Genomic DNA, 55,716 nt, shown 5'->3' with positions numbered 1-55,716 from the left:
GGTGGAGACCTCGCTCCGGGTCGCCGCCGAACTGGGGGACGTCCTGGAGTATCTGGAGGACCCGGCCGCCACGACCGACCGGATGGCGCGGGTCGCGGCCGGGACCGGGGTGCCGCTCGCGACGAACATGTGCGTGACGACCTTCGCCGAGATCCCGGAGGCGTTCTCCCGCGGCGCCGTCCAGGTCGTCCTCTCCGACCACCACTACTGGGGCGGGCTGCGCAACACCCGTGAACTGGCCGCGATCTGCCGCACGTTCGGCGTCGGACTGTCCATGCACTCCAACACCCATCTCGGCATCAGCCTCGCCGCGATGACGCACGTGGCCGCCGTCGTCCCCAACCTCGACTACGCCTGCGACAGCCACTACCCCTGGCAGAGAGAGGATGTCGTCACCGAGCGCCTGGAGTTCAAGGACGGCCGCCTCGCCGTCAGCGACCTTCCCGGCCTCGGCGTCGAGCTGGACCAGGACCGGCTCGCCCGTCTCCACCGGCGCTGGACGGACGACGACGGCACGATGCGCGACCGCGACGACGCTGCGGCGATGCGGGTGGCCCGACCGGACTGGTCGGCGCCGGCGGTCCCGCGCTGGTAGACCCGGCCCCGGCGTCCGGGCCGGTGGACCCCGACCCCGGTACTACGCCGGACCCGTGCCCCACCGTGCTCCCGGCGGCGGCCCGCCGACGGCTCACCTCGTCACCGGTGCAGATCAGGCAGACTGGCCAGATCTGCACCACGTACGGGAGTGGCACGGTGATCAGTCGACACGCACATCAGACGGACGGCGGAGGCACCTGCCTCGACCCCCTCAAGGCCCTCAGGACCCCCTCCGACCCGCCCTGCGACGTCTACCTCACGGGGACCGTCTTCCTCGACATCATCTTCACCGGCCTAGGCTCCGCCCCCGTCCGCGGCACCGAGTCCTGGGCCCGCGGCATGGGTTCCAGCCCGGGCGGGGTCGCCAACATGGCCACCGCGCTCGCCCGGCTCGGTCTGCACACCTCGCTCGCCGCCGCCTTCGGGGACGACCACTACGGCGAGTACTGCTGGGACGCCCTCGAACAGGGTGAGGGCATCGACCTCTCCCTCTCCCGGACCGTGCCCGGCTGGCACTCGCCCGTCACCGTCTCCATGGCGTACGAGGGCGAGCGCACGATGGTCTCCCACGGGCACGAGGCCCCGCCGCCCGAGCCCGCGCCCGACTGCCCCCCGCCCGCCAGGGCCGCCATCGCCTCGCTCACGCCCGGCGGAGACGAGTGGGTCGCCCAGGCCGCCCGCAAGGGCGCCCGGGTCTTCGCCGACTGCGGCTGGGACGACACGGGCCGCTGGGACCCTGCCGACCTCGCCGATCTGAGGCACTGCGAGGCCTTCCTGCCGAACGCGGAGGAGGCGATGCGCTACACCCGCACCGACTGCCCCCGCGCCGCCGCCCACGCCCTCACCGAGCACGTACCGCTCGCCGTCGTCACCCTCGGTGCGGAGGGCGCGTACGCGGTCGACGGCGCGACCGGCGAGAGCGCGCAGGTTCCGGCCATCGCGGTGGAGGCCCTCGACCCGACCGGTGCGGGTGACGTGTTCGTGGCCGGATACGTCACCGGGACACTCGCCGGCTGGCCGCTCGCCGACCGGCTCGCCTTCGCCGGGCTGACCGCGGCCCTGTCGGTGCAGGAGTTCGGCGGCTCGCTCTCCGCCCCCGGCTGGTCCGAGATCGCGGCCTGGTGGCAGCGCGTCCAGGCCCTCGCCGACCAGGACCCTGCCGCCCTGCGCCGGTACACCTTCCTCGACGACCTGCTGCCCGCGCCGGTCAGGCCCTGGCCGCTGCGCAGGGCCGTACCGACGATCGGTTTCCGCAGCCCGGCCTGACGGCCCTGGCGGGGCGCGCGGTATCCCCCCGGAAAAGCCCTCGGCCTTGTCAGTGCCGCGTCGTACGCTGGTGTTCCAGAGGTTGTCGAGCAGCGAGAACCCTGCAACGGGAGGTATGTGCAGGCCACAGAGCCGGCCCATGACTCAGACACCCAAAGCCCACACCCGCCCCCAGCGCCCTGGGGGCGCGGGGGAATCCCAGGCGCCGGGGCAGGCACGAGCCCACTTCACCGTTCCCGCCAAGCATCCGATGGTGACGGTCCTCGGCTCGGGTGATGTTCTCCTGCGCGTGATCGAGAAGGCCTTCCCGGCGGCCGACATCCATGTCCGGGGCAATCAGGTCAGCGCGATCGGGGACGCGACGGAGGTCGCCCTCATCCAGCGCCTGTTCGACGAGATGATGCTCGTGCTCCGCACCGGGCAGCCGATGACGGAGGACGCAGTGGAACGCTCGATCGCCATGCTCAGGGCGGGCGAGAACGGCAATGGCGACGGGGCCGAGACCCCCGCCGAGGTGCTCACCCAGAACATCCTCTCCAGCCGCGGCCGGACCATCCGCCCCAAGACGCTCAACCAGAAGCGGTACGTCGACGCCATCGACAAGCACACGATCGTGTTCGGCATCGGCCCCGCCGGTACCGGCAAGACGTATCTCGCCATGGCGAAGGCGGTCCAGGCCCTGCAGTCCAAGCAGGTCAACCGGATCATCCTGACCCGGCCCGCCGTGGAGGCGGGCGAGCGGCTCGGCTTCCTGCCGGGCACGCTCTACGAGAAGATCGACCCGTATCTGCGCCCGCTGTACGACGCGCTGCACGACATGCTCGACCCCGACTCCATCCCCCGGCTGATGGCCGCGGGCACGATCGAGGTCGCGCCGCTGGCGTACATGCGTGGTCGGACGCTCAATGACGCGTTCATCATCCTCGACGAGGCGCAGAACACCAGCGCCGAGCAGATGAAGATGTTCCTGACCCGCCTCGGCTTCGACTCGAAGATCGTCATCACCGGTGACGTCACCCAGGTCGACCTGCCGAACGGGACGAAGAGCGGTCTGCGACAGGTCCAGGACATCCTGGACGGCGTCGAGGACGTGCACTTCTCCCGGCTCACGAGCCAGGATGTCGTCCGGCACAAGCTCGTCGGCCGTATCGTCGACGCGTACGAGAAGTACGACGACCGCAACGGGAAGCAGTAGCAGCGCACCATGTCGATCGACGTCAACAACGAGTCCGGAACCGAGGTCGACGAGCAGGCGGTCCTCGATGTCGCCCGCTACGCCCTCGCGCGGATGCGTATCCACCCGCTCTCCGAGCTCTCGGTGATCGTCGTGGACGCCGAAGCCATGGAGCAGTTGCACATCCAGTGGATGGACCTGCCGGGTCCGACGGATGTCATGTCCTTCCCGATGGACGAGCTGCGTCCGCCGGTCAAGGACGACGAGGAGCCCCCGCAGGGGCTCCTCGGTGACATCGTGCTCTGCCCCGAGGTCGCCAAGAAGCAGGGCGAGGAAGCCCCGACGCAGCACTCCATGGACGAGGAGCTCCAGCTCCTGACCGTCCATGGTGTGCTGCACCTGCTGGGGTACGACCACGAGGAGCCGGACGAGAAGGCCGAGATGTTCGGCCTCCAGGCGGCGATCATCGACGGCTGGCGGGCGGAGAAGGGCCACACCGGCCCCTCCCCGGCGCCGACCGTTTCATGAGCGCCCCACTGGTCTTCGGCGCGGTCCTGCTGGTCGTCGTCGCCTGGCTCGCGGCGTGCGCGGAGGCGGGCATCGCCCGCACCTCCAGCTTCCGCGCCGCCGAGGCCGTCCGCTCCGGTCGCCGTGGCGCCGCCAAGCTGGAGCAGGTCGCCGCCGACCCCACCCGCTATCTGAACGTCGCCCTGCTGGTGCGGGTGGCGTGCGAGATGGCGGCGGGCGTCCTGGTGACCTACGCCTGCCTTCAGGAGTTCACCGAGACCTGGGAGGCGCTGGCCGTCGCCATCGGCGTGATGGTTCTCGTCTCGTACGTCGCCGTGGGCGTCTCGCCGCGCACCATCGGCCGTCAGCACCCGCTGAACACGGCGACGGCGGCCGCGTACGTCCTGCTGCCGCTGGCCCGGATCATGGGTCCGGTGCCCCAGTTGCTGATCCTCATCGGCAACGCGCTCACGCCCGGCAAGGGCTTCCGCAAGGGCCCGTTCGCGAGCGAGGCCGAACTGCGGGCCATGGTCGACCTCGCCGAGCAGGAGTCCCTCATCGAGGACGACGAGCGCCGGATGGTGCACTCCGTCTTCGAACTCGGTGACACCCTCGTCCGCGAAGTGATGGTGCCGCGCACCGACCTGGTCTCCATCGAGCGCTACAAGACCGTCCGGCAGGCGCTCACCCTCGCCCTGCGCTCCGGCTTCTCGCGCATCCCCGTCACGGGCGAGAACGAGGACGACATCGTGGGCGTCGTCTACCTCAAGGACCTGGTGCGCAAGACGCACATCAACCGCGATGCGGAAGCCGATCTGGTCTCCACCGCGATGCGGCCCGCCGTCTTCGTGCCCGACACCAAGAACGCCGGCGACCTGCTGCGCGAGATGCAGCAGAAGCGCAACCACGTCGCCGTCGTCATCGACGAGTACGGCGGCACGGCCGGCATCGTCACCATCGAGGACATCCTGGAGGAGATCGTCGGCGAGATCACCGACGAGTACGACCGGGAACTGCCGCCCATCGAGGAACTGGGCCAGGGCCGCTTCCGCGTCACCGCACGGCTCGACATCGGCGACCTGGGCGAGCTGTACGGCCTCGACGAACTGGACGACGAGGACGTGGAGACCGTCGGCGGTCTGCTGGCGAAGGCGCTGGGCAGGGTGCCGATCGCCGGTGCGTCCGCGAACGTCGACCTGCCGGACGGGCGTGCGCTGCGCCTGACCGCCGAGTCTCCGGCCGGCCGCCGCAACAAGATCGTCACGGTGCTGGCGGAGCCGGTGCCGCAGAGCCCCGAGGGTGAGAACGCCGCATGACGCCGAGCGAACTGAGAGCGTTCTGCCTGGAGTTCAACGACGCGGCGGAGGAGTTCCCCTTCGGACCCGAGACGTCGGTGTTCAAGGTCGCCGGAAAGCTGTTCGCGCTCTCCGCGCTGGACGGGGAGCCGCTGACGGTGAACCTGAAGTGCGAGCCCGAGATGGCCGTGCAGCTGCGGGCGGAGCACTCGGCGATCGTGCCGGGCTGGCACATGAACAAGCGCCACTGGAACACGGTGACGGTGGCACAGCTCCCGGACCGCCTCGTCCGGGAGCTGATCGAGGACTCGTACGACCTGGTGGTGGCCGGGCTGCCGAAGGCGGTCCGGCTGCGGCTGGACCGGGCCTGAGCGCCCGGGGCCACGGCCCCGACTCCTGTGAGGCCGAAGTCCCCCTGCGCGGTGGCCACTTCCGCGACCAGCCCGGCGGGTACACGTACACGATGTACCCCATCGCGGGCTGACCTGGAGGAATGTGTATCCTCTGCGCGTTACAGGGGAGGGGGGAAGCTCCCCGTTGGGATCAGGAATTCAGGGGAGTCACCGCATCATGCGTACGCGTTTCGGCCGCGCCACGGCCGCAGTTCTCACTGCCTCCGCGCTCTGCCTCACGGCAGCGGCCTGCGGTTCGTCGGACGACGACAAGAAGCCGGCCTCATCGGCCGGTCAGGACACGGCCAAGGACGGCGCCGACAAGGGCGCCGGGAAGTCGGCCACCGTGCTGACGGCCGCGCAGATGAAGGCCGCCACGCTGGCGGTCAAGGACCTGCCGGCCGGCTGGAAGGCCGACGCCGCCGCTCCGGCCACGGACGAGGCGCCGCCGAAGGCGGACAAGCCCGTGTGCCAGCCGGTCGCCGACCTGCTCGCCGACAAGGTCGCGGGGGCGACCATGGGCGGTGGCCAGGACTTCACCGACGCCAAGGGCTTCAACATCCTCAGCCAGCAGGTCATGACCTTCCCCGGCACCGGCGCCGCGGACTTCGTGAAGGCGTTCGGCCCGGCGCTCGACGGCTGCACCGGCTTCAAGGTGACCGGTGAGGACGGGTACCCGGTGAAGGTCGAGAAGCTCTCCGGGCCGACGGCCGGCGAGACGTCGTACACCTTCAAGATGACGATGGAGATCCCGGGCTTCGGCCAGGGCATCACCTCGCACATGCTGGTGATGCACCAGGGCACCGGCGTCTCGCGTCTCGCGTACGTCCCCGGTGACAAGGCCGCGGGCGCGGCCTTCGGCGATCTCGCCGAGCGAGCGGGCGACAAGTTCGTCGAGGGCGTCCAGGGCTGACGCCGGGCCCGCCGGCGCGGGGTCGGGGCGCAGCCCCGCAGGACCCCGCGCCGGCCTGGGATCTATGCTCGCGGACATGACGCAGAGCACCGACCTCGCCCCCGAGGACCGCAAGATCATCACTCTGGCGCGCAGCGTACGCGCCCGCAACGGTGTGCCGGAGGGCGCGGCGGTACGGGACGAGACCGGCCGCACGTACGCCGCGGGCACGGTGACGCTGGAGTCGCTGAAGCTGAGCGCGTTGCAGACCGCGGTTGCGATGGCGGTCGCGAGCGGTGCGACCTCACTGGAGGCCGCGGCGGTCGTCGGCGACGCGGACGCCGTCGCGGACGCGGACCGTGCGGCGGTCCGCGACCTCGCAGGTCCGCAGACGCCGGTGCTGCTCGCGGGCCCCGACGGCGGCCTCAGGTCCACGGTCACCGCCGGCTGAGACGGCATGGCCCGGCCCGCCGGGGCGGAGCCGGGCCCCGCTCCTGTTCGAGTGACCCGGCCGGGGCTCCCGCGACGGGAGACGCCCGGTACAGACCTTCCCGGTGCCGCCGGTTCCCCTTCCGGCCTGCGCATACGGGGATCATGGCGCAACGGCCGGTCCGGATCTTGACAGCATCTGATGGGTCATCAGGCAGCGCTGTTCGACGGCATTGACTTCTTGCGACGCCGACCCGTCAATGGCCCCCTGCATCCCTCCCGAAGGGGGCCATCACATGGCGTCGGACACCCGAAGACCAACCGCCCGAAGACCAGTTGCCCGAAGATCCGCCCGCCGGCGGCGCTGGACCGCCGCCCTGGGTGCGGTCGCCCTGATCGCCGGCACCGCGGCACTCGCCGCACCCGCGAACGCGCTCACCGCGGCCGCCGCCCCGGTGGACTTCCCGACCCACTGCGTACCGCCGCCCATCGCCGGCATCCCGCCGATCGACGGCACCACGACCGCCCAGATCACCGTCGACAAGGCCGCTCCCAAGGTCGGCGACACGGTCACGGTCACCTACACCGTCACCAAGCCCGCGGCCAGCAACCCCGTCGACCTCGCCCTCCCGGCCGACATCATGACGCCCAGCGGCAAGGTCACGCTCGGCGGCGCCCAGACGGGCAGCGTCACCGTCACCGGGCCCAAGAAGAACCCGCCCGTGCCCGGCAAGGGCGCGTTCCCGCCGTTCTCGATGACCGGCACCTTCACGGTCACCGCGGCCGGCTCGATCAGCCTCTCGCCCGGCGACTACAACATCCACACCAGCTACATCATGGAGCTGGACACCCCCTGCACCGTGACCGATCCGCCCGCGCCCGTCTCCGAGACGGTCGTCGCGACGGACCAGCCGGGGGCCAACGAGCGCACCGTCCAGCTGGGCACGGCCTCCGGGAACCCGGGGGACGATGTCACGGTCACCGGTGCCAAGTTCAGCCCGCTCACCGACATCACCGTCGTCGGACGGGCCGGGGCGGCCGAGACCGCCGACAGAACGACGATCACCTCCGACGCGGCCGGCGGATTCACCGCCACTCTCCAGGTCGGTGACCTGGCGACCACCGGCATCGTCGCGTACGAGGGCGGCGCCTGGAGTGCGGAGAAGGGCGCGGGGCCGGCGGCGTACACCGTCGTCGACGACACCCCGCTCCCGGAGAACAGCCAGAAGCTCAGCGCCTCGGTCGCAGCGGGCACGCTGTCCATGTCCCAGGCCGGTGACACCGTCGAACTCTCGGCGGTCGACTTCGGTACGGGCGGGGCCGCGGGCGGCGATCTGCGGACGGTGACGGTCAAGGACTTCCGCGGCGGTCCCGCGGGCTGGTCCCTGACGGGCAAGGTCACCGACTTCACGGGCCCCGGCGGCAGGATCGGCGCCGGTGAGCTCGGCTGGACACCGGCCTGTGCCACCAAGCAGGGCAGCCCGAGCACCTGCGCGGCCGGATCCCCCGGACCGGTCGGCAGCGGGGGTGCCACGCTCGCCTCCACGCCCAACGGGGCCGTCACCGGTGGTGAGTTCACCGTCGACGCCAAGGTCTCGCTGAACGTGCCGGCGTTCACCGCACCCGGCACCTACTCCGGCGTGCTGACGCTCACGCTCACCTGAGCCGGCGAACAGAACGGCGGGCCGGGCGCGCACCCGGTCGGCCCGCCTCGTCCCTGGGGGATGAGCTCATGCGCAAGCTGTACGCCGTTCTGCCGCTGCTCGGCCTGCCCCTGCTGGCCCTGCTGCTGTTCGGCCCGGCGCCGACGGCCCGGGCCGCGGACAACGGCAACTGGTCCGTCTATCCCGCCTCGTCGCAGCTGGGCGCGCGGCCGTACTTCTATCTCTCGGCCGAACCCGGCACCACCCTGACCGACCGGGTCACCGTCACCAACAAGAGCGCCGCCCCGCTCACCTTCCGGCTGTACGCGGCGGACGCCTACAACACCGCGCGGGACGGCGGATTCGCTGTACGCGCACCGAACGAGAAGCAGCGCGGTGTCGGTGCCTGGGCCAGGCCCGAACGCGACCGCGTCACCGTCCCTGCCCGCGGATCGGTCACCGTGCCGTACACCGTCACCGTCCCGGAGACCGCCGAGCCCGGCGACCATCCCGGCGCGCTGGTCGCACTCGACGAGCGGATCAGCCCCTCCACGAGCTCGGTCGCCGTCGGCATCCGGCAGGCGGTGGGCGCCCGCGTCTACCTGCGGGTGAACGGCCCGACCGTGCCCGCCCTGTCCGTCGAGGACGTCCGGCTCACCCATGACCAGTCGCTGGTGCCCGGCGCCGGCGAGAGCAACGCCGTGATCTCGTACACCCTCCACAACCGGGGCAACGTCACCCTCAACCCCCGGGTCGCCCTCAAGGCCGAAGGCCTCTTCGGACGCGACCTGCTCAGCCGGAAGCTGACCACGATCCCCTCCGAACTCCTGCCGCGGCAGAAGATCCGGCTCACCGAACGGTGGGCGGGCGCACCCCGGCTGGAGTGGGGCGAGGTGCGGCTCACGGCCAGCGCGCGGGACGTCCGGGAGTCCGCGGGGGTCACCTTCTTCGCGCTTCCGTGGCTCGTCGCCGTGGTGCTCGTCGTGGCCGTCGCGGGCGCGGGCGTATGGGCCAGAGTCAGGCATGGCAGGGCGCGCGTGCCCAGGGGCGCCTGACATCAGGGACAATGGGCGCCATGAGCGTTCCTACCCAGTCCTCCGAGGCCCCCCATCGGGCCGGCTTCGCCTGCTTCGTCGGCCGTCCCAACGCGGGCAAGTCCACCCTGACGAACGCTCTGGTCGGCCAGAAGGTGGCCATCACCTCCAGCCGGCCGCAGACGACCCGGCACACCGTGCGCGGCATCGTGCACCGGCCCGACGCGCAGCTGATCCTGGTGGACACCCCCGGCCTCCACAAGCCGAGGACCCTGCTCGGCGAGCGGCTCAACGACGTCGTCCGCACCACCTGGGCCGAGGTCGACGTCATCGGCTTCTGCCTGCCCGCCGACCAGAAGCTCGGCCCCGGCGACCGGTTCATCGCCAAGGAGCTCGCCGGGATCAAGAAGACGCCGAAGGTCGCGATCGTCACCAAGACCGACCTCGTCGACTCCAAGACCCTCGCCGAGCAGCTGATCGCGATCGACCAGCTCGGCAAGGAGCTGGGCATGGAGTGGGCGGAGATCGTCCCCGTCTCGGCGGTCGGCGGCAAGCAGGTGCAGCTGGTGGCCGACCTGCTCACCCCGCTGCTCCCCGAGGGCCCGCCGCTCTACCCCGAGGGCGACCTCACCGACGAGCCCGAGCAGGTCATGGTCGCGGAGCTGATCCGCGAGGCCGCGCTGGAAGGTGTACGGGACGAGCTGCCGCACTCGATCGCGGTCGTGGTCGAGGAGATGCTGCCGCGCGAGGACCGCCCGGCGGACAAGCCGCTGCTGGACATCCACGCCAACGTCTACATCGAGCGCCCGAGCCAGAAGGGCATCATCATCGGCCCGAAGGGCAAGCGCCTGAAGGAAGTCGGCACGAAGTCCCGCAAGCACATCGAAGCGCTGCTGGGTACGCCGGTCTTCCTGGACCTGCACGTCAAGGTCGCGAAGGACTGGCAGCGGGATCCCAAGCAGCTGCGCAAGCTGGGGTTCTGAGCCGGTCAGGCACCTTCCTTGAGCACGCGTGAGATCAGGGTGCGCTGAGCCTCGGACAGACGGGGGTCTGCGCACCGGACGGTCCGCCCGTCGACGGTGATGCGGTAACTGAACCCGTCGGCGACCTCGCCGGGGAAGCCGGTCCGGCCGCCGGCGAGGGCCTGTTCTGCGAGGTCGTGCCAGGTTGAGGCGTCGGGGCGGCCGGTGGTGTCGACTTCGGCGACCCGCTCGATCCCGGCGAAGCCGCCGGTGCGGTGGACGTGGATACGCATGGGTTCCGTTCTAGCCCCTACGACCCCGCGCCTCAATCGCCGGCGGGGCTTGATTGGGCCGGCTGAGTACCCGCACCGAGGCTGGGTTGCCCGGTCAAGGGGTTGCATTTCCAGCCCGTCCGGCGCTTGAGGACATGCCCGCCGGGCATGCGGGACAGTCCGGTCCGCAGGTGACTACGCGGCGCGGGCCCGCTGCGGGGCTCCGCCCCGGACCCCGCGCCTCAATCGCCGGCGGGGCTGGATGTGCGTCCGGCGATTGAGGACAAGCCGGAGGTCAGACCTCCCGCGGCGTCGTCGTCGGGACCCCCACCTGCGACCACGCCTTCAGCAGCGCGTCCAGCTCCTCCCCCTCCCCGAATCGCGACGTCGCCGCCGACACCGTCGCCCGCGCGAACGACGCGAAGTCCGCGTCCACCGTCAGCCCGCCGCCCGTCAGGGTGTCGAACCAGATCTGTCCCGCCCGTTCCCACGCCTTGCCGCCGAGCTGCGTGGCCAGCAGGCAGAACGCGTGGTTCGGGATGCCGGAGTTGATGTGCACACCGCCGTTGTCCCGGCCCGTGCGGACGTACTGGTCCATCGTCGCCGGCTGTGGGTCCTTGCCGAGGACGTCGTCGTCGTACGCCGTGCCCGGCTCCTTCATGGAGCGCAGTGCCACGCCCGTCACCCGCGGGGCCAGGAGGCCCGCGCCGATCAGCCAGTCCGCCTGGTCCGCGGTCTGGTCGAGCGTGTACTGCTTGACCAGCGAGCCCATCACGTCCGACATCGACTCGTTCAGCGCTCCGGGCTGGCCGAAGTAGCTCAGGTTCGCCGTGTACTGGGTCAGGCCGTGCGCCAGTTCGTGGGCGATCACGTCGACCGGGAGCGAGAAGTCGAGGAAGATCTCCCCGTCCCCGTCGCCGAACACCATCTGCTCGCCGTCCCAGAACGCGTTCCCGTAGTTCTCGTCGTAGTGGACGCTCGCGCTCAGGGGCAGGCCCTCGCCGTCGAGGGAGTTGCGCCCGTACGCGGAAAGCAGCAGCTCGAACGTGGCGCCGAGGCCCGCGTAGACGCGGTTCACTGTCGCATCCTTGCCGGGGTCGTCGCCCTCGCCGCGTACCTTCTCGCCCGGCAGCACCGTGCCGTGGCCGCAGTCGTGGATCGTGCGTTGCGGGCGGTCGGCGGCCGCGCCGGCCGGCGGGAGCGCGGCGGCGGCGCCGATGACGGTGGTCAGCCGGCGGCGCGTGCGCTGTGCGGCGTCCGACTCCAGGGTGCGGCGGGCGGGGCCGGCGAGCGCGGGGTCATCCGCCCGGGCGAGCTTGTCGAGGACGTGGGGCGGCACGATCGTGCAGAAAACGGGATGGATGTCAGCCATGTCTGGCAATGTGGCACTGAGTTACTCGCTTGTCACTAGTTGCCACCATGATGAGTGAAATGGAGTGATGGATCACCGTTTGGCCGTTACCGAAGAGTCGTCCCGCATACTGGGACAGGACCGCCGTCCCCGCCCCGCTCGGCTAGGCTGCCTCTCATCATGCGTTTCGGGCTGCTTCTCCTTAGCTGCCGCGGCGAGGGCCTGTAGTCGTAGGCCGACTCCCTCCCCGCGGGATCTGGTGCTGCTTCGACCCGTCGGCCGTCCTGAATCTGGACCCCCGAGGAGCCCTACGCAATGTCTGACACTTCTGTCGGTCGCCCCACGCCTGTCACCAACGCGACCCACACCCAGAAGCCGTCCGGGATGCCGATCCACAAGTACGGCCGCTACGACGCCGTGGACATCCCCGACCGGACCTGGCCGGAGAACCGGATCACCAAGGCGCCGCGCTGGCTGTCGACCGATCTGCGCGACGGCAACCAGGCCCTCATCGACCCGATGTCGCCCGCCCGCAAGCGCGAGATGTTCGACCTGCTGGTACGCATGGGCTACAAGGAGATCGAGGTCGGATTCCCCTCCTCCGGCGAGACGGACTTCGCGTTCGTCCGCTCCATCATCGAAGAGGGCGCGATCCCCGAGGACGTGACGATCTCCGTCCTGACGCAGGCACGCGAGGACCTGATCGAGCGCACCGTGGAGTCCGTGAAGGGCGCCCACCGCGCGACCGTGCACCTGTACAACGCCACCGCGCCCACCTTCCGCCGGGTCGTCTTCCGCGGGTCCAAGGACGACATCAAGCAGATCGCCGTGGACGGCACGCGCCTGGTGATGGAGTACGCCGAGAAGATCCTGGGCCCGGAGACGACCTTCGGCTACCAGTACAGCCCGGAGATCTTCACCGACACGGAGCTGGACTTCGCGCTGGAGGTCTGTGAGGCCGTCTGCGACGTCTGGCAGCCCGAGGCCGGCCGCGAGATCATCCTCAACCTGCCCGCCACGGTGGAGCGTTCGACTCCCTCCACGCACGCCGACCGCTTCGAGTGGATGTCGCGCAACCTGACCCGGCGCGAGTACGTCTGCCTGTCCGTGCACCCGCACAACGACCGGGGCACCGCCGTCGCCGCCGCCGAGCTGGCGATCATGGCCGGCGCGGACCGGATCGAGGGCTGCCTGTTCGGCCAGGGTGAGCGCACCGGCAACGTCGACCTGGTGACGCTGGGCATGAACCTGTTCTCGCAGGGTGTGGACCCGCAGATCGACTTCTCGCAGATCGACGAGATCCGTCGGACCAGCGAGTACTGCAATCAGATGGAGATCCACCCGCGCCACCCCTACGCGGGCGACCTGGTCTACACGTCCTTCTCCGGCTCCCACCAGGACGCCATCAAGAAGGGCTTCGACGCGCGGGACGCCGACGCGGCCGCCCAGGGCAGGTCCGTCGACGAGATCGAGTGGGCCGTGCCGTATCTGCCCATCGACCCCAAGGACGTCGGCCGTTCCTACGAGGCGGTCATCAGGGTCAACTCGCAGTCCGGCAAGGGCGGTATCGCCTACGTCCTGAAGAACGACCACAAGCTGGACCTGCCGCGCCGGATGCAGATCGAGTTCTCGAAGATCATCCAGGCGAAGACGGACACCGAGGGCGGCGAGGTCACCCCGAAGGACATCTGGACGGTCTTCCAGGACGAGTACCTGCCGAACCCGGCGGACGGCGCGGCTCGCTGGGGCCGTATCCAGCTGCGGTCCGGTCAGACCACCACCGACACCGACGGGATCGACACCCTGACCGTCGAGGCGGTCGTGGACGGCACCGAGACCGTGCTGACCGGTTCGGGCAACGGTCCGATCTCCGCGTTCTTCGACGCGCTGAACGCGGTGGGCGTGGACGCCCGCCTGCTGGACTACACCGAGCACACGATGAGCGAGGGCGCGTCCGCGCAGGCCGCCTCGTACATCGAGTGCGCGATCGACGGCAAGGTGCTGTGGGGCATCGGCATCGACGCCAACACCACGCGCGCCTCGCTGAAGGCGGTCGTCTCGGCCGTCAACCGCGCGGCCCGCTGAGCGGGTTCACTTTCCACCGCGCCCCCGGCCTCCCACCACGGAGGGCCGGGGGCGCGGTGCGTCCGGAACGCGCCGTCGTGCGCCGTGGTGAAGGGCGGGGAAATCGGCCATGTCCTGGCGTACTGCCGCCGGGGTGCTGACGGCACAACATCGGTGTGGCTAACATCACGTCAACGCGGCAATGTTGCCGGACGGTTACGGAGGTGTGAGGTGCGGGCAGACCGTGGGGTATTCGGCCGAAAAGTGATGGTCTGCGGCATTCACACTTCGTGGAACACCGTCGGCGACGGGGAGTTCTTCTGCCCCGGCTGCGGAGGCGACCGCAACTACCGGCGGCGCACAGGCCGTCGACGTTTCACCCTGCTCGGTGTTCCGCTGCTGTCCCGCGGCTCCGCCGGCCCCGTCGTCGAGTGCGCCGCCTGCCACGGGCACTTCGGCATGGACGCCCTCGACCACCCCACCACCGCCCGTTTCTCCGCGATGCTGCGGGACGCCGTCCACACCGTCGCGCTCGCCGTCCTCGCCTCCGGCGGCACCTCCTCCCGGCCGGTGCGCGAGACCGCCGTCGCCACCGTGCGCGCGGCAGGCCTCGACGACTGCACCGAGGACCAGCTCACCGGACTGATCGAGGCGCTCGCCGCGGACACCGGCCGCTTCGTCACCGACACCGGGCCCTACGGCGCGGCGCTCGCCATCGAACTGCACGAGGCCCTCGAACCGCTCGCCCCGCACCTGGCCGCCGCCGGGCGGGAGTCCATCCTGCTCCAGGGCGCACACATCGCCCTCGCGGACGGGCCCTACACCACGGCGGAGCGCGAGGTCCTCACGACGGTGGGCGCCGCGCTGCAACTGTGCGCGGACGATACGGCGCGGCTGCTCGCGACCGCACGCACCCCGTTCTAGCTCAGGGCCTCCGGCGCCGGGGCTTGCCCGAGCGCGCACTCCTTCGTAGCCCTGCGGGCGCGGGAGGTGCCCCCACCGCGCCGGATCAGGCCCTCTCCGCCCTGCGGGCAGACCCGGCCCGATCCGGACGGAAGGCCCTAGGCGCCGCTCGCCTTCAGCATCTCGTCGCGCTCGACGATCTTCACGCGCTCGCGTCCCTCGGCCTCGCCCAGCGCCCGCTCTGCCTCGTCCAGCCGGTACCAGCCGTCCCAGGTGGTGTAGCGGACATTGCGGTCCTCCAGGAACGCCACGACGGCCTCCGGGCCCGGCGCGACGGGCGTGTGCAGCCGGCCGCCCGCGTGGTCGTCCAGGAGGTTGGCGACCGTCTCGTTCGCGTCGCCCTTCGTGTGGCCGATGAGGCCGACCGGGCCGCGCTTGATCCAGCCGGTCACATACGTCGACCGAAGGTGCTCGCCGGCCTCGATCACACGGCCGCCCTCGTGCGGGACCGTGCCGGTGAGGAAGTCGAAGGGCAGCTTGGGCAGTTCCTCGGAGAGGTAGCCGACCGCGCGGTACACGGACTGGATGTCCCAGGTGCGCACGGCGCCGGTGCCGGTGACGTTGCCGGTGCCGTCGAGCTGTGTGCGCTCGGTCCGCAGACCGACGACCTTGCCGTCCTCGCCGACGACCTCGACGGGCGACTCGAAGAAGTGCAGGAAGAGCTTGTGGGGGCGGTCGCCGACATCGCGGATCGCCCAGTTCTCCAGCGTCTTCGCCACCATGTCCGCCTGCTTGTTGGCGCGGCGGGTGGCGATCGAGCCCTCGTCGTAGTCGATGTCCTCGGGGTCGACGATGACCTCGATGTTCGGCGAGTGGTCGAGCTCGCGCAGCTCCATCGGGCTGAACTTGGCCTGCGCGGGCCCGCGCCGGCCGAAGACGTGCACCTCGAGGGCCTTGTTGGCGGCGAGTCCGGCGTACACGTTCGGCGGGATCTCCGTCGGCAGGAGCTCGTCCGCGGTCTTCGCCAGGATGCGGGCCACGTCCAGGGCCACGTTGCCGACACCGAGGACGGCCACCTTCTCGGCCTCCAGCGGCCACTCGCGCGGCACCTCCGGGTGGCCGTCGTACCAGGAGACGAAGTCGGCCGCTCCGTACGAGCCGTCCAGCTCGATGCCCGGGATGTCCAGCGCCCGGTCCGCCTCGGCGCCCGTGGAGAAGATCACCGCGTCGTAGAACTCGTGCAGATCGTCCAGGCCGATGTCGCTCGGGTAGTCGACGTTGCCGAAGAGGCGTATCTGCGGCTTGTCGAGCACCTGGTGCAGCGCGGTGATGATGCCCTTGATGCGCGGGTGGTCGGGCGCGACGCCGTAGCGGATCAGCCCGAACGGTGCGGGCATCCGCTCGAAGAGGTCGATGGAGACGCCGGGCTCGACCGCGGCCTCGGACTTCAGCAGGGCGTCGGCGGCGTAGATTCCGGCCGGGCCGGCACCGACGATCGCGATCCGCAGAGGGCGGGGCATGGAATGTTCCCTTCGAGCGTGGTCCACGGGGCGGGACAGCGGTGCGGGTCGTGGGATGGCAGGGATGTCTTGCCTGTTCACCCTGGCAACGACGCTGCTGCCGCGGTACCCGTCACATGCCTATGAGCCCATAAGCCTGATCTATGACCTGAAGCCTGGAGCGGCATAGGTAAGGACACCCTAACCGGACGCCCTCACGTCGCATCGACCGGGATCCCGCTGCACGCTGGTACCAGGAAACCCCGCCGGCCGCCGACACCGGCCGCGGCGGGACAGGAGCGCCGGGGCAGACCGGCCCGGCGAAGGGGCGCGCCCATGAACGCTGCCGCAGGCTCGGCACCCGGTGGCAGGCTGGATGCCGCGCTGGACAGCCCCATCATCGGGATGTCCCCGTGGATCATCTTCTCGGTGCTGGTCGGACCCGGGCGCTACGAACTGGCCGTGAGCCTCGCCCTCGCGGTGGCGGTGCTGCTCGTGGTGCTCGGGCGGGTGCTCCGCCGCGGCAGGTCGGTCAAGATCCTGGAAGTGTCGGACATCGCGTTCTTCGCCGTGCTGGCCGTCATCGGAGTCATGGCCTCCCCAGGCACGCTCCACTGGCTGGAGACGTACGCGGGTGAGCTGTCCAACCTCGCGCTGGTGCTCATCGCGTTCGGCTCCATGGCCGCCGGGACACCGTTCACCCTGCAGTACGCACAGGAGCGGGTCGGCAGGGAGTACTGGGACTCGCCCGAATTCCGCCGGGCCAACCAGGTGATCACGGGCGCCTGGGGCCTCGCCTTCCTGGTGTCGGCCATCGCGGGCGGCTACGGCGATCTGGTGCTGCACAACCCGAACAATCTCTGGACGGGCTGGGTCATCCAGATCGCGGCGATCGTCATGGCGGTGAGCTTCACCGAGTGGTACCCGCAGGTCGTCCGCAGCCGCCGGTCCGACGGGCACCCGCCGCCGGTCCGGCATCTGCTGACCCCGCTGGCCGGCCTGCTCATCCCGATGGGCGTCCTCGCCCTGGTCTTCGACGCGTCGGCGTCGTGGTTCGGCGTCGCCCTCATCATCCTCGGCGTGGTGCTGGCCCGGGCGATCGGCAAGGACGCGGAGATGACGCGGCTGCGGGGCGGCCACTCACGGGAGAAGCGGCAGGGCCGACGGCTGCGATGAGTTCCGGCCCCCCCGGCGGTCCATCCTGCAGAGCCGACGACAGGACTGTGAGGGCACCGTCATGAACAAGCAGTTCACCGCCACCCTGGTGAAGAGCCCGAACAAGGGCGGCTGGACCTATCTCGTATGGCCGGAGTCGGTGGAGTACTTCGGCACCCGGGGCCTGGTGAAGGTCCGCGGCACCATCGACGGCCACCCGTTCCGCAGCTCCTTCATGGCGCTGGGGAACGGCACCCACAAGCTGCCGGTGAAGGCGGATGTACGCAAGGCGATCGGCAAGGAGGCGGGCGACTCGGTCACCGTGCGCCTCGAAGAGCGCCTGGAGGCGTGAGCCGACGCTCTTCGGGGCGGGCGGTGTGCCTTCTCAGTGCAGGATCTTCTCCTTCGCGCGGTTGAACTCCGCGTCCGAGATGTCGCCGCGGGCCCGGATCTCGGACAGCTTCGCGAGCTGCTCCACCTCGCTCGGGCCACCGGCGGTGCTGCGGATGTACTCGTCGAGGACCTTCTTCTGGTCCTCGGCGTGCTTCTGCTCACGCTTGCCCATGCCGCGGCCCCGGGCGACGACGTAGACGAAGACTCCGAGGAAGGGGAGCAGGATGACGAACAGGAGCCAGACGGTCTTCATCCCGCCGCTGAGCGTGTCGTCCCGGAAGATGTCGCCGATGATCCGGAAGAGCAGGAAGAACCAGAGCACCCACAGGGAGATCCAGAGGATCGTCCACATGGCCCCCAGCAGGGGATAGTCGTAAGCGAGTTGCATGTCACTGCCCTTCGTGATGGATCAGCGCCGGGTGGGCGTTGCTCGGGGTGAAGGGGTGTCGGCCGGCTCCGGGGCGGCAGGCGGCCCAGGGGTGGGCGGGCGCTGCGGCGGGGGAACCGGCTGATTCCACTGTACGAGCGTTCCCCCCGGCGCGCCCCGCGTCGGCCCGGCGGCGGGCCTCGGGGCCCGGTACCCCACGGGTTCGGCCCTGAGAGCCGCGCAGAGGACCGCGTACGGGAGAATGGAGCGCATGAGCCTGTTCCGTGACGACGGTGTCGTGCTGCGCACCCAGAAGTGGGGCGAGGCCGACCGCATCATGCTGTGCTCATCCGGGGGCCACCCCCGGGCCCCCGGTCGTGGGCGGGTGGGGGTGTGCGGTGAGTCTTTTCCGTGACGACGGTGTCGTGCTGCGCACCCAGAAGCTGGGCGAGGCCGACCGCATCATCACGTTGCTCACGCGTGGGCACGGGCGCGTGCGGGCCGTCGCCCGCGGGGTTCGGCGGACCAAGTCGAAGTTCGGCGCGCGGCTCGAACCCTTCTCGCACGTCGACGTGCAGTTCTTCGCCCGCGGCAGCGAGCTCGTCGGCCGCGGGCTGCCGCTGTGCACCCAGAGCGAGACCATCGCCCCCTACGGCGGCGGTATCGTCTCCGACTACGCCCGCTACACCGCCGGCACCGCCATGCTCGAGACCGCCGAACGGTTCACCGACCACGAGGGCGAGCCGGCCGTCCAGCAGTACCTGCTCCTCGTCGGCGGGCTGCGCACCCTCGCCCGCGGCGAGCACGCCCCCCACCTGATCCTGGACGCCTTCCTGCTGCGCTCCCTCGCCGTCAACGGCTACGCGCCCAGCTTCGACGACTGCGCGAAGTGCGGCCTCCACGGGCCGAACCGCTTCTTCTCCGTGGCCGCGGGCGGCGTCATATGCGGCGACTGCCGGGTGCCCGGCAGCGTCGTACCCTCTGCGGAGGCCATCGCACTGCTCAGCGCGCTGCTGACCGGCGACTGGCCCACGGCGGATGCGTGCGAGGCGCGCCACGTCAGGGAGGGCAGCGGACTGGTGTCCGCCTATCTGCACTGGCACTTGGAGCGCGGACTGCGCTCCCTCCGGTACGTCGAGAAGTAGCAGAAATAGGAGATGTGAGCCGCATGGCACGACGCGGAATCCTGGGCCGGTCCCGCCGCGAGTACAAGGTCCCCGAGCCGCACCCCTCCGGCGCCCGCCCGCCGAAGATCCCGGGCGAGCTGGTGCCGGGCCATGTGGCGTGCGTGATGGACGGCAACGGCCGCTGGGCCAAGGAGCGCGGCCTGCCCCGCACCGAGGGCCACAAGGTCGGCGAGGCCGTCGTGCTGGACGTGCTCAAGGGCTGCCTGGAGATGGGAGTGAAGAACCTCTCCCTCTACGCCTTCTCCACCGAGAACTGGAAGCGCTCGCCCGACGAGGTGCGCTTCCTGATGAACTTCAACCGTGACGTCATCCGCCGCCGCCGTGACGAGATGAACGAGCTCGGTATCCGTATCCGCTGGGTCGGCCGGATGCCCAAGATGTGGAAGTCGGTCGTCCAGGAGCTCCAGATCGCCCAGGAGCAGACGAAGGACAACGACGCGATGACGCTGTACTTCTGCGTGAACTACGGCGGCCGCGCCGAGCTCGCGGACGCCGCGCAGGGCATCGCGCGCGATGTGGCGGCGGGGAAGCTGGACCCGTCGAAGGTGAACGAGAAGACGTTCCAGAAGTACCTGTACTACCCGGACATGCCGGACGTCGACCTGTTCCTGCGTCCGAGCGGCGAGCAGCGCACCTCGAACTACCTGATCTGGCAGAGCAGTTACGCCGAGATGGTCTTCCAGGACGTGCTGTGGCCGGACTTCGACCGGCGTGATCTGTGGCGTGCCTGCCTGGAGTACGCCCAGCGGGACCGCCGCTTCGGCGGTGCCATCCCGAACGAGGAGCTGGAAGCGATGCGCGGCCGCCCCGAGGGCACCACTGCGTGACCGGCCGGGGATGTGGCAGCGTCGCGCTCTTCGTGGTCGCGGCGCTCGCCACCTACCTGAGCTTCGTGTTCACGTTCGAGATGGAGACGCTCGACGGCCTCCGTGAGAACCGCGCCGATATCGCGTACTTCTTTCTGCGCGCGGCGGCGGTGGCGACCGCGGCGGCCATGGTGTTCGCCGGCCGCCGCTCCCGCCTCGCCGTTCTCGCCACCGCGTGTCTGGCCGTATCGCTGGTGTGGCGTCTGAACACGCTCGCACCGGCCCTGCACTGCGGCGACAGCAACAGCGTCGCCCGCAACGCCGACGGCACGTACGACTGTTACGACCGCTAGCGGGGAGGCGCGCCCCGGACCGGGGCGCGCCGTTGCCGGGTCAGGCCTGCGCAGCGGCGCTCGCGCACTCCGCGCAGGTGCCGAAGATCTCGACGGTGTGCGCCACGTTCACATAGCCGTGCTGCGCGGCGATCGTCTCGGCCCACTGCTCGACCGCGGGACCCTCGACCTCCACCGCCTTGCCGCACACCCGGCACACCAGGTGATGGTGGTGGTCGTCCGTCGAGCAGCGCCGGTAGACGGACTCGCCGTCACTGGTACGCAGGACATCCACCTCGCCGGCGTCCGCCAGCGACTGAAGGGTGCGGTAGACCGTGGTCAGACCGACAGAATCGCCGCGGTGCTTGAGCATGTCGTGAAGCTCCTGCGCGCTGCGGAACTCGTCCACCTCGTCGAGCGCCGCCGCCACCGCGGCACGCTGCCGGGTCGACCGGCCTCGCACTGGGGCGGGGTTCCCGCCGGTTGGCGCCGTCACCACAGGTGCCTCCTCGCTTCGCCCGCACATGCTGTCGGGCCCAATTCTGCCAGGCCCGCGGTCAGACCTTGACGTCGTCGCCGGGACGGCGGCTGCCGGGCATGTCCGCGGTGCACTCCGCCGAGGCCGCCTCGACCGTGCGGGCACGCCGTCTGGCCAGGGGGGTCGCCAGCACGGTCAGCGTGATGAAGACCGCGATGGCGAGGAGGACGATGGTCGCTCCCGGCGGGACGTCCTGGTAGTACGACGTGGTCGTGCCGGCCAGCGCGACCGCGACACCGATCCCGACCGCGAGCGCGAACGTCGCCCGGAACGAGCGCGAGATCTGCTGCGCCGCCGCCACGGGCACCACCATCAGCGCGCTGACCAGCAGAAGGCCCACCACGCGCATCGCCACCGAGACCGTCACCGCCGCGGTGACCGCGATCAGCAGGTTCAGCGCCCGCACCGGCAGCCCCGTCACCCGGGCGAACTCCTCGTCCTGGCTGACCGCGAACAGCTGGCGCCGCAGGCCCAGCGAGACGAGCACCACGAACGCGGCGAGCACACAGATCGCCGTGAGGTCCTCGTCGGACACCGTGGACAGCGAGCCGAACAGGAACGAGCTCAGATTGGCCGTCGAGCCGGTGTCCGAGATGTTGATCAGCAGGACGCCGCCCGCCATGCCGCCGTAGAAGAGCATCGCCAGCGCGATGTCGCCGCGGGTGCGTCCGTACGCCCTGATCAGCTCCATCGCGATCGCGCCGACCACGGAGACGGCCGTCGCCATCCACACCGGGTTGGTGGACAGCAGGAAGCCGAGGCCGACGCCGGTCATCGCCACATGGCCGATGCCGTCGCCCAGCAGCGCCTGCCGGCGCTGCACCAGATAGATGCCGACGGCGGGCGCGGTGATGCCGACCAGTACGGCCGCGATGAGCGCCCGCTGCATGAAGGCGGTCTCGAGGATTTCCATGATCAGGTCAGCAGTCCCGTGCGGAGCGACTCGTCGGCCGCATGCGGATGTACGTGGTCGTGGCCGGGCAGTGCGTGCTGGCCCACGGCCTGGGGCGGCGGTCCGTCGTGGACGACGCAGCCGTCCCGCAGCACCACCGCGCGGTCGATGAGCGGCTCCAGCGCGCCCAGTTCGTGCAGCACGAGCAGCACGGTCGTCCCCGCCGCCACCTGCTCGCGCAGCGTCCCGGCGAGGATCTCCTGGCTGACCAGGTCCACGCCCGCCATCGGCTCGTCCATGATCAGCAGTTCGGGTTCGCAGGCGAGCGCGCGGGCGATGAGCACCCGCTGGTGCTGCCCGCCGGACAGGGCGTTCACGGAGTCCCTGGCCCGGTCGGTGAGGCCGACCAGCTCGATGGCGCGGTCCACGGCCGCGCGGTCGGTCCGCGAGAGCAGACCGAGGCGCGCACGGGAGAGCCGGCCCGAGGAGACGACCTCGCGGACGGTCGCGGGCACGCCGCTCGCGGCCGTGGTGCGCTGCGGCACATAGCCGATGCGCGACCACCGGCGGAACCGGCGCAGCTCGGTGCCGAACAGCGTGATCGTGCCGCTCGTGAGCGGCACCTGGCCGATCACGCTGCGTACGGCGGTCGACTTGCCCGAGCCGTTCGCGCCGAGCAGTGCGACGACCTCACCGCGCTCCACGGAGAGGTCGACGCCGCGCAGCACGGGGCGCGAGCCGAGCGAGGCCTGGGCCCCGCGGAGGGATATGACGGGCTCGCTCACGGTGCCTCCGTTTGCGGATGGATGGGTCACTTCGCGCCGAGGGCCTTCTGCAGCGCGGCGAGGTTGGACTGCATCACGCCGATGTAGTCATCGCCCTGGGACCTGTCGGTGATTCCCTCGAGCGGGTCGAGGACGGCCGTCTTCAGCCCGGTGTCCTGGGCGAGGGTCTTCGCGGTCCTGTCGCTGGCGAGTGTCTCGAAGAAGACGGTGCTGACCTTCTCCTTCTTCGCCAGGGTCTGGAGCGCCTTGATACGGGCCGGGCTCGGCTCGGACTCGGGGTCGATGCCCGCGATGCCCTCCTGGTCCAGGCCGTAGCGCTCGGCGAGGTAGCCGAAGGCGGAGTGTGTGGTGATGAAGGTCTTCGTCGTGGTGTTCTTCAGTCCCTGCTCGAAGGCGGTGTTCAGGCCGTCGAGCTTGGTGACCAGCGCGGTGGTGTTCTTCCGGTAGTCCGCGGCGTGGTCGGGGTCGGCCTTCTCCAGGGAGGCCCCGACGCCCTTGGCGACCTCGGCGTACTTCACGGGATCGAGCCAGATGTGGGGGTCGGCGCCCGCCTCGCCCTCCGCCTCGTGGGCGTGCTCGTCGTGGGCCGCCTCGTCGCCCTCGTGGCTGTGGCCGCCCTCGGTGCCGTGGTGCTCCAGCTCGGTCAGGGTGGCGGCGTCGACCTTGTTCTTCGCCTCGGACTCGTCGATGGCCTTGTCGACGGCGGGCTGGATGCCCTTGAGGTAGAGGATGTAGCCGGCTTCGCCCAGCTCGGCGGTCTGGCGGGGCTTGAGCTCCAGGTCGTGCGGCTCGACGCCCGGCCGGGTGAGGGTGGAGACGGCGACATGGCTGCCGCCGATCTGCTCCGCCAGATACTGCATGGGGTAGAACGACGCCACCACCTTGAGCCTGCCGTCGCCGTCCTTGCCGTCGGCGGCACCGGAGGTCGAGCAGGCGGACACGGCCAGGAGGCCGAGAGCGACGGCTCCGGCGGCGACGGTGGTGGGTATCAGGCGGCGTACGTTCATGACTGTCATTTTCAACAAAAGTGGAAACGATTGTCAACAAAGCTGTTGAGCGGCCCCTCGGGCCGGTCGTACCCCTACCGATTTGATTGGAGGGGTGCGCCCGCCGGTAACCTGAAGCATTCGCCCGCCCGTCTCCCGACCGCCACCCCCCAACGAAGCGCTCCGCGCCTCACCCCCCATACATTCGTCGTCGTTAATGAAGAGAGCACCGTGGCCGCCGACAAGATCGACACCATCGTCAGCCTCAGCAAGCGCCGTGGCTTCGTCTACCCGTGCAGCGAGATCTACGGCGGCCAGCGAGCCGCCTGGGACTACGGGCCGCTGGGCGTCGAGCTGAAGGAGAACATCAAGCGCCAGTGGTGGCGCTACATGGTCACCTCGCGCGAGGACGTCGTCGGAATCGACTCGTCGGTGATCCTGGCCCCCGAGGTCTGGGAGGCCTCCGGCCACGTCGCCACCTTCACCGACCCGCTGACCGAGTGCACCTCCTGTCACAAGCGTTACCGCGCCGACCACCTCATCGAGGCGTACGAGGAGAAGCACAACGGCCGGGCCCCGGAGAACGGCCTCGCCGACCTCAACTGCCCCAACTGCGGCAACAAGGGCACCTTCACCGACCCCAAGCAGTTCTCCGGCCTGCTCTCCACCCACCTCGGCCCGACCCAGGACTCGGGCTCGGTCGCCTACCTGCGTCCCGAGACCGCCCAGGGCATCTTCACCAACTTCGGCCAGGTGCAGCAGACGTCGCGCAAGAAGCCGCCGTTCGGCATCGCGCAGATGGGCAAGTCCTTCCGGAACGAGATCACTCCGGGCAACTTCATCTTCCGCACCCGCGAGTTCGAGCAGATGGAGATGGAGTTCTTCGTCAAGCCCGGCGAGGACGAGCAGTGGCAGGAATACTGGATGGAGCAGCGCTGGAACTGGTACCGCGACCTGGGTCTCCGTGAGGAGAACATGCGCTGGTTCGAGCACCCGAAGGAGAAGCTCTCCCACTACTCCAAGCGCACCGCGGACATCGAGTACCGCTTCAGCTTCGGCGGCAGTGAGTGGGGCGAGCTCGAGGGCGTCGCCAACCGCACCGACTTCGACCTCTCGGCGCACTCCAAGGCGTCCGGCCACGACCTGTCGTACTTCGACCAGGAGGCCGGCGAGCGCTGGACCCCGTACGTCATCGAGCCCGCGGCCGGTGTCGGCCGGGCGATGCTCGCCTTCCTGCTCGACGCGTACAACGAGGACGAGGCCCCGAACGCCAAGGGCGTCATGGAGAAGCGCACCGTGATGCGCCTCGACCCGCGCCTCGCGCCGGTCAAGGTCGCCGTCCTGCCGCTCTCCCGCAACCCGCAGCTGTCGCCGAAGGCCAAGGGCCTCGCCGCGGACCTGCGCAAGAACTGGAACATCGAGTTCGACGACGCCGGCGCCATCGGCCGCCGCTACCGCCGTCAGGACGAGATCGGCACCCCGTTCTGCGTCACCGTCGACTTCGACACCCTCGACGACAACGCGGTCACCGTGCGCGAGCGCGACACGATGACGCAGGAACGTGTCTCCCTCGACCAGATCCAGTCCTACCTCGGCGCCCGGCTCCTCGGCTGCTGACGTACCCGTGGGATCACCGAAGGCCGGCCGGGCATGCAGCCCGGCCGGCCTTCGCGTGTGTGCGTGGATTCCTTCCGCGCGCGTATACGGCCGTGCCCGTACCGCTCCGACCGGCCGAAAGGTGGCGTACGGGCGCCTGGTTGTCGACGTACGGGGCAACAGAGCGACAAGGGTCCCCTGTTGATGTTGTCCGTACTGCACACTGGGGCGCACTCGTCATCCGGGAGAAGACACCATGCCGTCCACGACCACCAGCAAGGTCAGCAGATGGGACCAGCACGGCCGCGAACACGTCGTGCACGTAGCGAAATCGGGCATGCAGCGGATGCTCACCTGTGACACCTGCGGCTGGCGCAAGGGTGCGCAGTTCCTGCCCTGGCTCAAGGCCGAGGAGCACCTCGCCGACGTCCATCAGGCGACCGTCGACCCGTCGGCCGGCTCGCGTCCGGCCTGACCTCCGCCGGTCTCAGGGGCGCAGTCCCCGCAGCAACAGGTCGCACACCGCGCGGAATTCGTCCTCGATGGCCGGTCTGCGCCACTCCGCCGCGTGCACGGGGTCGTGGAAGCGGGCCGTCGCGACGAACACCGCCTGCGCCGCCGAGGCGGGTGACCCGGCCGTGAACTCGCCCGCCGCCACGCCCTCTTCGACGATGCTGGTGAGCTGGCCGGTCAGCAGCGCCAGATGCCGGTCCACCGTGTCGCTGCTCTCGGTGATCAACGCGCTGTAGGTGGCGAAGAGTTCGGGATCGTCGCCGGCCTTGTGGCGCTTGGCCTCGAAGAGCGCCGACAGCCAGTGCCGCAGCTTCTCCCCGGCCGACGGCGCCGGGGCCTCGGTGATCTCCGCGAGCAGGTCCTCGGTACGCCCGAGCCATCGCGCCGTCACGGCTTCCCGCAGTGCCGCCTTCGTACGGAAGTGGCGGTACACACTGCCGTGGCTCACGCCGAGCAGCCGCGCGACATCGACGACCGTGGCCTTCGCCGGGCCGTAGCGGCGCAGCACATCCTCGGTGGCTTCCAGGATGCGCTCGGTCGTCAGGGTCTCGCTCGTCGGCATGGTGTCGACGGTACCCGGCCGGATCCCCGGTGCCGGATTCAGTGCTCGCTGTCCAGGTGGGCCATCTGCGCCTCGGGGTAGCGCGCGCCGGCGGCCGCTCCCGCCGGGACGGCTTCCTCGATGGCCGCGAGCTCACCGGCGTCGAGCGTGACGTCGAGCGCGCCGAGGGCCTCGGTGAGCCGGTCCCGGCTGCGGGCGCCGACCAGCGGCACGATGTCCTCGCCGCGGGAGAGCACCCAGGCGATCGCGGTCTGCGCGACGGTGATGCCCTTCTGCTCGGCGATCTTCCGCAGCTGCTCGACGAGGTCGAGGTTGTGCCGCAGGTTGTCGCCCTGGAAGCGCGGGCTCATGCCGCGGAAGTCGCCGGGCGCCAGTTCGCGGTCGTGCGAGAAGTGGCCGCTGATCAGCCCGCGGGAGAGCACGCCGTACGCGGTGATGCCGATGCCCAGCTCCCGCGTCGTCGGCAGGATCTCGTCCTCGATGCCGCGCGAGATCAGGGAGTACTCGATCTGAAGATCCGCGATCGGGGCCACCGACGCGGCCCGCCGGACGGTCGCGGCGCCGACCTCGGACAGGCCGACATGGCGCACATGGCCCGCCTCGATGAGTTCGGCGATGGCGCCGACGGTCTCCTCGATCGGGACGTCGGGGTCGACGCGGGCGATCCGGTAGATGTCGATGTGGTCGCGGCCGAGGCGCTGAAGGGAGTACGCGGCGAAGTTCTTCACCGCGGCCGGCCGGCCGTCGACTCCCGACCAGCCGCCGTCGGCGTCGCGCAGCGCACCGAACTTGACGCTGACGAGGGCCTTCTCGCGGGCGGCCGTCGGCGCGCTGCGCAGAGCTTCGTTGACGAGCAGTTCGTTGTGGCCCATGCCGTAGAAGTCGCCGGTGTCGAGCAGGGTGATGCCGGCGTCGAGGGCGGCGTGGACGGTGGCGATGGACTCGGCGCGGTCGGCCTCGCCGTACAGCGCGGACATGCCCATGCAGCCGAGGCCGAGCGGCGAGACCAGCGGGCCGGTGGTGCCGAGAGGGCGGGGGGTGGGGGTCATGAGGGGCTCCTGAAGGGTCGTGTGAAGAGAAGCCGCAGCAGATGCGGCAGATGCCGCACGGGCTGACACCACCACCTTGGCATGACGAATGACAGATTTCAATATCTGTCATTCAATACTTGTCCGGTGGATGCGGACGGTGTTCGGGTCGGCTTCCGGGTCGCCGCAGAGCGCCACGCTGCCCCGAATTCGGATGACCGGCCTCTCGCCAGGCGGTACCGTCTCCCTCATGTCTTCGTTCTTCCAGATCTACGAGTGAGAGGGCGGCGGCCCGACCCGCCCCCCGTCTGACGTTTCCGAAGTCACTTCTCACCACGAATGGGAGAACCCCATGGCCAAGAGCCGGAACAACCTTCTCGGAGTCGGCGGACAGCGACGCAAGCTGTCCCGCGCCGAACAGCAGGCCAACGGACCCACGCGCAACGCCGACCGGCAGTCCGCCGCCGAGCAGAAGGCGGAACTGCTGCGGAAGATGCGTGAGCGTGCCGAGGGCACCGACGCTCCGCAGGAGGAGCAGAACCAGTAGGCGCAGAACCGTGGGCCCGGACCGCGCAGGCGGTCCGGGCCCACGGGCATGTCCGGCCCGGGCACACCCTCGGATCCTGGTCCCGGTACCGGCGCACCGCTCAGGTCAGGGTGCGCGGCAGCCGCAGGCTCAGCAGCGTGGTCAGCGCGATCACCCCCAGCCACACCAGCAGGGTCACCGTCAGCGCCCGGCCGGCGCCCGAGCTCTCCGTCAGCGACAGGAAGAGCGAGCCCAGCGTGGCCACGCCCAGGGCCAGCGCGGACTGCTGGGTCGTCACCATCACCCCGCTGCCCACGCCCGCCTTCTCGTTCGGCACCTCGGAGAGCACCACGCGGAAGAGCACGGGCAGTTGGAGCCCCTGGCCGAAGCCCGCGAGGGCGAGACCGGGAGCGAGCTGCCACAGCGCCAGATGCGACCAGTCGTACCCCACGGTCAGCGCGAGGACCGCGACACCGAGACCCTGAAGAACGCCGCCGGCCGTCACGATCCGTGTGCCGTGGCGGACCACCAGCCGCGGCCCGGCGAGCGACGCCACGAAGAAGGCGACGGCCATCGGCACCAGCGCAAGACCGGATGCGATCGTGCCCGCGCCGAGGCCCTGCTGGAGCGCGACCGCGATCACGAACATGAAGCCGCCGAAGCCGACCGAGAACGGCAGCAGCATCGCGAGCCCGCGGCGCAGCGAGGGCTGGGCGAACAGGCTCGGCGGCACCAGGGGAGTGCGGCCGCGGCGGTCCGAGCGCCGTTCCACCCACCAGAAGACCGCCGCCGCGACCGGGAAGGCGCCGAGTGCGAGCCACGTCCACAGCGGCCAGCCGGCGGCCCGGCCCTCCGTCAGCGGAGCCAGCAGCGACAACAGGGCGACCGTCAGCAGTACGGTGCCCGGCAGATCGACGGGCGCCGGGTCCTTCGACCGGGTGGCCGGGACCGAGCGGGTCGCCAGCGCCAGGCCGGCCAGCGCGACCGGCACGTTCACCAGGAAGATCGCCCGCCAGCCGCTGCCCGCGATGTCGGCCGCGACGAGCACGCCGCCCACGATCTGTCCGGCCACCATCGCGAGACCGGCGGTCGCTCCGTACAGGCTCATGGCCCGAGCCCTGCGCTGTCCGGAGGTGGACGCCTGGATCGTGGCCAGCACCTGCGGCAGCATCAGCGCGGCGGCCGCGCCCTGGGCGACCCGCGCGCCGACGAGGGTCCAGGCGTCCGGCGCCAGCCCGCAGGCGAGTGAGGTCAGTCCGAAGGCGGCCATCCCGGCGAGGAAGAGCCGGCGGCGCCCGTACTGGTCGCCGAGCCGACCGCCGAGGACGAGCAGAACGGCGTAAGACAGGCCGTAGCCGGCGACGACCAGTTCCAGCATCGCGGGACCCGCGGCGAGGTCGTGATCGATGGTCGGCAGGGCGACATTGACGATGAAGAAGTCGATCAGCGGAAGGGCCGCGCCGACAAGGAGGGTGAACAGCCCGAGCGGGCCGAGCACCGGTCCGTCGCCTGCGAAGGCACGGGCGGAAACGGGGGAAAGGACACGTGTCTCACTCACACATCCGAAGATCCTCCGACTCGCAGCCTGGTACCAGAGTGTTCTTATCCTGGTACAAGCACTACCTGGCAATGGTCTGAGCCGTTCGGCACTCTGGGAGTATGACGACGATGGCGCAGGAGTCCGACGTACGACGGCACGAGCTCGCGGGCTTTCTGCGCAGCCGTCGCGAGCGGATCACCCCCGAGCAGGTGGGTCTGCCGCGCGGCCGCCGCAGGCGCACCCCCGGGCTGCGCCGCGAGGAGGTCGCCCAGCTCTCGGCCGTGGGTGTCACTTGGTACACGTGGCTCGAGCAGGCGAGGGACATCCAGGTCTCGCCCCAGGTGCTCGACGCGATCGCACGGGCGTTGCTGCTCGACTCCAGCGAGCGCAGCCATCTGTTCGCCCTGGCGGGCGCGGCCGACCCGGCGCCGGGCACGCCCTGCCCCACGGTCACCCCGGGACTGCGGCTGATGCTGGAACAGCTGGAGCCGATTCCGGCGTGTGTCCAGAACAGCCGGTACGACATCCTCGCCCACAACCGCACCTACGGGCGGCTGCTGTGCGATCTCGACGCGCTGCCGCCGGAGGACCGCAACTGCATGGTGCTGGCCTTCTCCAACGAGGACTGGCGGTCGGCGGTCGTGGACCTCGCGGCGTCGAACCGGATGATGGCGGCGAAGTTCCGGGCGTCGATGGCGGAGCATCTGGCCGAGCCGGCGTGGAAGGCGCTGCTGGCGCGGCTGGAGTCGTCGCAGGAGTTCCGCGAGGTGTGGGCGCGGCACGAGGTGGTCGGCCAGGGCGGCAAGACGAAGTACATCGACAACGCGCACGTGGGTCTGCTGCACCTGGAGCACAACAACCTGTGGCTGGGCCCGAAGGCGGGCCCCCGGCTGGTGACGTATGTCCCGCTGGACGCCGTGTCCCGTGAACGGCTGGAGAAGCTCCAGGCTCTGGCGTCCGCGGGGGTCTGAGAGGCTGGGCCGAACGGGCGGACCGCCGCCCCGGGCCCCGCGGCGATTCCGTGACGGGCCCGCCCGACCGGCCAGGACGCCCGTAGCGCCGGTCAGTCGGTCAGGGCCGGTCACACATCCGCCACCGACCGCGCCGGCTCCCGGTCCGCCGCGCCCAGTCGTTCCGCCGTCCTCCGGGCCGTCTCGCGGGCCCAGGGGCCGCTCGTCAGGACCCCGACCACCAGGACGCACACACCGCAGCCGGTGAGGATCCACCAGGCGGGTCGGCTGGCCGGGACGAAGTCCGTGGCGTACGTCGCCGTGGAGACGCCGGCGGCGAGGACGGCCCCGATCACGGCGACGCCGAGCGTCTGGCCGATCTGCCGGCTGGTCGAGGCGACGGCGGCGGCCACACCCGCCTGGGCGCGCGGCATCCCGGAGACCGCGGTGTTGGTGATCGGCGCGTTCACCATGCCGAAGCCGAGTCCGAACAGGACGAAGCCGACGAAGAGCAGCACCTCCGAGGTCTCCGCCTCGAACGCGGCGAACAGCACCCCGCTCGCGGCCATCGTGATCCCCGCGATGACCAGCGGGAGGCGTGGGCCCCGGCTCGCCACCAGCCGCCCCGACAGGGGTGCGCAGACGAGGGTGAGCCCCGCCATCGGCAGCATGTACAGCCCCGCGTGCAGGGCGGACATACCGCGGACCTCCTGGAGGTAGAGCGTGTTGATGAACAGGAACCCGGCCAGTGAGGCGAAGGCGCACACGGCGACGACGGTGGCTCCGCTGAACGGGGCGCTGCGGAAGAAGCGCAGGTCGATGAGGGGTTCGTGGCGCCTCGGCTCGTACAGCAGCACACCGGCCAGTGCGACGGCGGCGACCACGGCGAACACGATGCTCGACTCGATGATCGCGTAGGTGAGCGAGGCGAGGAGGGTGATGACGAGCAGCTGTCCGACCGGGTCGGCCCGGCGGGGCTTCGGCGCCCGGGACTCCGGGACGTAGCGCCAGGTCAGCAGCAGGGCGATCAGACCGACCGGCAGATTGACCCAGAAGATCGAACGCCAGCCGACGGTGTCCACGAGCACGCCGCCGACGATCGGGCCCGCGGCCATGGAGATGCCGACGACTCCGCCCCACACGCCGATCGCGCGGGCGCGTTCGCGCGCGTCGGTGAAGGTGTTGGTGATGATCGACATGGCGACCGGGTTGAGCATCGAGCCGCCGACGGCCTGGACCATGCGGAACGCGATCAGCGATTCGAGGTTCGGGGCGATCGAGCACAGCAGCGAACCGAGGGTGAACATCACGAGTCCGGCCTTGAAGACCCGGCGGCGGCCGATCCGGTCGGCGGTGGAACCGGCGAGCATCAGCAGCGACGCGAGGACGAGCGTGTACGCGTCGATCGTCCACTGCATCCCGGCCACGGAGGCGTGCATCTCCTTGCTGATGGAGGGCAGCGCCACATTGAGGATCGTGTTGTCGAGGGAGACGATCAGCAGGCTCATGCAGCAGATCGCCAGGATGAGCAGCCGCCGTCGTGATGTGAGCTCGGACATACGTCGATAGTACGGTTAACTAACGACTCCGGGCGTGCGCGACAATGGGCGAATGACCACGCTCGCCCCGTCTCCCGCGTCCCTCGCGAAGCTCTCGATCGGCCCGTACTCCGTACAGCCGCCGGTCGTGCTCGCGCCCATGGCCGGCATCACGAATGCTCCGTTCCGTACCCTCTGCCGGGAGTTCTCCGGCGGCAAGGGACTCTTCGTGAGCGAGATGATCACGACGCGGGCGCTGGTCGAGCGCAACGAGAAGACGATGCAGCTGATCCACTTCGACGCGAGCGAGACACCGCGGTCGATCCAGCTGTACGGCGTGGACCCGGTCACCGTCGGCAAGGCCGTCCGCATGATCGTGGACGAGAACCTCGCCGACCACATCGACCTCAATTTCGGCTGCCCCGTGCCCAAGGTGACCCGCAAGGGCGGCGGCTCCGCGCTGCCGTACAAGCGGCCGCTGCTGCGCGCCATCCTGCACGAGGCGGTGACGGGCGCCGGCAACCTCCCCGTGACGATGAAGATGCGCAAGGGCATCGACGACGACCACATCACCTTCCTCGACGCCGGACGGATCGCGGTCGACGAGGGCGTGACGGCGATCGCGCTGCACGGGCGCACGGCCGCGCAGCACTACGGCGGTACGGCGGACTGGGACGCGATCGCGCGCCTCAAGGAGCACGTCCCGGAGATCCCGGTGCTCGGCAACGGCGACATCTGGTCGGCGGACGACGCGCTGCGGATGGTGCGCGAGACGGGCTGCGACGGCGTCGTCGTGGGGCGCGGCTGTCTGGGCCGGCCCTGGCTCTTCGGCGACCTGGTCGCGGCCTTCGAGGGCACGGGGTCGTACGCGGCACCCACCCTGCGCGAGGTCGCCGCGGTGATGCGGCGGCACGCGGAGCTGCTGGGCGAGTGGATCGGCGACGAGACGCGCGGAGTCATCGACTTCCGCAAGCACGTGGCCTGGTACCTCAAGGGCTTCGCGGTCGGCTCCGAGATGCGCAAGAAGCTGGCGATCACCTCCTCGCTGGTGGAACTGGACGCCCAGCTGGCCGAGTTGGACCTCGACCAGCCGTGGCCCGTGGGCGCGGACGGCCCGCGTGGCCGTACGTCGGGCAACAACCGGGTCGTCCTGCCGGACGGCTGGCTCAAGGACCCCTACGACTGCGCGGGCATCAGCGCGGAGGCGGAGCTGGACACCTCGGGCGGCTGAGGCCCTCGCTGTCGCCGGAGGATCCGAAGGGCAGGCCGCACGGCGGGCATCGCTGTCCGCCGAACGACACCCTCAGCCATCCAGTTGGCCCGCGTGGCGCGACAGCGGCGCCGTGTCCGACGAGTTGCTCACGCTGAAAGTCACGCTGCCCGCCACATAGCGGTCGTCCGTCCACTCGATGGCCCGGCCCGTCGCCGTGGACGACACATGCCGCTGCCGCAGCAGGGGACTGCCCCGGCGCACCCGCAGCATCCGCGCGTCGACGCTGCCCGCGGGCACCGCGTCGATGAGGTGCTCGCCGTAGTGGGCGACGATGTCGTGTGTCCCGGCGATGCTGTTCATGATCGACGAGCAGTCCTCGGGCAGCTCCTCCACGGCGGGTGCGACCCAGGGCGCGTACGCGGTGCGCTCCAGCATCGCCGGCTCGCCGTCCAGCAGTCGCAGCCGCAGCACATGGAGGATCGCGGACCCCGTCGGCACCGAGAGCCGGGAGGCCTCCGTGGGCGTGGCGGGCCGGCGCTCCCGGGTCAGGATGCGGCTCGCGACCTCGTAGCCCTGTGAATCGGCCCACTGGGCGAAACTGTTCAACTCCGCGAAGCTGTGGCGCCGTTCGTGCCGGAGCACGATTCTGCGCGCACCCTGGCGGGATCCGATCAGGCCCTCGGAGGCGAGGACGGCGACGGCCTGGCGCACGGTGCCGCGCGAGGCGGACCAGCGGTCGGCGAGGTCGCTCTCCGAGGGGAGTTGAGCCCCGACCGGATACTCGCCGCCGAGGATCGATCCCCGCAGCGCCTCCGCGATCTCCAGATAACGCGCCGTGCCCACGCGAACGTCCTCCGTGCCCCGAAACTGTGCGCAGTCGGTTGCGCTGGGTTCCGCTTCCCTCCTCACCCTAACCGTGTCCGGGCGCGGCCGTACCCACGCGCTGCAACCGGCTATGACCGTTGGTGAGGCGGCTTTGTCTCTTCCGTCGCCCGATCCCCGGCGGCCATGCGGCGTTCATGATCCGGACAGGTCATCCGGGCGAACTGAACTCAGCTTGTTCAGACAAGTTCTCACTTAGTCTCCGGGAGAGACCGTGTTCAGACCTACCCGCCCCGTCGCCGCCGCCCTGCTCGGCGCCGCAGTCCTCACCACGGTCACGGCCTGCGGTGCCGCACCCGACAACGCGGCCGCGGGCACCGTGGGGGCGAAGGCCAGTGCCTCCGCCGCCGACTTCGGCGGTATGCCGGCGCTCGTCGAGGCCGCGGAGAAGGAGGGCGAGCTGAACGTCATCGCCCTCCCGCCGGACTGGGCCAACTACGGCGGGATCATCAAGGCCTTCGAGGCCAAGTACAAGATCAAGGTCAACAGCGAGAACCCCGATGCCGCCAGCGCCGACGAGATCGCGGCCGTCAAGGCCCGCAAGGGCCAGAAGCGCGCCCCCGACGTCCTGGACCTGGGTATCGCCTTCGCGCGCAGCGGCGCCGCCGAGAATCTCTTCGCGCCCTACAAGGTCGAGGCCTTCGACAAGATCCCCGCGGAGCAGAAGGACGCGCAGGCCCGCTGGTACAACGACTACGGCGGCTATGTCTCCATCGGCTGCGACGCCAAGCGGATCAAGAACTGCCCGCAGACCTTCGCCGACCTGCTCAAGCCCGAGTACAAGGGCAAGGTCGCGCTGAACGGCAACCCGACCAAGTCCGGTTCGGCCTTCGGCGGTGTGTACGCGGCCGCTCTCGCGAACAAGGGCACGTTCGGCGACATCCAGCCCGGCATCGACTACTTCGCCGAGCTGAAGAAGCGCGGCAACTTCATCCCCGTCGAGTCCACCCCGGCCACGGTCGAGAAGGGCGAGACCCCGATCAGCATCGACTGGGACTACCTCAACGCCGGCTACGCCGACCAGTTCCGCGGCAAGGGCGTCGACTGGAAGGTGGCCGTCCCCTCCGACGGCGTCTACGCCCAGTACTACTCGCAGGCCATCAACAAGCAGGCCCCCCACCCCGCCGCCGCCCGGCTGTGGATGGAGTTCCTCTACAGCACCGAGGGCCAGAACCTCTGGCTGAAGGGGTACGCCCGCCCCGTGCTGCTGCCGGTCATGACCTCCGGCGGCACCGCCGACAAGTCCTTCGTCGCCAAGCTTCCGCAGGTCGAGGGCACGCCCACGTTCCCCTCGTCCGCCGAACTCGACAAGGCCAAGGCCGTACTCGCCGAGAAGTGGGACAAGGCCCTCTCCTGATGTCCGTGACTCTCCCGTCCTCCACCCGGACCGCCGGCGGTGTGCGCCGCCGGCGGCGCGGGCCCCGCAGCGGGCTCGCGGTCCTGCCGCTGCTGCTGTTCACCGGGCTGTGCTTCGGGCTCCCCTTCGGGGCCGTGCTGTACGGCGCGATCACCCGCACCGACGCGACGACCGGCGGCTCCTCGCTGACCGGTGAGCACGTCCGGCGCTCGCTCCAGGGCCCCTATCTGGACTCCCTCACCGGCAGTGTGCAGCTCTCCGGGCTCACCGCGGTGATCGGTTCGCTGGCCGGACTGTTCATCGCGCAGGCCGTCGTCACCTCACGCCGACAGTGGCTGCGCAGCGCCACGCTCACCGCCTCCGGTGTGCTGGCCAACTTCGGCGGCGTACCGCTGGCGTTCGCCTTCATCGCGACCGCCGGCATCTCCGGCGTGCTCACCCAGCTCGCCGATCTGGACAGCCTCGGCTGGAACCTGTACTCCTTCACCGGACTCAGCGTGGTCTACCTCTACTTCCTCACCCCGCTGATGGTGCTGACGATCGTGCCCGCGCTCGACGGGCTGCGGCCCCAGTGGCGGGAGGCGGCGCAGAACACCGGGGCGAGCACCTGGCAGTACTGGCGGATGGTGGGACTGCCCGTCCTCGCCCCGTCGCTGCTCGGCGGTTTCGTCCTGCTGTTCGGCAGCGCGTTCGCCGCGCACGCCACCGCCGCCGCCCTGGTCGGCGGGTCCGTGCCGCTGGTCACCCTGAAGATCGCGGACGCGCTCTCCGGCAATGTGCTGGTCGGCCAGGAGAACGTGGCCCTCGCCCTCAGTCTCGACATGATCCTGATCGCCGGGCTGGTCATGGCGGTCTATCTCCCCCTTCAGCGACGGAGTGCCCGATGGCTGCGCTGACCCCCACCGCCCCGGCCGACCCGGTCGCCCCCCTCGTGCCGGAGAAGGCACCGTCCGCGACGCGGCCGCGTCGCGCCGGCAGGCCCCGGGTGTGGCGCGGGCTCGTGCTGGGCCTGGCCGGCCTGTACTTCCTGGTCCCGCTCGTCGCCTCGTTCGTCTTCACCGTGCACACCCCCGGGCAGGGCATCTCGTTCCAGGCGTACACCGGCATCCTCGGCGCCGAGGGCTTCACCGACAGCCTGCTGCTCTCCCTCGGGCTCGCCGCCGCCACCATCGCCCTGGTGCTGCTGCTCGCGGTACCCGCGCTGGTCGCCGTACGGCTCGGAGCGCCGAGGCTGCGGCCGCTCGTCGAGGTCGTGTGCATGCTGCCGCTGGTGGTGCCGCCGATCGCGCTGGTCACCGGCATCGGCACGGTGCTGCGCTGGGGCCCCGACCATCTGTCGCGCACCCCGCTCTACCAGACGTTCCTCGCCGTCCAGAACGAGAGCTTCCCGCTCGTCCTCGTCCTCGCGTACACCGTGCTGGCGCTGCCGTTCGTGTACCGGTCACTGGACGGGGGGCTGCGCGCCGTCGACGTACCGACGCTCGTCGAGGCCGCCCGCAACTGCGGTGCGAACTGGCCGCAGGTGATCGGCCGGGTCGTTCTGCCCAATCTGCGCACCTCGCTCGCCGGGGCCGCGTTCCTCACACTGGCCCTGGTGCTCGGCGAGTTCACGATCGCCGCCCTGCTCGGCTTCCAGCCGTTCGCGGTGTGGATCGTCACCGTCTCCGGATCGCAGGCCCGGATGTCTGTGGCCGTGTCCATCCTCAGTCTTCTGATCACCTGGGCGCTGCTGCTGCTCCTGTCCCGTGCGGGCAACGGCAGCCGCAGCGTGGGCTCCGTACCCGCTGCCGCCCCTGCCTCCCGCAAGGAGTCCTGAACCATGTCCGCACCCACCGCATCACCCGTGGCCCTGGCCGGCGAGGTCGCCGCCGCCGCGGGCGCGCGCGTCGAATTCCGCGGTCTGCGCCGGGCGTTCGGCTCCACCGTCGCCCTCGACGGTCTCGACCTGACCGTCGAGCCCGGCGAACTGCTCGCCCTCCTCGGCCCTTCGGGCTGCGGCAAGACCACCGCGCTGCGGGTCGTCGCCGGCTTCGAACAGCCCGACGCGGGCGAGGTCCTGGTCGACGGCGAGGACATCACCCGGGTGCCGGCGAACCGCCGGGACGCCGGCATGGTGTTCCAGTCGTACAGCCTCTTCCCCAACCTCAGCGCCCGCGACAACGTCGCCTTCGGCATGCGGGTGCGCAAGGTGCCCGCCGCCCGGCGGAACGCCCGCGCCGCCGAACTCCTCGCGCTCGTCGGCCTGCCGGAGCACGGAGACCGCTACCCCCACCAGATGTCCGGCGGCCAGCAGCAGCGCGTCGCGCTCGCCCGCGCCCTGGCGCTCGAACCGCGCGTGCTGCTGCTCGACGAGCCGCTGTCCGCGCTGGACGCCAAGGTGCGGCTCAGCCTCCGCGAGGAGATCCGGCGGCTTCAGCTGTCGCTCGGCATCACCACGATCTTCGTCACGCACGACCAGGAGGAGGCCCTGTCCATGGCGGACCGCGTCGCCGTCCTGAACGCCGGACGGCTGGAGCAGTGCGCGGCGCCCGCCGAGCTGTACCAGCGCCCCGCGACGGCGTTCGTCGCCGAGTTCGTCGGCACCATGAACCGGCTGCCCGGCGTGACGACCGGCGGCGGCCTGGTGGAGGTGGCGGGCGCGGGACTGCCGGTGGACGGCGATCCGCCTCTCACGGCCGGTGCGGTCGAGGTGCTCGTACGCCCGGAGAACGTGTTCGTCGTCGCCGACCCGGAGGGCGAGGCCACCGTCGTCTCCGCGTCCTTCTTCGGTTCGGTCACCCGGGTCCTGCTCGATCTGCCGGACGGCGGATCGGTCAAGGCGGATCTGCCGTCGCGGGAGGCGGCCGCGCTCACCCCCGGCACCCGTGCGCGCATGTCGCTGGCGGAGCGTCCCGTGCTCGTCGTGCCGGCGGCGCTGTGACCCCGGGCGCCCCGGCCCGTCCCGCGGCCGTCCTCTTCGACATGGACGGCACCCTCGTCGACACGGAGACGCTGTGGTGGGAGGCGGCCGAGGAGGTCGCCGCCTCGGTCGGGCACCGGCTGGGCGCCGCGGACGCACCCGAGGTCGTCGGCCGGGCGGTCCAGGACACGGCCGCTCATCTGATGCGGGTCGCCCGGCCCGGTCCCGGGGTGTCTCTCAGTGCCACCAAGACGGCCGAGGCCCTGACCCACTCCTTCCACCGGCGGGTGGCCGCGGGGGCTCCGCTGCGTCCCGGAGTCCGCAGGCTGCTGGCCGAACTGGAACGGTTCGATGTGCCGTTCGCCCTGGTCAGCGCATCGCCGCGGCTGGTCGTCGACTGTGTGGTGCGGGGGGCGCTGGCTCGGGTGCCCTTCTCCTTCACCCTGTCCGCCGACGACACCGCCCGCACCAAGCCGCACCCGGATCCCTACCGGGCGGCGGCCGAGCGCTTCGGGGCCGACCCCAGGGCCTGTGTGGCGGTGGAGGACTCACCGGACGGGAGTGCCTCGGCGCAGGCTGCGGGATGCCCGGTGCTGGTGGTGCCGTCGTTGCTGCCGGTGCCCGAATCAGCAGGTCGGGTCTTCGCCGAGAGCCTGGAGGAGGTGGACCTGGAGGTGCTGAGCCGATGTGTTGCGGCGTGTTACGCGGGTCCGGATGATGGGACCGGACGGTCTTCGGCCGCGTGATTCTCGCCACCCTTGATAGGGGTGCCGCTCAGATGAGCGATTTGGTGACGGCTGCATCTCTCGGAAGGGTGGCACCGAGTGCCACCCTTCATGGGTTCACCCGATCGCGAGATTCATCGCTCTCCGTGGATGGTTCGCCGCATTCTCGTTGCCGAGAGTGTTGATGCGTTCATGGCTTGAAAGGTTGCCGATCGCGCGCCGGCTGCCCGGTCACTTTCGATCTGGTGGCGGACGAGTGGTTACGGCCGTATGACGGCCAAGTGGACGTACCCAGGCGCCTTCGATCTGGGTATGTTCCTGGCCGTCAGGGCAGCCACCGCGTCCTCGAGGAGTCGAGACCCGTGTCGGAAAACAAAGATCCCCACGTAGCGAAGTTCGTCTACGACTTCACCGAGGGCAACAGGGATTTGAAGGACCTCCTCGGCGGCAAGGGTGCGAACCTCGCCGAGATGACCAACCTCGGCCTGCCCGTCCCTCCGGGCTTCACCATCACCACCGAGGCGTGCAAGGTCTACCTGGACAGCGGCGAGGAGCCGGCGGCTCTGCGCGACGAGGTGAGTGCGCACCTCGACGCCCTCGAGCAGAAGATGGGCAAGAAGCTCGGCCAGGCCGACAACCCCCTTCTGGTGTCGGTGCGTTCGGGTGCGAAGTTCTCCATGCCCGGCATGATGGACACCGTCCTCAACATCGGCCTCTCCGACGCGTCGGTCGTGGGCCTGGCCCAGCAGGCCGGCGACGAGCGCTTCGCGTGGGACTCCTACCGCCGCCTCATCCAGATGTTCGGCAAGACGGTGCTCGGGGTCGACGGCGAGCTCTTCGAGGAGGCCCTCGACGACGCCAAGACCGCCAAGAAGGTCACGGTCGACACCGACCTCGACGCCGCTGACCTGAAGAAGCTGGTCAAGCAGTTCAAGAAGATCGTCAAGTCCGAGGCCGGGCGCGACTTCCCGCAGGACCCCCGCGAGCAGATGGACCTCGCGATCCGCTCGGTCTTCGAGTCGTGGAACACCGACCGTGCCAAGCTCTACCGCCGCCAGGAGCGCATCCCCGGCGACCTCGGCACCGCGGTCAACATCTGCTCCATGGTGTTCGGCAACCTCGGTCCCGACTCCGGCACGGGCGTCGCCTTCACCCGTGACCCCGCCAGCGGCCACCAGGGCGTCTACGGCGACTACTTGCAGAACGCGCAGGGCGAGGACGTCGTCGCGGGCATCCGCAACACCGTCCCGCTCGCCGAGCTGGAGCAGATCGACAAGAAGTCGTACGACCAGCTGATGCAGATCATGGAAACCCTCGAGACGCACTACAAGGACCTGTGCGACATCGAGTTCACCATCGAGAGCGGCCAGCTGTGGATGCTGCAGACCCGCGTCGGCAAGCGCACCGCCGGTGCCGCGTTCCGCATCGCCACCCAGCTCGTCGACCAGGGACTGATCGACGAGGCCGAGGCCCTCCAGCGGGTCAACGGCGCCCAGCTCGCCCAGCTGATGTTCCCCCGCTTCGACGACCAGGCGAAGACGGAACTCCTCGGCCGCGGTATCGCCGCGTCCCCGGGTGCCGCGGTCGGCAAGGCGGTCTTCGACTCCTACACCGCGGTGAAGTGGTCGCGTTCGGGCGAGAAGGTCATTCTCATCCGCCGCGAGACCAACCCCGACGACCTCGACGGCATGATCGCCGCGGAGGGAATCCTGACCTCCCGCGGCGGCAAGACCTCGCACGCCGCCGTCGTCGCCCGCGGCATGGGCAAGACCTGTGTCTGCGGCGCCGAGGAGCTCGAGGTCGACACCAAGCGCCGCCGGATGACCGTGAACGGCACGGTCATCGAGGAGGGCGACGTCGTCTCCATCGACGGCTCCACCGGCAAGGTGTACGTCGGCGAGGTGCCGGTCGTACCGTCCCCGGTCGTCGAGTACTTCGAGGGCCGGATGCACGCCGGCGCGGACGACGCCGACGAACTGGTCGCCGCCGTGCACCGCGTCATGGCCTACGCGGACCGGGTACGCCGGCTGCGCGTGCGGGCCAACGCCGACAACGCCGAGGACGCGCTGCGCGCCCGCCGGTTCGGTGCCCAGGGCATCGGCCTGTGCCGCACGGAGCACATGTTCCTCGGCGAGCGCCGCGAGATGGTCGAGAAGCTGATCCTCGCCGACACCGACGACGAGCGCGAGAACGCGCTGGGCGCGCTGCTGCCGCTCCAGAAGAAGGACTTCATCGAGCTGTTCGAGGCGATGGACGGGCTGCCCGTCACCGTCCGGCTGCTCGACCCGCCGCTGCACGAGTTCCTCCCCGACATCACCGAACTGTCGGTGCGCGTCGCGCTCGCCGAGGCCCGCAAGGACCACAACGAGAACGACCTGCGGCTGCTCCAGGCCGTGCACAAGCTCCACGAGCAGAACCCGATGCTGGGCCTGCGCGGTGTCCGCCTCGGGCTCGTCATCCCCGGGCTGTTCGCCATGCAGGTACGGGCGATCGCCGAGGCAGCGGCCGAGCGCAAGAACGCCAAGGGCGACCCGCGCCCCGAGATCATGATCCCGCTGGTGGGCACCGTCCAGGAGCTGGAGATCGTGCGCGAGGAGGCCGACCGGGTCATCGCCGAGGTGCAGGCCGCCACGGGGACCGACCTGCGGCTGACCATCGGCACGATGATCGAGCTGCCGCGTGCCGCGCTGACGGCCGGTCAGATCGCCGAGGCGGCCCAGTTCTTCTCCTTCGGGACGAACGACCTCACGCAGACGGTCTGGGGTTTCTCCCGCGACGACGTGGAGGCCTCGTTCTTCACCGCGTACCTGGAGAAGGGCATCTTCGGGGTCTCCCCGTTCGAGACCATCGACAAGGACGGCGTCGGCTCGCTCGTCCGCAGTGCGGTCGAGGCCGGCCGCGCCACCCGCCCGGACCTCAAGCTCGGTGTCTGCGGTGAGCACGGCGGCGACCCGGAGTCGGTGCACTTCTTCCACGAGGTGGGCCTCGACTACGTGTCCTGCTCGCCGTTCCGAATTCCGGTGGCGCGCCTGGAGGCCGGCCGTGCGGCGGCCGTGTCCAAGGGCAGCGACTCCCGCTAGGGACCCTAGGACGCCGGAGCCGACACCGGTCCTCCGCGGGCGCCTCCCAGCGCCCGTGGGGGAGCCGTCATCCCACCCTCACCGACCCGGTGGAGGCTCCGGAACACCGAGAAGGGGCGTGCGCCTTGTGCGGGGCGCCCGCCCCTTCTGCTGTGCTTGCAGGACTCCGGCGGGCCGTGCCCTTCTTTCAGTACTTTCACAAAGTCCCTGAGCAATTGTGGATGTTGCCGGCCAGCGAATTCCCGCCATTGGTTCAGCAAACAACGGGCGGAGCGCGGCCCGCGGATCCCCATCCGCCGACCGCGCCCCATTACCCACGCCGGGCAGGGAGCCGCACCGACTGTCGCCCGCCGCCGGACACGCAAAGCCCCCCACGGCCTTCGCTGTGTCCATCGGTGACAGTTGGTTCCTGTCCGACGCCGTACAGCCTTTCGGTTCGCACCCGGCTGCGGCGAGACATTTCAACTGTGGCTGAAACACCGTGGTAACCGGCTGTGATTGCATGCATACTCGGTGATCGGGGCCGATTGCGGGTGCAACAGTGGGGGTTCAGTGCTTCGTATCCATTTCACCGGTGACGACCTCGCCAGAGTGCGGATGGCGACGAAACCGGATGTGTTGTGGGAAACGATTCTCAGCTTTCACCGATTGAGAGAGCGCCGACGTGCGCTGATGTTCGGGGAATGGCGCTCGGAAACGCGAGCCAGGTTGAATGGTGAAACAAGCCTGCTGGCCGCTCTGGTGCCGACGCGGGGATATTTCCCCGACTTTCTGACACCTCCGGAAGGAAGCCTCGGACTCGACTCCGGACTCGAAGTGATTCGTGCCACATCGCCGGCGCGACTGTATACGGAACTGGGACTCGTGGCCGCCGGCCGCGCCCCCGCTCCGGAGCTGACGGGCCGGCTCGCCGCCCTCGCCGAGGGACGGCCCGAGCCGCTCGTCCGGCTCGTGTCGGTGCTCCGCAGCTACCACCGCGCCGCCATCGAGCCGTACTGGCCGCAGATCCAGGCGAGGGTCGAGGCGGACCGCGCGGTGCGCGGACGGGCGCTGCTCGACGGGGGCGCGGGCGAACTGCTCGACTCGCTTCCCCCGGTGCTCCGTTGGCGTGCCCCGGTCCTGGAGGCGGACTATCCCGTCGACCGCGATCTGCACCTCGACGGCCGGGGCCTGCTGCTCCAGCCGTCGTTCTTCTGCCGGGGCAATCCCGTCGTCTACCGCGACCCGTCGCTCCCGCCGGTCCTCGTCTACGCGGCCGAGCACACCCCCGACCCGGCCTTCGGGGACGCCGGCGGCCCCTCCCTCGGCCGGCTGGTCGGCCACACCCGCTCCGCCGTGCTCCAGGCCATACGGTACGGCTGTACCACCAGTGAACTGGCCCGCAGGGCAGGGGTGTCGCTCGCCTCCGCGAGCCAGCACGCCGCGGTGCTGCGGGACGCGGGTCTGGTGCTGACCCTGCGCCACGGGAACGCCGTCCTGCACACGCTCACCCCGCTGGGCGCCGCCCTGCTGAGGGGCGGCGCACCGGCGGAGGCCGCGGGCTGATGAGGCCCGCGGGCGGCGGAAGGGCTGACGGGCTACGAGCGGCGGAGGAGCTGACGGGCTACGAGCGGAAGGGGCCCGTCACCTCGTAGGTGATGCCGCCCGACGACGACCCGCTCGTGCCGCGCTGGCTGGAGAAGTACAGCCGCCTGCCGTCCGGCGAGAACGCCGGACCGGTGATCTCCGACGAGGACTGGCCGCTGATCCGCAGGAACGGCGCGACCACATCGTCCGGGGTGATCACACAGATCTCCATGGAGCCGCCGTCCTCCGCCACGAACAGATCGCCCGAGGAGGAGCCGGTGACGTTGTCCACGCCGGTCAGCGGTGCGCCGCCGCTCACCAGCGAGTCGTCATAGGCCAGTTCGTAGGTGCCGGCGGCCAGGTTCAGCTGCCAGACGCGGTTGTCGCCCTTGGTGGTGAACCACACCGTGTCGTCGGCGTAGTAGCAGCCCTCGCCGCCGTTGAACTTCTTCGAGCCCGAGACCTGGCTGCGGGTCGCGGTCGGCGAGCCGTCCGGGTCGGGGACATCGGCCCAGGTGTAGCTGCCCGAGGTCGCCGTACCGGCCTTCAGTACCTGAAGGGTGCCGGAGGAGAGGTTGCCCCAGGTGGTGGGGACGAAGCGGTACAGGCAGCCGTTGGTCTCGTCCTCGGTCAGATAGACCACCTTGCGGACCGGGTCGGCCGCGGCCGCCTCGTGCTTGAACCTGCCCATCGCGTCCCGGCGCACGGCGGCGTTCACGCCCCAGGGGTCCGTCTCGTAGACGTACCCGAGGCTGACCTCCTCGCAGGACAGCCAGGTGTTCCACGGGGTCTTGCCGCCCGCGCAGTTCTGCCGGGTGCCGGACAGGATGCGACGGGCGCCGGTGATGGCACCCGTCGAGGAGAACGTGACCGCGCTCGCGCCGCCCGACGGGTTGATCTCCGAGTTGGAGACGTAGATCCAGCCGGTGCCGTCGGCGTAGCAGGCACCGCCGTCCGGCGCGCTGTGCCAGGTGTACGAGGTCGAGCCGACCTTCTGTCCCGAGCGGGCGATCACCCTGCTGGTGAACCCGTTGGGCAGGAGGATGCCGTTGGCGTCGGCCGGCCGGAGTGCGCCGTAGGGACCGGGGCCCGGCTGCGCGGGATCCGCGACGGCCGCACCGCGCCACAGAGTGCCGCCGAGGGCGGCTGCCGAGGTGCCGATGACCGCTCCACGCAGGAAGTTGCGACGTTCCACGTATCGCTCCAATGGGGGGACCGCCCCGCGGTGCCGGCCGGCGCAGCGGGGTCGCGCGCTGATGGAACCTAGGAGCGCCGAATTGACGGAACGCCAACAGCCGGTGACACGCAGCGGTCGACATGCGGCCGAGCGGGTCGAGCGTGCCGGTGGCCTCGTCGTGCGCCTCTCCCTTCACGGTGCCACCACCTCCCCGGTCAGGACAGGGGGCCGGACCCGGTCAGGGCAGGGGGTCGGAATCCGAGAGGCGGAACCGCAGCCGGCAGATCACCGCGTCCGTGTCCCGGCGCACCGCGTGCGCGAGCACCGCGCCCCGCTGGTTCTGGAGCAGCCGCTGCCACAGCCGGTCCGGCTCCACCTCCGGTATCAGCACGGTGACCCGTGTGCCGGGGTGGTACTTGTACACCCGGCGCACGTACTCCGACACCGGCCGGCCCACCGTTCGGTGCTCCGAGTGCAGTTCCACCAGGTCCACGCCCGGGTTCCACCGCTCCCAGTCCCGGCGCAGCTCCCGCAGGGCCGCGCGGTCCTCCGCGTCCCCATGGGTCACCGTCACCGCCCGTACCTCGTCACCGAGCGAGACGGCGGCGTTCAGGGCCTCGACCGTGAGCTTCGACAGATGGGAGACCGGTACGACGACCAGGGAGCGTTCGCGGTGCGGGGCCTCGGGCACCCGGCCGAGGCCCAGGCGCTCGCCGATCCTTCCGTAGGCCCGGTGCACCCGCTCGAAGATCAGCACCAGCGCGGGCAGCGCGACCACGATCAGCCAGGCTCCTTCGGTGAACTTGGTGGCCGTGACCACCACGGCTCCGACTCCGGTGAGGACGGCGCCGGCACCGTTCAGCACCGCGCGCCCCCGCCACCCGGGCGATCGTTCCGTGCGCCAGTGGATCACCATGCCGGTCTGGCAGATGGTGAAGCCGACGAAGACACCGATCGCGAACAGCGGCACCAGCGTGTTGGTGTCGCCGCCGGACAGGACGAGCAGCAGCGCCGCGACGGCGGCGAGCGCCAGGACCCCGTGGCGGTGGACCTCACGATCGGCCTTCAGCCGGAAGACATGGGGGAGGTAGTTGTCGCGGGCGAGCAGCGACATCAGGACGGGCAGCCCGCCGAAGGAGGTGTTCGCGGCCAGTGCCAGCAGGACGACGGTGGCGAACTGCACGACGTAGAAGGCCCAGTTGTGCCCGAGCGACGCGTCCGCGAGCTGCGCGAGCACGGTGACGCCCTCGACCGGCTGGAGGTGGAAGCGGCCGATGAGGACCGCGAGCCCGATGAGCATCACGCCGAGCAGTCCGCCGAGCGCGGCCTCCGTCCGCCGGGCGCGCTGTGCCGCCGGCGCCCGGAAGGACGGCACGGCGTTGGCGACGGCCTCGACGCCGGTGAGCGCGGAGCAGCCGGAGGCGAACGCCTTGATGAGCAGCAGCGCGCCGACGGTGGTGGTGTTCTCGCCCAGTACGGAGGCATGGCCGGCGGCGGCCTCGGTGGACACCGGTGCGTCCCGGAACAGCCCCACGACGATCATGGTCAGGATCGAGCCGACGAAGACCGCGGTCGGCACGACGAACGCCCGCGCGGAGTCCACGATGCCGCGCAGATTGACGGCCGTGACCAGGACCAGGACACCGAGGCACAGCACGATCCGGTCGTCGTAGAGGGCCGGGAACGCGGAGGTGAGCGCCGCGACGCCGGCGGTGACGGAGACCCCGACGTTCAGTACGTAGTCGAGGATCAGCGAGGCCGCGGCGACCAGGGAGGTGCGCCGGCCCAGATGGGTCCTGGCGACGGCGTACGAACCGCCGCCGTTCGGGAACGCGGCGATCACCTGGCGGTAGGACGCGACGAGCACCGCGAGCAGGGCGGCGATGGCGAGGGTGACGGGAAGGGTGAAGCCGAGCCCCACACCGCCCGCGGTGGCGAGGACCAGCACGATGGCCTCGGGCCCGTAGGCCACCGACGCCATCGCGTCGAGGGAGAGAGCGGCCAGCCCTTGGAGCGCGGTGAGCCGGTGCCGGTCGCCCGCCGGCCGCGGCCCGGGAGCCCCGTCGGTGGGGCCGGGCGCGCCGGGAACCTCGTCGGACGGACCCGACGGGCCGGCGGAGCCGGGAGGCGTGTTGAGGACGGTCATCGTGCGGGGCACCTCCGGTCGGGAACACCTCAGCGTGCGGGCGGTCCTTTCGCGCCCTGTGCCGTCTTGTCGTGTTCCTTGCGCCCGGCCGCCGGCCTTCACGGACTCTTGACGCGCCGTGTAGCGAATCCGTCAGAGCACGGCCGGCGGTGAAGACGCGGCTCCCCGGGCCGGTTTACCGTCCCGGCCATGAAAACGGGCGAGAGCGGGAACAGCGCCGGGTGCCTTGGGGCCGGCGACACGGTGGTGACGGCCGAGGACCGCCGCTGGGCGGCCGATGTGCGGGCGGCGGTCTTCTGCGCGGCCTCTCTGCTGGTCCTGCTGCATCTCGTGGACCTGGCGGCGGGCACGCTCGACGGGCTGCGCTCGGGGCTGTGGACCGCGCTCGCGGCCCTGCTGTTCTCGGTGCTCTTCCCGAGCCGGGTGACCGCGGGCCGCCACTGGATCGCCGTACGCGGACTGCTCGGCGAGCGCCGGGTCAGCACCGACCTGCTCACCCAGGTCGGCCGCCGTGACGGCATCAGGCCGCGGATCGTGCTCCGCGATGTGTGGGGTGCGCGGGTCGAGGTGGAGCTGGAGACCCTGACCGCCAATCCGCTGCTGTGGCACGAACTGGACACCGGGGCCCGGCGGGCGCGTGCGGACGGACTGCTGAGCAGCGGCTCCGCGGTGCTTCAGTCGCTGGCCAGGCGGATCGAGTCGGACACGGCCCGGGAGGTGTTCGAGGCGTCGGGGCTGCGCTGAAGCCGCCCGCCGACAGGCCCTGGGCCGTGTCCGGGGCTCAGGACTTGAGCCCCTCGTACGTCACCCCGGTCAGCTGCTCCGACGCCACCCACAGCCGCTCGCCGGCCACGTCGTTCGTCGACCACGACAGCCGCCACGACGGAGCCGGCGCACCCCTCCATCCCAGGATCCGCGGACCGGTGAACGAGTCCGGCCGGACGTCCGGCGCGGTGGCCGCGTACAGCGTGGGCAGCGCCCCGGACGCGGCGGACTGGGCGAAGATCCGGTTGCCGGTCTGCATGAACCGTTCCTTGGTCTTCTGGCCCGCCATGCGCGCCCCGGCCGCCTGGAGGTTGGTGTTCGCGTAGCCGGGGTGGGCGGCGGCCGCCACGACCTCGGAGCCCACCGCACCCAGCCGCCTGGCCAGTTCGTGGACGAACAGCAGGTTCGCCGTCTTGGAGCGGGAGTAGGCGGTCCACGGGCTGTAGCGGCGCTCGCTGTTGAGATCGCCGATGTCGATGTTGGCCATCGCGTGCATGAAGCTCGACAGGCTCACCACCCGGGCGCCCGGTGTGCCCAGGAGCTTCGGCAGCAGCAGGCCCGTCAGGGCGAAGTGCCCGAGGTGGTTGATGCCGAACTGCGTCTCGAAGCCGTCGGCCGTCACCGAGTGGGGCAGCGCCATCACACCGGCGTTGTTGATCAGCAGATCGAGCCGGTCGTACGGGTACGAGGCAGCGAAGTCCCGTACGGACGTCAGGTCCGCCAGGTCCAGCGGCCTGAACTCCACGTCCGCGCCCGGAACGTCGGCCCGGATGGCACTCTCCGCCTCCCGGCCGCGGGACTCGCTGCGGCACGCGAGGACCACCCGCGCGCCCTTGCGGGCCAGTTCCCGCGCGGTGACGAGACCGATACCGCTGTTGGCCCCGGTGACCACGGCCGTACGCCCGTGCTGATCCGGAATGTCGCTGGTGCTCCAGCCCGCCATCGCTGCGCCCCTCGGTGGTGAAGACCCCGGTCGGTGGTGAAGACCCGGGGCCGTCAGCGTATTGAACCGCGGGGGCGGGGAGCCACTGCCGGCGCCGGTATCGGTGCCCCGGGCCGCTCCCGTGTCAGCGGATGTCAGGCGCCGCCTGCCGGGACGCTCTCCGCGAGGCGCGGCTCCATGCGGCCCGCCTCTCCCGACGACGGCCGGCCCAGCCGTACCTCGTAGGCCCGTACCGAGACGTCCTCGTCGTCCAGACAGCGGCCGGTCGCCAGGTCGAAACGCTGCTTGAGCAGCGGTGAGGCGACGAACGGCGCGCCCGCCGACGAGCCGAGAAGGCCGCGGGAGAGGACCTGGGCCCCGGCGAAGGGGTCCCGGTTGTCGATGGCGTGGACCCGTCCCGCGCGGTCCAGGAACAGTGCCACCTGGCGGCCGTCCGGCAGCAACGCCGCGATACCGCGTCCCGGGGTCAGCCGGGACGCCTCGCAGACGGTGAACCACTCGCCGCTCACCAGCAGTTGGACGCTCATCGGGAACCGGCCCCTTCCAGGGTGAGAAACGTGAGATCGGGCTTGATCTGCCCGCGCTCGGGAACGAAGCGGACCGACGGGTCCGGGGTGTCCGGGGCGTTCACGAAGGAGACGAAGCGGCGCAGCCGGTCCGGGTCGCGGAGCGTCTCGGCCCACTCGTCGCGGTAGCCCGCCACATGCTGTGCCATCAGCGCCTCCAGTTCGTCGCACAGCCCGAGCGAGTCGTGGACGACGACGTCCCGCAGATGCTCCAGGCCGCCCTCCAGCCGCTCCAGCCAGGTCGACGTACGCTCCAGCCGGTCCGCCGTGCGGATGTAGAACATCAGGAACCGGTCGATCAGGCGGACCAGTTCGGTGTCCGAGAGGTCCTGTGCGAGCAGGTCGGCATGGCGCGGGGTCGCGCCGCCGTTCCCGCCGACGTACAGGTTCCAGCCGCTCGCCGTGGCGATGATGCCGAAGTCCTTGGACTGCGCCTCCGCGCACTCCCGTGCGCATCCCGAGACCGCGGACTTGAGTTTGTGCGGCGAGCGCAGGCCGCGGTAGCGCAGTTCCAGGTCGATCGCCATGCGGACCGAGTCCTGCACCCCGTAGCGGCACCAGGTCTGCCCCACACAGGACTTGACCGTGCGCAGCGCCTTGCCGTACGCGTGCCCCGACTCGAAGCCCGCGTCCACCAGGCGGGCCCAGATGCCCGGGAGCTGGTCGACGCGTGCGCCGAACAGGTCGATGCGCTGGCCACCGGTGATCTTCGTGTAGAGACCGTAGTCCCGCGCCACCTCACCGATGACGATCAGCTTCTCCGGGGTGATCTCACCGCCGGGGATGCGCGGCACGATCGAGTACGAGCCGTTGCGCTGGAGGTTGGCGAGGAAGTGGTCGTTGGTGTCCTGGAGCGCTGCCTGCTCGCCGTCCAGGATGTAGCCGCCGTCCAGCGACGCCAGGATGGACCCGACCGCCGGCTTGCAGATCTCGCAGCCGTCCGTGCCGCGTGCCTCCTCGCGGCCGTGCGAGTCGAGCAGTTGGGCGTACGAGGTGAGCCGCAGGGTGCGGACGATCTCGTACAGCTCGCTGCGGGTGTGGCCGAAGCAGCCGCACAGGCCCTTCTCGCCGGACGGCGGCAGCAGCTGGCCGATGACCTTGACACAACTGCCGCATCCCGTACCCGCCTTGGTGCACTTCTTGACCTCGGGGAGCGAGGAGCAGGCACAGATCTCGCCCTTGGTGACGTTGTGGCAGGAGCAGATGACCGCGTCGTCGGGGAGGGCGGAGGGCCCGAGCGCCACCGGCGCACCCGCACCTGCCGGCAGCACCAGCTGCTCGGCGGAGACCGGCGGCACACTGCCGGTGAGCGGGCGCAGCAGACCGTACTGTTCGGCGTCCCCGACGAGGACACCGCCGAGCAGCTCGCCGCCGGCGCCGACGACCAGCTTCTTGTAGACCCCGGAGCGGGAGTCGGAGTACACGACGTCCAGGCAGCCCTCCGCCGCGCCGTGTGCGTCGCCGAAGGACGCCACGTCCACGCCGAGGAGCTTGAGCTTGGTGGACATGTCGGCGCCGGTGAACTCCCCGGCCTCACCGGCGAGCGCGGCCGCCGCCGTCTGGGCCATCTCGTACCCGGGCGCGACCAGGCCGTACACCCGGCCGTCCGCCGCGAGCGCGCACTCGCCGATGGCGAACACCGCCGGGTCGGAGGTGCGGCACTGCCCGTCGACCACGATGCCGCCGCGTGCGCCGACCTCCAGGCCCATGTCCCGGGCGAGCTGGTCCCGCGGCCGGACGCCCGCGGAGAAGACGACCAGATCGGTCGCGAGGACCGAACCGTCCGACAGGGCCATGCCGTTGACCGCCCCGGCGTCGTCGACGGTGATCTCCTGGGTGCCCGTGCCCGTGTGGACGGTGAGCCCCATGCCCTCGATCGTGCGCAGCAGGGCGGCGCCGCCGCCCTCGTCGACCTGGACCGGCATCAGCCGGGGGGCGAACTCCACGATGTGCGTGGTGAGACCGAGTCCCTTGAGCGCGCCGGCCGCCTCCAGGCCGAGCAGCCCGCCGCCGACGACGGCACCCGTGGTGGCCGTCTTGGCGTACTCCTCGATCGCCAGCAGGTCCTCGATGGTGCGGTAGACGAAGCAGCCCTCGGCGTCCTTGTTCGGCACCGGCGGTACGAACGGGTACGAGCCGGTGGCGAGGACGAGGGTGTCGTAGGTGAACGTCCGTCCGGCGCGCGAGGTGACCGTGCGCGCGGCCCTCTCGACGCTCTCGGCCGGGTCGTCGAGGTACAGCTCGATGCCGTGCCGCTCCATGAAGTCCGCGTCGGCGAGGGAGAGTTCGTCGGGCGTACGGCCGTCGAAGTACGAGGTCAGCCGGACCCGGTCGTAGGCCGGCCGCGGCTCCTCGCACAGCACGACGATCCGTGCGTGCCCGGTCGTTCCGCGCTCCGCGAGTGCCTCGAGGAATCGCTGGCCGACCATCCCGTGGCCGACGACCACGATCGTGGGGGTGGACATCTCAGGAGCCTCCAAGCAGGTGCAACAGCGGGGTGGAGGGGAGCGGCTCGTCGCCCTCCCAGGTACGGGCCAGTTCGCCGACGGTCGTGAGATCGCCCAGCAGGATTCCGCCGACGAGCCGGTCCCCGCGGACGACGACCTTGCGGTACGCGCCCCGGGTGGCGTCGGCGAGCCGCACGACGTCGTCGCCGGGCAGCGGGCTGGTCTCGCCGAACGCGGCCAGGTCGAAAGGCCCCTGTCCGGACAGCGTGAGCCGGGTCAGGGCCCGGGTGCCGGTGTAGCGCGCGGTCTGGCCGGTGAGGACGGACGCCAGGACGTCGGCCTGGTCGAGCGCCGGACCGGCGAGACCGTAGACGCGCCCGTCGTGCTCGGCGCAGTCCCCGACGGCATGGATGTACGGGTCCGAGGTGCGCAGCCGGTCGTCGACGACGACGCCCGTACGGACATCGAGTCCGGCCTCGACGGCCAGACCGACCCGGGGGCGCACACCGCAGGCGAGGACGACCAGTTCGGAGTCGAGCACGAAGCCGTCGGCGAGCTCGACGGCCGTGCCGCGCAGTCCCCGGACACGGCACTCGGTGTGCACCTCCACCCCCAGGGCTTCGAGATGCGTACGGAGCAACCGCGAGGCCGCCGGGTCGATATGACGTTCCATCAGGTACTCGCCCTGCTGGGCGAGCACCACCCGGGCGCCGCGCGCCGCGAGGGCGCGGGCGGCGGAGACACCGAGCAGCCCGCCGCCGACGACCACCGCGTGCAGACCGGGGCGCACCGCGGCGGAGAGTGCCGCGCAGTCGTCGAGCGTACGGAACGGGTGGACCCCATCGGGCAGTTCACCGCCCAGGCCGCGCAGCGGTGGAAGAACCGGGTTCGACCCGGTCGCCAGCACCAGCCGGCCGTACGGCGTCGCCGTGCCGTCCGCGCAGTGCACGAGCCGCCGCTCCCGGTCGATCGACACCGCCCGCACGCCGCGCCGTACCGGCACGTCGGGCAGGCTGATCACCTCGGGGCCGTAGCGCCCGGCGAGCACGTCGGCGAGCAGCACCCGGTTGTACGGCCCGTGGGTCTCCTCGCCGAGCACGGTAACGGGCACACCGGCGGTGACGAGCCGGTGCGCCACTCGCGCACCCGCCGTCCCGCCGCCGATCACCACGGTCTCTGTAGCCATGTCCGCAGCCTGCGGGTCCGTTGTTACCCGTCAGGTGCTCCTCTGTTTCCCACCGGGAACGCTGCCCTCAGCGCCGCCCGCCCCGTCCTGTGAGGCCGGCGCCGGTGGACCCGGGGCACGGTGCGCGGATGCCCGTGCGCGTCGGGGCAGGTCGGGTAGTGTTGCCGTCTCCACATCAGTGGACCGGCCGAGGAGGTGAGCCCCATTACCGCTGCTGTACCAGGCGGGGTGCTCTCCCACCGTGGTCCGTCGGTCGAACCGGTTCGACCGGCCTAGGCGACGGAGAGCGCCCTTCGGTATCCGAAAGGCTCTCATGTCGCTTTCTCCCTCCTCTCTGTCCCCGTCCGCGATCGTCACCAGGCTGCGTGCCGCCGGGTGTGTCTTCGCCGAGGACGAGGCGGAACTGCTCGTCGCCACCGCGCGGACGCCCGCCGATCTCGCCGCCATGGTCGGCCGCCGGATCGAAGGACAGCCCCTGGAACACGTCCTCGGCTGGGCCGGGTTCCACGGTCTGCGCATCGCGGTCGACCCCGGGGTCTTCGTCCCCCGCCGCCGTACCGAGTTCCTCGTCGAGCAGGCCGCGGCCCTCGCCCGGCCGGGAGCCGTCGTCGTCGATCTGTGCTGCGGTACCGGCGCGCTCGGCGCCGCGCTCGTCGCGGGCCTGGAAGGGGCCGAACTGCACGCCGCCGACATCGACCCCGCCGCCGTGCGCTGCGCCCGCCGCAATGTCCGCGCCGCCGGCGGCCTGGCGTACGAGGGCGACCTGTACGACCCGCTGCCGGGCCATCTGCGTGGCCGGGTCGACGTGCTGCTGGCCAATGTGCCGTATGTGCCGACCGAGGAGATCGACCTGCTGCCCGCCGAAGCCCGGGTGCACGAGGCGCGGGTGGCGCTCGACGGAGGGGCGGACGGCCTCGACGTCCTGCGGCGGGTGACCGCCGAGGCCGCGTCCTGGCTTGCCCCCGGCGGCTCGCTGCTGTTCGAGACGAGCGAGCGGCAGGCGGAGCGGGCGGCGGCGATCGTCACCCGGGACGGGCTCGGCGCGCGGGTGGCCACCTCGGACGAGCTGTACGCGACCGTCGTCATCGGCACCCGAAGCTCAGAGACCCCTCAAGCCTTCAGAGATCGATGGACGCCACACCCATCTCCTTCGTAGGGTCGCGGACGTGCCCGACATATCGCTGACCACGCTCCTTTTCCTCTGCCTCGCCGCGGCCGCGGCCGGCTGGATCGACGCCGTCGTCGGGGGCGGCGGACTGCTGCTGCTCCCGGCGCTGCTGCTCGGCCTGCCAGGCGTCCAGGCCGCGCAGATCCTCGGCACCAACAAGGCGGTCGCCATCGTCGGCACCTCGGGCGCGGCCATCACCTATGTGCGCAAGGCCCCCGTGTCGGTACGGACGGCCGTACGGATCGGCCTCGCCGCACTGGCGGGGTCGATGGGCGGCGCGTTCTTCGCGGCCGGGATCAGCAGCGATGTGCTCCGCCCCGTGATCATGGTCGTACTGCTGGGGGTCGCCGCCTTCGTGATGCTGCGGCCCGCCTTCGGTACGGGCGCGGACGACGGCAAGAAGCCCGTCACCCGCGCCCGCACGGTCACCGCGATCGTCCTCGTCGGCGGCGGCATCGGCTTCTACGACGGGCTGTTCGGCCCCGGCACGGGCACCTTCCTGGTGCTCGCGCTCACCGCCGTCCTCCATCTCGACCTGGTGACCGCGTCGGCCACCGCCAAGATCGTCAACGTCTGCACCAACGCCGGTGCGCTCGCGATGTTCGCCTACCAGGGCACCGTGATGTGGCAGCTGGCCGCGCTGATGGCGGTGTTCAACCTGGCGGGTGCGATGTTCGGCGCGCGTATGGCGCTCCGCAAGGGCAGCGAGTTCGTGCGCGGTGTCCTGCTCGTCGTGGTCTTCTCGCTGGTCGCGAAACTGGCGTTCGACCAGTGGACGGCGTGATCCACCGCGGGATGCCTGCGGACGCCGTCCACGTGGCTCATGCCGGTGGTGCGCGTCGGCCGTTCGAATGAAAGGTCCCCGCTCCCGGCGGACTCGAAGGTCCGGCGGGAACGGGGACATGGCGGGGACGGGGGACGGAAGCCGTCCCCCGTCAGCTGCCCTGCGAGCCGCTCGCCCGACTGCGCAGGAGCAGCGTCCCGCCGACGGCGGGTGTGGCCTGCAGGGCCACACCCGCCGCGATCTGGGTGATGTCCGGGCCGACGCTGCGGCCGAGACCGACGTGTCCGTGGCCGCCCGGCCCGCCACGGAGCCCGACCACCACGTCACCGGCGCCGTGGCCGCTCCCCAGGGTTCCGGCCGACGTCCCGGTGGCACCGGTGCCTATGAGGTCAGCTGCCGGCGCGAGGCCGGTCAGCAGGGGGGCGGCGGTACGCATGGGGTTCCTCCGGGAAGAACGGTGCGACTGAGGTCGTCTTCTTCGAGGTAAGGCGCAGCGCGTGTCGCACGCCTGCTGATGCCGCATCAGATATGGGCCCGTTCCCGGCGTGTCGCGCTGGACAGCCGAGGTTGTCGCAGGTCAGGGCGGAACATGGTCAATCGTCGCCCCCCGGCCTGAATGGGTGACGCGGACGGGCGCGCGCCACGGGTCAGGTGCTGCGGGCCTTCGCCCCCGGGGCCTGCTCGTTGCCGGTGGCGGGCTCGGACGCTTCGGTCGTCAGGGGCCGCCGCGCTGGGCGGGCGGCCGGGGGCCCTGCTCTTCGCCGGTAGCGGGCCTGGACGCTCCGTCGCCAGGGTCGGCCGCCCGCCTGCGGCGTGCTGGCCCGCCCTTCGCCGCGCC

54 protein-coding genes (1 of these 54 running past the window's edge) are annotated in these 55,716 nt (G+C 70.8%); 34 read left to right on the top strand and 20 right to left on the bottom strand.

Features of this window, described 5'->3' with window-relative positions; genetic code table 11:
* From ACQPWZ_RS11985 to era, 11 genes are all read left to right on the top strand, one after another.
* Positions 1-595: the end of a glucarate dehydratase family protein gene (locus tag ACQPWZ_RS11985; RefSeq protein WP_433571312.1), read on the top strand. It extends 704 nt beyond the left edge of the window; 595 of the gene's 1,299 nt are visible here — the last part of the coding sequence; the start codon falls outside the window, past its left edge; it ends in the stop codon at positions 593-595.
* A 158-nt stretch (positions 596-753) separates the two neighbouring features.
* Entirely contained in the window at positions 754-1,863 is a 1,110-nt protein-coding gene (locus ACQPWZ_RS11980; RefSeq protein ID WP_383233469.1) for a carbohydrate kinase family protein, read from the top strand.
* A gap of 139 nt (positions 1,864-2,002) precedes the next feature.
* Positions 2,003-3,058: a PhoH family protein gene (locus ACQPWZ_RS11975; RefSeq protein ID WP_313946395.1), complete on the top strand. Its 1,056-nt coding sequence runs from the start codon at positions 2,003-2,005 to the stop codon at positions 3,056-3,058.
* Positions 3,059-3,067: 9 nt separating this feature from the next.
* Positions 3,068-3,565, top strand: a complete 498-nt coding sequence (ybeY, locus tag ACQPWZ_RS11970; protein ID WP_313946396.1) for an rRNA maturation RNase YbeY — start codon at positions 3,068-3,070, stop codon at positions 3,563-3,565.
* Positions 3,562-4,860 carry a hemolysin family protein gene (locus tag ACQPWZ_RS11965; protein WP_383233463.1) on the top strand — a complete coding sequence of 433 codons (1,299 nt, stop codon included), beginning with the start codon at positions 3,562-3,564 and terminating at the stop codon, positions 4,858-4,860. The genes ybeY and ACQPWZ_RS11965 overlap by 4 nt, the downstream gene beginning before the upstream one ends.
* Entirely contained in the window at positions 4,857-5,210 is a 354-nt protein-coding gene (locus ACQPWZ_RS11960) for an MmcQ/YjbR family DNA-binding protein (RefSeq protein ID WP_405569573.1), read from the top strand. Before ACQPWZ_RS11965 ends, ACQPWZ_RS11960 begins: the two co-directional genes overlap by 4 nt.
* 199 nt (positions 5,211-5,409) lie before the next feature.
* A complete protein-coding gene (locus ACQPWZ_RS11955; RefSeq protein ID WP_433571311.1) occupies positions 5,410-6,144 on the top strand; it encodes a hypothetical protein in 735 nt (244 codons plus the stop codon).
* Between the two features lie 76 nt (positions 6,145-6,220).
* On the top strand, positions 6,221-6,574 hold the full coding sequence (locus ACQPWZ_RS11950; protein WP_340473033.1) for a cytidine deaminase: 354 nt from the start codon (positions 6,221-6,223) through the stop codon (positions 6,572-6,574).
* A gap of 274 nt (positions 6,575-6,848) precedes the next feature.
* Positions 6,849-8,216: a beta-xylosidase gene (locus tag ACQPWZ_RS11945; RefSeq protein ID WP_433571310.1), complete on the top strand. Its 1,368-nt coding sequence runs from the start codon at positions 6,849-6,851 to the stop codon at positions 8,214-8,216.
* A gap of 68 nt (positions 8,217-8,284) precedes the next feature.
* Positions 8,285-9,250, top strand: a complete 966-nt coding sequence (locus ACQPWZ_RS11940; protein WP_433571309.1) for a WxL protein peptidoglycan domain-containing protein — start codon at positions 8,285-8,287, stop codon at positions 9,248-9,250.
* 11 nt (positions 9,251-9,261) lie between these two features.
* Positions 9,262-10,212, top strand: coding sequence for a GTPase Era (gene era, locus ACQPWZ_RS11935; RefSeq protein WP_327684334.1), 951 nt, complete (start codon positions 9,262-9,264; stop codon positions 10,210-10,212).
* A 5-nt stretch (positions 10,213-10,217) separates the two neighbouring features.
* Here era and ACQPWZ_RS11930 read toward each other — a convergent pair whose 3' ends face one another.
* A complete protein-coding gene (locus tag ACQPWZ_RS11930) occupies positions 10,218-10,484 on the bottom strand; it encodes a protealysin inhibitor emfourin (protein ID WP_340473030.1) in 267 nt (88 codons plus the stop codon).
* Between the two features lie 274 nt (positions 10,485-10,758).
* Positions 10,759-11,835 carry a M4 family metallopeptidase gene (locus ACQPWZ_RS11925; protein WP_340473029.1) on the bottom strand — a complete coding sequence of 359 codons (1,077 nt, stop codon included), beginning with the start codon at positions 11,833-11,835 and terminating at the stop codon, positions 10,759-10,761.
* A 294-nt stretch (positions 11,836-12,129) separates the two neighbouring features.
* On the opposite strand from ACQPWZ_RS11925, the gene leuA reads away from it, so the two are divergent.
* Complete coding sequence (gene leuA, locus ACQPWZ_RS11920) at positions 12,130-13,899, top strand: 2-isopropylmalate synthase (RefSeq protein ID WP_433571308.1); 1,770 nt, start codon at positions 12,130-12,132, stop codon at positions 13,897-13,899.
* A 246-nt stretch (positions 13,900-14,145) separates the two neighbouring features.
* Positions 14,146-14,802: a TerB family tellurite resistance protein gene (locus ACQPWZ_RS11915; protein WP_313949019.1), complete on the top strand. Its 657-nt coding sequence runs from the start codon at positions 14,146-14,148 to the stop codon at positions 14,800-14,802.
* A gap of 137 nt (positions 14,803-14,939) precedes the next feature.
* Here ACQPWZ_RS11915 and ACQPWZ_RS11910 read toward each other — a convergent pair whose 3' ends face one another.
* Complete coding sequence (locus ACQPWZ_RS11910; protein ID WP_340473027.1) at positions 14,940-16,301, bottom strand: FAD-dependent oxidoreductase; 1,362 nt, start codon at positions 16,299-16,301, stop codon at positions 14,940-14,942.
* Positions 16,302-16,616: 315 nt separating this feature from the next.
* Here ACQPWZ_RS11910 and ACQPWZ_RS11905 point away from each other — a divergent pair, with 315 nt between their 5' ends.
* Together ACQPWZ_RS11905 and ACQPWZ_RS11900 are read left to right on the top strand one after the other, a co-directional pair.
* Positions 16,617-17,456, top strand: coding sequence for a hypothetical protein (locus ACQPWZ_RS11905; protein WP_433571307.1), 840 nt, complete (start codon positions 16,617-16,619; stop codon positions 17,454-17,456).
* Between the two features lie 61 nt (positions 17,457-17,517).
* Complete coding sequence (locus ACQPWZ_RS11900; RefSeq protein ID WP_433571306.1) at positions 17,518-17,787, top strand: DUF1905 domain-containing protein; 270 nt, start codon at positions 17,518-17,520, stop codon at positions 17,785-17,787.
* Between the two features lie 33 nt (positions 17,788-17,820).
* Here ACQPWZ_RS11900 and ACQPWZ_RS11895 read toward each other — a convergent pair whose 3' ends face one another.
* Positions 17,821-18,216: an SHOCT domain-containing protein gene (locus ACQPWZ_RS11895; RefSeq protein ID WP_340473025.1), complete on the bottom strand. Its 396-nt coding sequence runs from the start codon at positions 18,214-18,216 to the stop codon at positions 17,821-17,823.
* Positions 18,217-18,466: 250 nt separating this feature from the next.
* On the opposite strand from ACQPWZ_RS11895, the gene ACQPWZ_RS11890 reads away from it, so the two are divergent.
* From ACQPWZ_RS11890 to ACQPWZ_RS11875, 4 genes are read left to right on the top strand one after another with little or no spacing between them, the layout of a single operon-like run.
* Positions 18,467-18,610, top strand: a complete 144-nt coding sequence (locus ACQPWZ_RS11890; RefSeq protein WP_433571305.1) for a hypothetical protein — start codon at positions 18,467-18,469, stop codon at positions 18,608-18,610.
* Positions 18,594-19,340, top strand: a complete 747-nt coding sequence (gene recO, locus ACQPWZ_RS11885) for a DNA repair protein RecO (RefSeq protein WP_313946414.1) — start codon at positions 18,594-18,596, stop codon at positions 19,338-19,340. Before ACQPWZ_RS11890 ends, recO begins: the two co-directional genes overlap by 17 nt.
* A gap of 23 nt (positions 19,341-19,363) precedes the next feature.
* Entirely contained in the window at positions 19,364-20,209 is an 846-nt protein-coding gene (locus ACQPWZ_RS11880; RefSeq protein ID WP_340473023.1) for an isoprenyl transferase, read from the top strand.
* A complete protein-coding gene (locus ACQPWZ_RS11875) occupies positions 20,206-20,541 on the top strand; it encodes a hypothetical protein (protein ID WP_340473022.1) in 336 nt (111 codons plus the stop codon). Before ACQPWZ_RS11880 ends, ACQPWZ_RS11875 begins: the two co-directional genes overlap by 4 nt.
* 40 nt (positions 20,542-20,581) lie before the next feature.
* On the opposite strand, the gene ACQPWZ_RS11870 is transcribed toward ACQPWZ_RS11875, so the two are convergent.
* The 4 genes from ACQPWZ_RS11870 to ACQPWZ_RS11855 are packed head-to-tail and all read right to left on the bottom strand — an operon-like array spanning position 20,582 to position 23,742.
* On the bottom strand, positions 20,582-21,019 hold the full coding sequence (locus ACQPWZ_RS11870; RefSeq protein WP_340473021.1) for a Fur family transcriptional regulator: 438 nt from the start codon (positions 21,017-21,019) through the stop codon (positions 20,582-20,584).
* A gap of 58 nt (positions 21,020-21,077) precedes the next feature.
* The gene (locus ACQPWZ_RS11865) at positions 21,078-21,971 is read right to left on the bottom strand and encodes a metal ABC transporter permease (protein WP_313946418.1); all 894 of its coding nucleotides are present in this window, start codon (positions 21,969-21,971) and stop codon (positions 21,078-21,080) included.
* A gap of 2 nt (positions 21,972-21,973) precedes the next feature.
* Complete coding sequence (locus ACQPWZ_RS11860; protein ID WP_383240733.1) at positions 21,974-22,765, bottom strand: metal ABC transporter ATP-binding protein; 792 nt, start codon at positions 22,763-22,765, stop codon at positions 21,974-21,976.
* The gene (locus ACQPWZ_RS11855) at positions 22,762-23,742 is read right to left on the bottom strand and encodes a metal ABC transporter substrate-binding protein (RefSeq protein ID WP_405569546.1); all 981 of its coding nucleotides are present in this window, start codon (positions 23,740-23,742) and stop codon (positions 22,762-22,764) included. The genes ACQPWZ_RS11860 and ACQPWZ_RS11855 overlap by 4 nt, the downstream gene beginning before the upstream one ends.
* A gap of 210 nt (positions 23,743-23,952) precedes the next feature.
* Here ACQPWZ_RS11855 and ACQPWZ_RS11850 point away from each other — a divergent pair, with 210 nt between their 5' ends.
* Both ACQPWZ_RS11850 and ACQPWZ_RS11845 read left to right on the top strand, forming a co-directional pair.
* Complete coding sequence (locus tag ACQPWZ_RS11850; RefSeq protein WP_340473018.1) at positions 23,953-25,338, top strand: glycine--tRNA ligase; 1,386 nt, start codon at positions 23,953-23,955, stop codon at positions 25,336-25,338.
* A 235-nt stretch (positions 25,339-25,573) separates the two neighbouring features.
* Positions 25,574-25,792 carry a hypothetical protein gene (locus tag ACQPWZ_RS11845; RefSeq protein WP_340473017.1) on the top strand — a complete coding sequence of 73 codons (219 nt, stop codon included), beginning with the start codon at positions 25,574-25,576 and terminating at the stop codon, positions 25,790-25,792.
* Positions 25,793-25,804: 12 nt separating this feature from the next.
* Here ACQPWZ_RS11845 and ACQPWZ_RS11840 read toward each other — a convergent pair whose 3' ends face one another.
* Together ACQPWZ_RS11840 and ACQPWZ_RS11835 are read right to left on the bottom strand one after the other, a co-directional pair.
* The gene (locus tag ACQPWZ_RS11840; RefSeq protein ID WP_356701667.1) at positions 25,805-26,392 is read right to left on the bottom strand and encodes a TetR family transcriptional regulator; all 588 of its coding nucleotides are present in this window, start codon (positions 26,390-26,392) and stop codon (positions 25,805-25,807) included.
* A 38-nt stretch (positions 26,393-26,430) separates the two neighbouring features.
* Positions 26,431-27,441, bottom strand: coding sequence for an aldo/keto reductase (locus ACQPWZ_RS11835; RefSeq protein WP_340473015.1), 1,011 nt, complete (start codon positions 27,439-27,441; stop codon positions 26,431-26,433).
* A gap of 331 nt (positions 27,442-27,772) precedes the next feature.
* On the opposite strand from ACQPWZ_RS11835, the gene ACQPWZ_RS11830 reads away from it, so the two are divergent.
* Positions 27,773-27,967 (top strand): DUF6243 family protein, encoded by a 195-nt coding sequence (locus ACQPWZ_RS11830; RefSeq protein ID WP_433571304.1) that lies wholly within the window; start codon positions 27,773-27,775, stop codon positions 27,965-27,967.
* Positions 27,968-28,067: 100 nt separating this feature from the next.
* Here the strand turns inward: ACQPWZ_RS11830 and ACQPWZ_RS11825 are convergent, their stop codons facing one another.
* Positions 28,068-29,504 carry an MFS transporter gene (locus ACQPWZ_RS11825; protein WP_433571303.1) on the bottom strand — a complete coding sequence of 479 codons (1,437 nt, stop codon included), beginning with the start codon at positions 29,502-29,504 and terminating at the stop codon, positions 28,068-28,070.
* A gap of 101 nt (positions 29,505-29,605) precedes the next feature.
* On the opposite strand from ACQPWZ_RS11825, the gene ACQPWZ_RS11820 reads away from it, so the two are divergent.
* Positions 29,606-30,457 carry a helix-turn-helix transcriptional regulator gene (locus tag ACQPWZ_RS11820; protein WP_383238177.1) on the top strand — a complete coding sequence of 284 codons (852 nt, stop codon included), beginning with the start codon at positions 29,606-29,608 and terminating at the stop codon, positions 30,455-30,457.
* Between the two features lie 110 nt (positions 30,458-30,567).
* On the opposite strand, the gene ACQPWZ_RS11815 is transcribed toward ACQPWZ_RS11820, so the two are convergent.
* Positions 30,568-31,995, bottom strand: a complete 1,428-nt coding sequence (locus ACQPWZ_RS11815; protein WP_340473012.1) for an MFS transporter — start codon at positions 31,993-31,995, stop codon at positions 30,568-30,570.
* A 52-nt stretch (positions 31,996-32,047) separates the two neighbouring features.
* Between ACQPWZ_RS11815 and dusB the strand changes: the two genes are divergently transcribed.
* Entirely contained in the window at positions 32,048-33,205 is a 1,158-nt protein-coding gene (gene dusB, locus ACQPWZ_RS11810) for a tRNA dihydrouridine synthase DusB (protein ID WP_433571302.1), read from the top strand.
* A 72-nt stretch (positions 33,206-33,277) separates the two neighbouring features.
* On the opposite strand, the gene ACQPWZ_RS11805 is transcribed toward dusB, so the two are convergent.
* Entirely contained in the window at positions 33,278-34,030 is a 753-nt protein-coding gene (locus ACQPWZ_RS11805) for a GntR family transcriptional regulator (RefSeq protein ID WP_356701657.1), read from the bottom strand.
* A 253-nt stretch (positions 34,031-34,283) separates the two neighbouring features.
* Between ACQPWZ_RS11805 and ACQPWZ_RS11800 the strand changes: the two genes are divergently transcribed.
* The 7 genes from ACQPWZ_RS11800 to ACQPWZ_RS11770 all read left to right on the top strand — a co-directional run bounded on the left by ACQPWZ_RS11800 (position 34,284) and on the right by ACQPWZ_RS11770 (position 43,675).
* Positions 34,284-35,426 (top strand): ABC transporter substrate-binding protein, encoded by a 1,143-nt coding sequence (locus ACQPWZ_RS11800; RefSeq protein WP_340473009.1) that lies wholly within the window; start codon positions 34,284-34,286, stop codon positions 35,424-35,426.
* A complete protein-coding gene (locus ACQPWZ_RS11795) occupies positions 35,426-36,322 on the top strand; it encodes an ABC transporter permease (protein WP_433571301.1) in 897 nt (298 codons plus the stop codon). Before ACQPWZ_RS11800 ends, ACQPWZ_RS11795 begins: the two co-directional genes overlap by 1 nt.
* On the top strand, positions 36,310-37,242 hold the full coding sequence (locus tag ACQPWZ_RS11790; protein WP_433571300.1) for an ABC transporter permease: 933 nt from the start codon (positions 36,310-36,312) through the stop codon (positions 37,240-37,242). Before ACQPWZ_RS11795 ends, ACQPWZ_RS11790 begins: the two co-directional genes overlap by 13 nt.
* A 3-nt stretch (positions 37,243-37,245) precedes the next feature.
* Positions 37,246-38,346 carry an ABC transporter ATP-binding protein gene (locus tag ACQPWZ_RS11785; RefSeq protein ID WP_340473006.1) on the top strand — a complete coding sequence of 367 codons (1,101 nt, stop codon included), beginning with the start codon at positions 37,246-37,248 and terminating at the stop codon, positions 38,344-38,346.
* Positions 38,343-39,071 carry an HAD family hydrolase gene (locus ACQPWZ_RS11780; protein WP_433571299.1) on the top strand — a complete coding sequence of 243 codons (729 nt, stop codon included), beginning with the start codon at positions 38,343-38,345 and terminating at the stop codon, positions 39,069-39,071. The genes ACQPWZ_RS11785 and ACQPWZ_RS11780 overlap by 4 nt, the downstream gene beginning before the upstream one ends.
* A gap of 341 nt (positions 39,072-39,412) precedes the next feature.
* The gene (gene ppdK / locus ACQPWZ_RS11775) at positions 39,413-42,130 is read left to right on the top strand and encodes a pyruvate, phosphate dikinase (RefSeq protein ID WP_340473004.1); all 2,718 of its coding nucleotides are present in this window, start codon (positions 39,413-39,415) and stop codon (positions 42,128-42,130) included.
* A 552-nt stretch (positions 42,131-42,682) separates the two neighbouring features.
* On the top strand, positions 42,683-43,675 hold the full coding sequence (locus tag ACQPWZ_RS11770; RefSeq protein ID WP_340473003.1) for an ArsR/SmtB family transcription factor: 993 nt from the start codon (positions 42,683-42,685) through the stop codon (positions 43,673-43,675).
* Between the two features lie 58 nt (positions 43,676-43,733).
* Here the strand turns inward: ACQPWZ_RS11770 and ACQPWZ_RS11765 are convergent, their stop codons facing one another.
* Positions 43,734-44,891, bottom strand: coding sequence for a PhoX family protein (locus ACQPWZ_RS11765; RefSeq protein ID WP_433571298.1), 1,158 nt, complete (start codon positions 44,889-44,891; stop codon positions 43,734-43,736).
* A gap of 220 nt (positions 44,892-45,111) precedes the next feature.
* Positions 45,112-47,019: an amino acid permease gene (locus tag ACQPWZ_RS11760; RefSeq protein ID WP_433571297.1), complete on the bottom strand. Its 1,908-nt coding sequence runs from the start codon at positions 47,017-47,019 to the stop codon at positions 45,112-45,114.
* 189 nt (positions 47,020-47,208) lie between these two features.
* On the opposite strand from ACQPWZ_RS11760, the gene ACQPWZ_RS11755 reads away from it, so the two are divergent.
* Entirely contained in the window at positions 47,209-47,763 is a 555-nt protein-coding gene (locus ACQPWZ_RS11755; protein ID WP_340473000.1) for a hypothetical protein, read from the top strand.
* A gap of 37 nt (positions 47,764-47,800) precedes the next feature.
* Here the strand turns inward: ACQPWZ_RS11755 and ACQPWZ_RS11750 are convergent, their stop codons facing one another.
* The 4 genes from ACQPWZ_RS11750 to ACQPWZ_RS11735 all read right to left on the bottom strand — a co-directional run bounded on the left by ACQPWZ_RS11750 (position 47,801) and on the right by ACQPWZ_RS11735 (position 52,926).
* On the bottom strand, positions 47,801-48,727 hold the full coding sequence (locus tag ACQPWZ_RS11750; protein WP_433571296.1) for an oxidoreductase: 927 nt from the start codon (positions 48,725-48,727) through the stop codon (positions 47,801-47,803).
* Between the two features lie 134 nt (positions 48,728-48,861).
* Complete coding sequence (nirD, locus tag ACQPWZ_RS11745; RefSeq protein WP_340472998.1) at positions 48,862-49,254, bottom strand: nitrite reductase small subunit NirD; 393 nt, start codon at positions 49,252-49,254, stop codon at positions 48,862-48,864.
* The gene (nirB, locus tag ACQPWZ_RS11740; protein WP_433571295.1) at positions 49,251-51,758 is read right to left on the bottom strand and encodes a nitrite reductase large subunit NirB; all 2,508 of its coding nucleotides are present in this window, start codon (positions 51,756-51,758) and stop codon (positions 49,251-49,253) included. The genes nirD and nirB overlap by 4 nt, the downstream gene beginning before the upstream one ends.
* 1 nt (position 51,759) lies before the next feature.
* Positions 51,760-52,926 (bottom strand): NAD(P)/FAD-dependent oxidoreductase, encoded by a 1,167-nt coding sequence (locus ACQPWZ_RS11735; protein ID WP_433571294.1) that lies wholly within the window; start codon positions 52,924-52,926, stop codon positions 51,760-51,762.
* Between the two features lie 313 nt (positions 52,927-53,239).
* Between ACQPWZ_RS11735 and ACQPWZ_RS11730 the strand changes: the two genes are divergently transcribed.
* Complete coding sequence (locus ACQPWZ_RS11730) at positions 53,240-54,082, top strand: putative protein N(5)-glutamine methyltransferase (protein ID WP_433571293.1); 843 nt, start codon at positions 53,240-53,242, stop codon at positions 54,080-54,082.
* A 10-nt stretch (positions 54,083-54,092) separates the two neighbouring features.
* Positions 54,093-54,878: a sulfite exporter TauE/SafE family protein gene (locus ACQPWZ_RS11725; RefSeq protein ID WP_340472994.1), complete on the top strand. Its 786-nt coding sequence runs from the start codon at positions 54,093-54,095 to the stop codon at positions 54,876-54,878.
* Positions 54,879-55,029: 151 nt separating this feature from the next.
* Here ACQPWZ_RS11725 and ACQPWZ_RS11720 read toward each other — a convergent pair whose 3' ends face one another.
* Positions 55,030-55,314 carry a hypothetical protein gene (locus tag ACQPWZ_RS11720; RefSeq protein WP_356701626.1) on the bottom strand — a complete coding sequence of 95 codons (285 nt, stop codon included), beginning with the start codon at positions 55,312-55,314 and terminating at the stop codon, positions 55,030-55,032.
* Between the last annotated feature and the right edge of the window lie 402 nt (positions 55,315-55,716).

Origin of the sequence: Streptomyces sp. CA-251247 (assembly GCF_050952975.1) — a bacterium.
GTDB lineage: Bacteria > Actinomycetota > Actinomycetes > Streptomycetales > Streptomycetaceae > Streptomyces > Streptomyces achmelvichensis.
This window is presented reverse-complemented; position numbering and strand designations above follow the sequence as displayed.

Excerpts from the sequence above, each read along its gene's own strand:
- ACQPWZ_RS11975 (WP_313946395.1), top strand. The coding sequence starts at position 2,003 with ATGACTCAGACACCCAAAGCCCACACCCGCCCCCAGCGCCCTGGGGGC.
- ybeY (WP_313946396.1), top strand. The coding sequence starts at position 3,068 with ATGTCGATCGACGTCAACAACGAGTCCGGAACCGAGGTCGACGAGCAG.
- ACQPWZ_RS11965 (WP_383233463.1), top strand. The coding sequence starts at position 3,562 with ATGAGCGCCCCACTGGTCTTCGGCGCGGTCCTGCTGGTCGTCGTCGCC.
- ACQPWZ_RS11960 (WP_405569573.1), top strand. The coding sequence starts at position 4,857 with ATGACGCCGAGCGAACTGAGAGCGTTCTGCCTGGAGTTCAACGACGCG.
- ACQPWZ_RS11955 (WP_433571311.1), top strand. The coding sequence starts at position 5,410 with ATGCGTACGCGTTTCGGCCGCGCCACGGCCGCAGTTCTCACTGCCTCC.
- ACQPWZ_RS11950 (WP_340473033.1), top strand. The coding sequence starts at position 6,221 with ATGACGCAGAGCACCGACCTCGCCCCCGAGGACCGCAAGATCATCACT.
- ACQPWZ_RS11945 (WP_433571310.1), top strand. The coding sequence starts at position 6,849 with ATGGCGTCGGACACCCGAAGACCAACCGCCCGAAGACCAGTTGCCCGA.
- ACQPWZ_RS11940 (WP_433571309.1), top strand. The coding sequence starts at position 8,285 with ATGCGCAAGCTGTACGCCGTTCTGCCGCTGCTCGGCCTGCCCCTGCTG.
- era (WP_327684334.1), top strand. The coding sequence starts at position 9,262 with ATGGGCGCCATGAGCGTTCCTACCCAGTCCTCCGAGGCCCCCCATCGG.
- ACQPWZ_RS11930 (WP_340473030.1), bottom strand. The coding sequence starts at position 10,484 with ATGCGTATCCACGTCCACCGCACCGGCGGCTTCGCCGGGATCGAGCGG.
- ACQPWZ_RS11925 (WP_340473029.1), bottom strand. The coding sequence starts at position 11,835 with ATGGCTGACATCCATCCCGTTTTCTGCACGATCGTGCCGCCCCACGTC.
- leuA (WP_433571308.1), top strand. The coding sequence starts at position 12,130 with ATGTCTGACACTTCTGTCGGTCGCCCCACGCCTGTCACCAACGCGACC.
- ACQPWZ_RS11915 (WP_313949019.1), top strand. The coding sequence starts at position 14,146 with ATGGTCTGCGGCATTCACACTTCGTGGAACACCGTCGGCGACGGGGAG.
- ACQPWZ_RS11910 (WP_340473027.1), bottom strand. The coding sequence starts at position 16,301 with ATGCCCCGCCCTCTGCGGATCGCGATCGTCGGTGCCGGCCCGGCCGGA.
- ACQPWZ_RS11905 (WP_433571307.1), top strand. The coding sequence starts at position 16,617 with ATGAACGCTGCCGCAGGCTCGGCACCCGGTGGCAGGCTGGATGCCGCG.
- ACQPWZ_RS11900 (WP_433571306.1), top strand. The coding sequence starts at position 17,518 with ATGAACAAGCAGTTCACCGCCACCCTGGTGAAGAGCCCGAACAAGGGC.
- ACQPWZ_RS11895 (WP_340473025.1), bottom strand. The coding sequence starts at position 18,216 with ATGCAACTCGCTTACGACTATCCCCTGCTGGGGGCCATGTGGACGATC.
- ACQPWZ_RS11890 (WP_433571305.1), top strand. The coding sequence starts at position 18,467 with ATGAGCCTGTTCCGTGACGACGGTGTCGTGCTGCGCACCCAGAAGTGG.
- ACQPWZ_RS11880 (WP_340473023.1), top strand. The coding sequence starts at position 19,364 with ATGGCACGACGCGGAATCCTGGGCCGGTCCCGCCGCGAGTACAAGGTC.
- ACQPWZ_RS11865 (WP_313946418.1), bottom strand. The coding sequence starts at position 21,971 with ATGGAAATCCTCGAGACCGCCTTCATGCAGCGGGCGCTCATCGCGGCC.
- ACQPWZ_RS11855 (WP_405569546.1), bottom strand. The coding sequence starts at position 23,742 with ATGAACGTACGCCGCCTGATACCCACCACCGTCGCCGCCGGAGCCGTC.
- ACQPWZ_RS11845 (WP_340473017.1), top strand. The coding sequence starts at position 25,574 with ATGCCGTCCACGACCACCAGCAAGGTCAGCAGATGGGACCAGCACGGC.
- ACQPWZ_RS11840 (WP_356701667.1), bottom strand. The coding sequence starts at position 26,392 with ATGCCGACGAGCGAGACCCTGACGACCGAGCGCATCCTGGAAGCCACC.
- ACQPWZ_RS11835 (WP_340473015.1), bottom strand. The coding sequence starts at position 27,441 with ATGACCCCCACCCCCCGCCCTCTCGGCACCACCGGCCCGCTGGTCTCG.
- ACQPWZ_RS11830 (WP_433571304.1), top strand. The coding sequence starts at position 27,773 with ATGGCCAAGAGCCGGAACAACCTTCTCGGAGTCGGCGGACAGCGACGC.
- ACQPWZ_RS11820 (WP_383238177.1), top strand. The coding sequence starts at position 29,606 with ATGACGACGATGGCGCAGGAGTCCGACGTACGACGGCACGAGCTCGCG.
- ACQPWZ_RS11815 (WP_340473012.1), bottom strand. The coding sequence starts at position 31,995 with ATGTCCGAGCTCACATCACGACGGCGGCTGCTCATCCTGGCGATCTGC.
- dusB (WP_433571302.1), top strand. The coding sequence starts at position 32,048 with ATGACCACGCTCGCCCCGTCTCCCGCGTCCCTCGCGAAGCTCTCGATC.
- ACQPWZ_RS11795 (WP_433571301.1), top strand. The coding sequence starts at position 35,426 with ATGTCCGTGACTCTCCCGTCCTCCACCCGGACCGCCGGCGGTGTGCGC.
- ACQPWZ_RS11790 (WP_433571300.1), top strand. The coding sequence starts at position 36,310 with ATGGCTGCGCTGACCCCCACCGCCCCGGCCGACCCGGTCGCCCCCCTC.
- ACQPWZ_RS11785 (WP_340473006.1), top strand. The coding sequence starts at position 37,246 with ATGTCCGCACCCACCGCATCACCCGTGGCCCTGGCCGGCGAGGTCGCC.
- ACQPWZ_RS11760 (WP_433571297.1), bottom strand. The coding sequence starts at position 47,019 with ATGACCGTCCTCAACACGCCTCCCGGCTCCGCCGGCCCGTCGGGTCCG.
- ACQPWZ_RS11755 (WP_340473000.1), top strand. The coding sequence starts at position 47,209 with ATGAAAACGGGCGAGAGCGGGAACAGCGCCGGGTGCCTTGGGGCCGGC.
- ACQPWZ_RS11750 (WP_433571296.1), bottom strand. The coding sequence starts at position 48,727 with ATGGCGGGCTGGAGCACCAGCGACATTCCGGATCAGCACGGGCGTACG.
- nirD (WP_340472998.1), bottom strand. The coding sequence starts at position 49,254 with ATGAGCGTCCAACTGCTGGTGAGCGGCGAGTGGTTCACCGTCTGCGAG.
- nirB (WP_433571295.1), bottom strand. The coding sequence starts at position 51,758 with ATGTCCACCCCCACGATCGTGGTCGTCGGCCACGGGATGGTCGGCCAG.
- ACQPWZ_RS11735 (WP_433571294.1), bottom strand. The coding sequence starts at position 52,926 with ATGGCTACAGAGACCGTGGTGATCGGCGGCGGGACGGCGGGTGCGCGA.
- ACQPWZ_RS11730 (WP_433571293.1), top strand. The coding sequence starts at position 53,240 with ATGTCGCTTTCTCCCTCCTCTCTGTCCCCGTCCGCGATCGTCACCAGG.
- ACQPWZ_RS11720 (WP_356701626.1), bottom strand. The coding sequence starts at position 55,314 with ATGCGTACCGCCGCCCCCCTGCTGACCGGCCTCGCGCCGGCAGCTGAC.